Genomic DNA, 57,671 nt, shown 5'->3' on the forward strand with positions numbered 1-57,671 from the left:
GTCGCGGCCGGTGGCGTCCAGGCCCTCCTGCAGCGCGGGGAGCGTGCGCTCGCGCAGGTAGCGGGCGGTGGTGAAGGAGTGCGCGAGCAGGCCGTCGGCCGCCTCCCCGGCCAGCCTGGTCATCAGCGGGCCGACCGCGGCCAGGTGCACCGGCGGCGGGCCCCACTCGTGCACCGCGGGGGTGAACATCGGCGTCATCAGGGTGTGCCGGTAGTGCTCGCCGCGGAAGCGCAGCGGGGCGTCGTCGGTCCAGCTCGCCCAGATGGCGCGCAGGGCGCCCAGGTACTCGCGCATCCGCGCGGCCGGGGCGGACCACGGCATGGAGAACCGGCGCTCGACGTGCGCCTTGATCTGGGTGCCCAGGCCGAGGACGAACCGGCCCCGGCTGTAGCGCTGCAGGTCGTAGGCGGTGTAGGCCAGCGTCATCGGGGACCGGGCGAAGGCGACGGCGATGGCCGACCCGACCGACACCGCCGCGGTGCCCAGCGCCGCGGCGTGCAGCACCAGGAAGGGGTCCTGGGCGACCTCGGAGGCCCAGACGCCGGCGTAGCCGCGGTCCTCCAGCTCGCGCGCGGTCGCCGCCGGGTCGTCGGCGCTGGTCAGCGAGGCGTCGAGCAGCATCAGCGGTACATCTCGGTGAGCCGCCGCTTGACCAGCTTCCCGGCGGCGCTGCGCGGGAGCTCGGCCTGGAACTCGATCCGCCGGGGCACCTTGTAGCCGGCCAGCCGCTCGCGGGCGAACCCGATGAGGTCGGCGGCGAGGTCGGCGGAGGGCTCGACGCCCTCGACCGGCTGCACCACGCCGAGCACCGCCTCGCCGAGGTCCTCGTCGGGCACCCCGATGACGGCGACGTCGGCGACGGCCGGGTGCATGACCAGCACGTCCTCGGCCTCCTGCGGGTAGACGTTCACACCACCGGAGATGATCATGAACGCCTTGCGGTCGGTGAGGTAGAGGTAGCCCTCGTCGTCGACCCGGCCCACGTCGCCGATCGCCGACCAGGTCGGGTGGTCGGGGTGCTGCGCGGCCGCGGTCTTCTCCGGGTCGCCGTGGTAGCTGAAGGGCATCGCGTCGCGCTCGACGTACACCGTGCCCACCTCGCCGGCCGGCAGCTCGCGGCCCTCCTCGTCGCAGATGTGCAGCACGCCGAGCGCGGCCCGCCCGACGCTGCCGGGGTGGGCCAGCCAGTCCTGCGGGCCGATGATCGTGACGCCGTTGCCCTCGGTGGAGGAGTAGTACTCGTGCAGGACCGGCCCCCACCACTCCATCATCTGCTGCTTGACCTCGACCGGGCAGGGCGCGGCGGCGTGGATGACCACCCGCTGGCTCGAGACGTCGTAGCGCTCGCGGACCTCGGCCGGCAGCTTGAGCATCCGCACGAACATCGTCGGCACCCACTGGCTGTGCGTGATGCCGTACCGCTCGATGTGCGCCAGGGCGGTCTCGGCGTCGAACCGAGCGGCCATGACGACGGTGCCGCCGGAGCGGTGCTGCATGCCGCCGAAGCGCAGGGGTGCGGCGTGGTAGAGCGGGGCGGCGGAGTAGTAGACGGTCTCGGTGTCGAAGCCGTACAGCGGGCCGAAGACGGCGGTGAACACGTCCCCGGGCTGGTCGATCAGGTGCGTCGGGAGCTTGGGCAGCACGCCCTTGGGCCGGCCGGTGGTGCCCGAGCTGTAGAGCATGTCGGTGCCGGCCGGCTGCACGTCCGGGCGGAGCGGGCTGGCGGCGGCCAGTGCGGCCTCGTAGTCCGCGTACCCCTCCACCGGGCCGCCCCAGGCCAGCCGCAGCGCGAGGTCCGGGCAGCGCTGCGCGGTCTCCCGGGCCAGCGCCGCCGCGCCCGCGGAGGCCACCAGCACCCGGGCGCCGCAGTCCCGGACGATGTAGGCGGCCTCGTCGGCGGTGAGGTGGTTGTTCACGCCGGTGACGTAGAGCCCCGACCGCAGCGCGGCCCAGTAGACCTCGAAGACCTCCGGGGTGTTGTCCGCGACGAACGCGACGTGGTCGCCGGGGCCCAGGCCCTGCTGCCGGAACACATCGGCCAGCCGGGTCGAGCGCTCGTCCAGCTGGGCGTAGGTGAGCACGCGGCCGGTCTCGGCGACGACGACGGCCGGCTTGTCGGGGGTGCGGTCGGCGAACGTGCCTGGGTACATGCTGGCTCCGTCGGTGCTCGGCGGCGGCTGTCGCCGGGATCCTGCGGTGTGACCGGGGGCACGGTCAACCCTGACTGCCGCGCCGCGGACCCTTGACGCCGGGACCCCCGCCCCGCAGGCTGGGCCCGGTAGCGGTCAGGGCTGACTGCTTGCCGACGAGGAGGTCGCGTGGCACTGCTGGACGGCCTGCTGGCCGACCTGGCGGCCGAGGGCGAGGCCCTGGACGCCGTGGTCGCCGGCCTCGACGACGCCGGCTGGGCCACCCCGACGCCGGCGGCCGGGTGGACGGTCGCGCACCAGGTGGCGCACCTGGCCTGGACCGACGAGGCCTCCCTGGTCGCCGCCACCGACCCCGACCCGGTGCTGCCCGACCTGTCCGTCGACGCCGCCGCGGCCGACGGGGCCGCGGTGTCACCGGCCGAGCTGCTCGCCCGCTGGCGGACGTCCCGCACCGCGCTCGCGCAGGCGCTGGCCGCCGTCCCGGCCGGGGCGAAGCTGCCCTGGTACGGCCCGCCCATGGGCGCGGCGTCGATGGCCACCGCGCGGCTGATGGAGACCTGGGCGCACGGCGTCGACGTCCGCGACGCGCTCGACCTGCCCGTGCCGGCGACCGACCGGCTGCGGCCGGTCGCCCACCTCGGCGTCGTCACCCGGGGGTTCGCCTTCGGCCAGCACGGCCTGCCCGCCCCCGCCGAGGACGTGCGGGTGGAGCTGACCGCGCCGTCGGGCGAGGTGTGGGCCTGGGGCGACCCCGCCGCGGCCGACCGGGTGACCGGCCCGGCGCTGGACTTCTGCCTGCGGGTCACCCAGCGCCGGCCCCGGTCCGCGCTCGCGCTCACCGCCACCGGCCCGGTCGCCGACCGCTGGCTGGACGTCGCGCAGGCCTTCGCCGGCCGCCCGGGCGCCGGGAGCCACGGGTGAGCGACCCGCTGCGCATCGGCAACGCGTCGGGCTTCTACGGCGACCGGCGGGCCGCCGTCCGGGAGATGCTCGAGGGCGGGCCGCTGGACGTGCTGACCGGGGACTACCTGGCGGAGCTGACCATGCTCATCCTGGGCCGGGACCGGGCCGCGGACCCCACCCGCGGGTACGCGCGGACGTTCCTGGCCCAGCTCGAGGAGTGCCTGGGCCTGGCCCGCGACCGCGGCGTGCGGCTGGTGGTCAACGCCGGCGGCACCAACCCGGCGGGCCTCGCGGACGCGGTGCGGGCGCTGGCCGACCGGCTCGGCGTGCCCACCGCGGTCGCGCACGTCGAGGGCGACGACCTGCTGCCCCGCGCCGCCGAGCTCGGCCTCGGCGAGCCGCTGACCGCCAACGCCTACCTGGGTGCCTTCGGCATCGCGGCCTGCCTGGACGCCGGTGCCGACGTCGTGGTCACCGGCCGGGTCACCGACGCCTCGCTGGTGGTCGGTCCGGGCATCAGCGCCTTCGGCTGGGGCCGCGACGACCTGGACGCGCTGGCCGGCGCGATGGTCGCCGGGCACGTGCTGGAGTGCGGCACCCAGGCCACCGGGGGCAACCTGTCCAGCTTCGCCGAGCACCCGGTCGAGCAGCTGCTGCACCCCGGCTTCCCGCTCGCCGAGCTGCACGCCGACGGGTCGGCCGTGGTCACCAAGCACCCGGGCACCGGCGGCGTGGTCGACGTCGACACCGTCACCGCGCAGCTGCTGTACGAGGTCACCGGCGCCCGGTACGCCGGCCCCGACGCCGTCGCCCGCTTCGACACCGTGCAGCTCACCGCCGACGGCCCCGACCGGGTGCGCCTGTCCGGCACCCGCGGCGAACCGCCGCCGCCGGACACCAAGGTCTGCCTGAACGCCCTCGGCGGGCACCGGAACGAGGTCACCTTCGTGCTCACCGGCGAGCGGGTGGCGGCCAAGGCGGCGCTGGTGCGGGCCCAGTTCGAGGCCGCGCTGGCGCCCCGGCCGGCCGAGCTGGTGTGGTCCGCCGTCGGCACCGAGCAGCCGGGCGCGGACACCGAGGCCGGCGCCAGCGTGCTGCTGCGTGCCCAGGCCACCGACCCGCGGGCCGAGGTGGTGGGCCGGGCGTTCTCCGGCGCCGCCGTGGAGCTGGCACTGGCCTCCTACCCGGGCTTCCACCTCACCGCCCCGCCCGGGAACGGCTCGGCCTTCGGCGTCTACACGCCGGCGTTCGTGCCGCAGGCCGTCGTCCCGCACGTCGCGGTGCTGCCCGACGGCAGCCGCGTCGACGTCCCCCCGCCGGCGACCACCGCCCCGCTCGCCCCGGCAGGGGAAGCCCTGCACCCGTCGACGGGGCCCGGTGGTGGGGGTGGGGCTTCCCCTGCCCGGGGTGGGTGGGGGCCGACGCGGCGGGCGCGGCTCGGGAGGGTCGCGCGCGCCCGCAGCGGCGACAAGGGCGGGACGGCGACCATCGGCCTCTGGGCCCGCACCGACACCGCGGCCGCCTGGCTGGCCGCGGCCATCACCCCCGACGTCGTCCGCGAGCTGCTGCCCGAGGCCGCCGACCTGCCGGTGACCGTGCACCCGCTGCCGAACCTGCGCGCCGTCGACGTGGTGGTGGAGGGCCTGCTGGGCCGGGGCGTGGCGGCCAGCACCCGGTTCGACCCGCAGGGCAAGGCCGTGGGCGAGTGGCTGCTCGGCCGCGAGGTCGACGTCCCGGAGGCGCTGCTGTGACCGTCTTCCGCTCCGTCCTGGACACCGCCGCGCCCCAGTTCGCCGTCCACCGCACCGCGGTGCTGGCCGCGCTGGCCCAGGTGGACGCCGACTGCGCCCGGGCGGTCGCCGGCGGCGGGGAGAAGGCGGTCGCCCGGCACCGCGGGCGGGGCAAGCTCACCGCCCGGGAGCGGATCGAGCTGCTCATCGACGCCGACAGCCCCTTCCTGGAGCTCTCGCCGCTGGCCGCCTGGGGCACCGAGTTCGCCGTCGGCGCCAGCGTGGTCACCGGCCTCGGCGTCGTCGAGGACGTCGAGTGCGTGGTCGTCGCGCACGACCCCACCGTCCGCGGCGGCGCCAGCAACCCGTGGACGCTGAGGAAGACGCTGCGCGCGATGCAGATCGCGCGGGAGAACCGGCTCCCGCTGATCAGCCTGGTGGAGAGCGGCGGGGCCGACCTGCCCACGCAGAAGGACATCTTCATCCCCGGTGGGCAGCTGTTCCGCGACCTCACCCGGCTCTCGGCCGCCGGCATCCCCACCGTCGCCCTGGTCTTCGGCAACGCCACCGCCGGCGGGGCCTACGTGCCCGGGATGAGCGACCACGTGGTGATGGTCGACGGCGGCGCGAAGGTCTTCCTGGGCGGGCCGCCGCTGGTGCGGATGGCCACGGGGGAGGTCGCCGACGAGGAGTCCCTGGGCGGGGCGGCGATGCACGGCCGGGTGTCCGGGCTGGCCGACCACGTGGCGGTCGACGAGGTGGACGCTGTGCGGATCGGCCGGCGCATCGTGGCCCGGCTGGGCTGGCGCAAGGCCGGGCCCGCGCCGCAGGCCGCCGTCCCGCCGCGGTACGACGAGGAGGAGCTGCTCGGCGTGGTCGGCACCGACCTGTCGCAGCCCTTCGACCCGCGCGAGGTGCTGGCCCGGGTGGTCGACGACTCCGACCTCGACGAGCACAAGCCCCGCTACGGCCCGTCGCTGGTCACCGCCTGGGCCCGCATCCACGGCCACCGGGTGGGCGTGCTGGCCAACGCGCAGGGCGTGCTGTTCAGCGCCGAGGCGCAGAAGGCCACCCAGTTCATCCAGCTGGCGAACGCGAGCGCGACGCCCCTGGTCTTCCTGCACAACACCACCGGTTACATGGTCGGGGCGGAGTACGAGCAGGGCGGGATCATCAAGCACGGCGCGATGATGATCAACGCGGTCTCCAACAGCCGGGTGCCGCACCTGTCGGTGCTGCTGGGCGCCTCCTACGGCGCCGGCCACTACGGCATGTGCGGCCGCGCCTACGACCCCCGGTTCCTGTTCGCCTGGCCGACGGCGAAGTCCGCGGTGATGGGCCCGGCGCAGCTGGCCGGGGTGCTCTCGATCGTGGCCCGGGCGGCCGCGGAGTCCCGCGGCACCCCGTTCGACGAGGAGGGGGACGCGGCGATGCGGGCGGCCGTGGAGGCCCAGATCGAGGCGGAGTCGGTGCCGCGCTTCCTGTCCGGCCGGGTGTACGACGACGGGATCATCGACCCGCGCGACACCCGCACCGTGCTCGGGATGTGCCTGTCGGCGATCGCGTCCGGCGAGGTCAGCGGGACGCCGGGCTACGGGGTGTTCCGGCCGTGAGCGTCACCCCCGCCCCCGCCCCCAGACCCGCCCCCGCCTCCGCGTCCGCCCCCGGGGTATCGGAAGCTCTACCCGTCGCACCGGGCCCGTCCGGCGGGGTGGAGCTTCCGATACCCACGCGGCCGGTCACCCGCGTGCTGGTGGCCAACCGTGGCGAGATCGCCCGCCGGGTGTTCCGCACCTGCCGCGACCTCGGCATCGGCACGGTGGCCGTCCACAGCGACGCCGACGCCGGCAGCCCCCACCGCGCCGAGGCCGACCGCGCCGTCCGGCTGCCCGGCTCCGCCCCGGCCGACACCTACCTGCGGGCCGACCTGCTGGTCGCGGCCGCGCTGGCCGCCGGCGCCGACGCCGTCCACCCCGGCTACGGCTTCCTGTCCGAGGACGCCGGGTTCGCCCGCGCGGTGCTCGACGCCGGGCTGACCTGGATCGGCCCGCCGCCGGCCGCCATCGCGGCGATGGGCTCCAAGATCGCGGCCAAGGAGCGGATGGCTGCGGCCGGCGTCCCCGTCCTGGAGCTCGCGCAGGTCACCGAGGCCGACCTGCCGGTGCTGGTCAAGGCCTCGGCCGGCGGCGGCGGCCGCGGCATGCGGGTGGTGCGGCGGCTGGCGGACCTGGACGGCGAGCTCGCCGCCGCCCGGGCCGAGGCCGCGTCGGCGTTCGGCGACCCCACCGTCTTCGTCGAGCCCTACGTCGAGGCCGGCCGGCACGTCGAGGTGCAGGTGCTCGCCGACACCCACGGCACGGTCTGGTCGCTGGGGGAGCGGGAGTGCTCCCTGCAGCGCCGGCACCAGAAGGTCGTGGAGGAGACGCCGTCCCCGTTCGTCGATGCCGACCTGCGGGCCGCGCTGTCGGCGGCGGCGGTCACCGCGGCCAGGGCGATCGACTACGTCGGCGCGGGCACCGTGGAGTTCCTCGTGCGCGCCGACGGGGCGTTCTTCTTCCTGGAGACCAACACCCGGCTGCAGGTCGAGCACCCGGTCACCGAGTGCGTCACCGGCCTGGACCTGGTCGCCTGGCAGCTGCGCATCGCCGCCGGCGCCGCGCTGCCGCCGTCCCCGCCGGCGCCGCGCGGGCACGCGATCGAGGTCCGGCTCTACGCCGAGGACCCCGCCGCGGGCTGGCGGCCGGCCAGCGGCACGGTGCACGCCTTCGACGTGCCCGGGACGCCGTTCGCGGTGCCGCCGGGCCCGGGCACCCGGGTGGACGCCGGTGTCGTCGCCGGCAGCGAGGTCGGCACGCACTACGACCCGATGCTGGCCAAGGTGGTGGCCTGGGCGCCCACCCGCGACGAGGCCGCCGCCCGGCTGGCCGGAGCGCTCGCCGGCGCCCGGCTGCACGGGCCGGCCACCAACCGGGACCTGCTCGTGTGCACGCTGCGGCACCCCGCCTTCCTGGCCGGGGAGACCGACACCGCCTTCTTCGACCGGCACGGCCTGGCCGCCCTCGCCGCCCCGCTGGCCGGGCCGGACGACGTCGCGCTCGCCGCGGTCGCCGCCGCGCTGGCCCTGGCCGCGGCCCGGCGGCGGGACGCCACCGTGCTGGGCGGGCTGCCCGGCGGGTGGCGGAACGTCCCGTCCCAGCTGCAGCGCGCCGCCTTCGCGCACGGCGGGGAGACCGTCGAGGTCGGCTACCGGCTCACCCGCGACGGCCTGCTCGGCGTCCCCGGGGTCGAGCTGGTCTCCGCGACGCCCGACGAGGTCGTGCTGGCCGTCGACGGCGTCCAGCGCCGGCTGCGGGTGGCCGCGTACGGCGACGACGTGCGGGTGGACGGCGACGGCTGGGCGGTGGCGCTGCGCGCGCTGCCCCGGTTCCCCGATCCGTCGGCGGCGGTGGCGGCCGGGTCGCTGGTGGCGCCGATGCCCGGGTCGGTGGTCGCCGTGGACGTGGCAGCCGGCGACCGGGTGACCGCCGGCCAGCGGCTGCTGGTGCTCGAGGCGATGAAGATGCAGCACCCGGTGACCGCGCCCGCCGACGGCGCGGTGACCAGCGTGGACGTGTCGGTCGGTGACCAGGTGGGGGCCGGCGCGGTCCTCGCCGTCCTGGAGGGGGACCCCGCATGACCCTGGACTTCGACGAGGGCGACGAGCTGCGCGACCTGCGCGCGGCGGTCGCCGACCTGGCCGGCCGCTACGGCCACCGCTGGTTCCTGGAGCAGGCCCGCACCGGCGGCACGGTGCAGGAGCTGTGGGCCGAGGCCGGCAAGGCCGGGTTCCTGGGCGTGAACCTGCCCGAGGAGCACGGCGGCGGGGGTGGCGGCATGGTCGAGCTCGCGGTGGTGCTCGAGGAGCTGGGCGCGGCCGGCTGCCCGCTGCTGATGATGGTGGTCAGCCCGGCCATCTGCGGCACGGTCATCGCCCGCTACGGCACCCCGGACCAGCGCGACCGGTGGCTCCCCGGCATCGCCGACGGCACGCTGACCATGGCCTTCGCCATCACCGAGCCCGACGCCGGGTCCAACAGCCACGAGATCACCACCACCGCGCGGCGCGAGGGCGACGGGTGGGTGCTGTCGGGCCAGAAGATCTGGATCAGCGGCGTGGACGTCGCCGACGCCGTCCTCGTGGTGGCCAGGCTCGCCGACGCCGGCAAGGGCACGCTGCGGCCGGCGCTGTTCGTCGTCCCCACCGGTGCCCCGGGCCTGTCGCGCACGCAGATCCCGATGGAGCTGGTCAGCCCGGACAACCAGTTCCAGCTGTTCCTCGACGACGTCGTGCTGCCCGCCGACGCCCTGGTCGGCTCCCCCGACGCGGGCATCGCGCAGCTGTTCGCCGGGCTCAACCCCGAGCGGGTCATGGGCGCGGCCTACTCGCTGGGCACCGCCCGGCTGGCGCTGGACCGGGCCGCGGCCTACGCCCGCGACCGCCGGGTGTGGGGCACCCCGATCGGCGCGCACCAGGGCGTCTCCCACCCGTTGGCCGCCGCCCAGGTCGAGGTCGAGCTGGCCCGGCTGATGATGCTCAAGGCGGCCTGGCTCATCGACTCCGGGCAGGACGCCGGCACCGCGGCCAACAGCGCCAAGTACGCGGCCGCCGAGGCCGTCGTGCACGCCGTCGACGCCGCCGTGCAGACCCACGGCGGGTCGGGGTTGTCGCAGGAGAACGGCATCGGGGCGCTGGTGACGGCGTCCCGGTTCTCCCGGATCGCGCCGGTCAGCCGCGAGATGGTGCTGAACTTCGTCGCCCAGCACGACCTGCGGCTGCCGCGCTCGTACTAGGCGCCGGTGACGCGGTTGTCCGGGTCCAGGCCGGTCTGGGCGTCGGCCTCGTCCGCGCCCTCGGCGGGGTCGTCGGGGTGCGGGGTGCGGCCGGCGTCGTCGGTGTCGGTGGTGCCGGGGTCGGCGCCCTCGGCGGGGTCCTCGGGGTGGGTCGGTGCGGTCATGTCCCCGGGCCTGCCCGATCGGTGCGGGCCCCAACCACCCGATGCCGTTCCGCGTCGTCTCCCCGCACGGAACTCCGTCCTCCCGCACCAGATCTGGCGAGAGAGGACGGAGTTGGATCAACCTCCCTGATCAACGCTGCGCGAGGCAGCGTTCCGCGGGGCTAGCGTGCGGGCGTGGACCGGGACGACCTCGCCGCCCGCTACCTGCGGTTCGCCGAGGTGGAGGCCGCGGTCGCCTCGCCGCACTACGCCGCGCTGGCCCGGGCGGTGGCCGCGGACCCGGTGGTGCTGGACCTCCTGCTGGACCTGCCCCGGACCAAGCGGCAGCCCAACCTGCTGTTCGCGGTGCTGCGGCTGCTGGGCGGGGTCCCGGCCGACGGCGCCGAGCTGCACGACCGGGTCGTGGCCGACGAGGAGCGGGTCCGCGCGGAGGTGCTCGCCCGCGCCACCCAGACCAACGAGCCCGCCCGCGCCGCGTCGCTGCTGCCCGCCCTGGCCCGGGTCGAGGGACCGCTGGCCCTGGTCGAGGTCGGCTGCTCGGCCGGCCTGCTGCTGCAGCTCGACCGCTACGGCTACGCCTACCGGACGGCGACCGGCGTCCACCGGGTCCGGCCGGACGCCGGGCTGGTGCTGGAGTGCTCCGTCGACGGCTCGGTGGCCCTGCCCGACGACGTCCCGCAGGTGGTCCACCGGGTGGGGGTCGACCGGAACCCGCTCGACCCCGCCGACCCCGACACCGTCGCCTGGCTGCGCGCGCTGGTCTGGCCCGGCCCGCAGGAGCAGGCGCGGCTGGCCCGGCTGGGTCCCGCGCTGGAGCTGGCGGCGGCGCACCCGCACGAGCGGGTCACCGGCGACCTCGTCGAGCAGCTGCCGGGGGTGCTCGCCGGGCTGCCCGCCGGGGCGACACCGGTGGTGCTGGCGTCGATGACGCTGGTCTATCTGGACGACGACGCCCGCGCCGGGTTCGCCGACGCCACCGCGGGGGTGCGCGTGGTGGCCGCCGAGGCGCCCGGGGTGGTGGTGGACGTCCCGCCGGATCCGCACGGCCGCGTCGTGGTCTCCCTCGACGGCGAGCCGCTGCTGCTGGCCGCACCCCACGGCGGGGCCGTCACCGCCGTCTGAGCGCGTCCCTCTGCGCGGGAGTCCGTCCTCCTGCACCAGACCTCGTCAGGAGGGACGGAGCCCGATCAGCCCCCCTGGTCGACGCTGCGGGCGGCCGGCAGACCGGGCAGGGCGGCGCGGACGGCGGCGTCGTCGGGCAGGCCGCCGCGGGCACCCGGGCCGGTGGTGGACAGCGCCGCGGCCACCGCGGCGTACCGCACCGCGTCGGCCAGCGCCTCGCCCCGGTCCAGGGCGGTGCACAGCGCACCGCAGAAGCAGTCGCCGGCACCGGTGGTGTCCACCGGGGACACCGGCAGCGGCGGCTGGTGCAGCGCCGGCCCGTCGGCGGGCACGACGAGCACGCCGTTGCCGCCCAGCGTGACGACCACCGAGCGGGCGGCCAGACCGCGGGCCAGGTCGGCGAGGCCCGCCAGGTCGTCGGCGCCGGCGCCGGCCAGGTCGGCCAGCTCGTGCTCGTTGGGCACCAGGACGTCGACCTCGGCCAGCAGGTCGGCGGGCAGCGGCTGGGCGGGGGCGGGGTTGAGCACGACGGTGCCGGTGCACGCGCGGGCGGCGGCCACCACGGAGGGCAGCGGGGTCTCCAGCTGCAGCAGCAGGACGCCGGCCCCGCGGACGGCGGGCACCTCGACGTCGGCCGCGGTGACCTCGCCGTTGGCACCGGGCACCACGACGATGAGGTTCTCCCCGCCCTCGGCCTCCACCGGGATGGTGGCGCTGCCGGTGGGCACCCCCGGCGTGGCCTGCACCAGGCCGGTGTCCACCCCGGCGTCGCGAAGCGCGGCCAGCTGGCGGGCACCGGCGTCGTCGTCCCCGACCCGGCCGACCATCGCGACGCCGTCGCCGAGCCGGCCCGCGGCGGCGGCCTGGTTGGCGCCCTTGCCGCCGGGCAGCAGCTCCACCGCCGACCCGATCACCGTCTCGCCGCGGCCGGGCAGCCGCCCGACCGTGACCACGAGGTCCTCGTTGAGGCTGCCGACCACCACCACGCTCACCCGCGGGAGCCTAGGGAACGCAGCGGGAGCAGGTACCAGGTCGTCAGCCCGGCCACCGCGACCACGGCGCCGCCGGCCAGCGCCGGGCCGCGGCCGAGCACGACGTCGAGCACCAGCAGGACGGCGCTGACCAGGGCGAGCAGCAGCAGGGCCAGCCCCGCCACCAGCAGCCGGTTGCCCTGCTCGACCAGGTCGCCGCGCTCCCGGTGCCGGAAGACGATCCGGTGGAAGGACACCGGCGCGATGAGCGACACCGCCGACAGCGTCGCGGCCATCAACGTCACCGTGTACAGCGTCGTCCCGAAGGTCGACAGGTCGCCGAACCGCGAGCTGAAGGGCAGCGTCAGCAGGAACCCGACGAGCACCTGGACGCCGGTGATGGTGACCCGCAGCTCCTGCAGCAGCTCACCGGTGTTGCGGTCGAGCACCTCGTCGGGTGTCTCGTCCCTCGCGCGCGCGGCCCGTTCCGGTCCCGGTTTCCCTCCCACGCCGCGGCGGTACCCCGACCCGGACACCCGACGAACCTGGAGGACCGACGTGGCCGACGACGACAAGCAGATCCGGGACGACTTCCACGAGGCGGTGAACATGACCGCCAAGGAGCTGGAGAAGTTCCTGGAGACCGACGAGTCGAAGGAGGTCGGGCAGAAGTCCGGCGGGTCGGGGGAGTCCACCGGCCACGAGTCCGGCCGCCGGATCGTCGACCTGCTGGGCACCAAGGTCGCCGACCTCACCGACGACGACCACCAGCACATGGAGAAGGTGACCGGCTACGTGAAGCGGCACCTGGCGCAGGGCCCGTCGAAGAACGACGTCGAGGACTCCAAGTGGCGGTACTCCCTGATGAACTGGGGTCACGACCCCCTGAAGGACAAGTAGCGTCGCGGCGTGCCGTTGGCCCGCAACGACCCCGCCCAGTACGACGAGCTCGCCGACCAGTGGTGGCAGCCCGCGGGCGGGTTCGCGATGCTGCACTGGCTGGCGGCCTCCCGCGCCGAGCACATCCCGCCCGCCGCCTCCCCCGACGCCGTCCTGGTCGACCTGGCCTGCGGCGGCGGGCTGATGGCCCCGCACGTGCGGCGGCTGGGCTACCGGCACATCGGTGTCGACCTCGGCGCGTCGGGGCTGGCGCTGGCCCGCGACCACGGGGTCGGCGTGGTCCGCGGGTCGGTGCTCGCCGTCCCGCTGGCCGACGGCTGCGCCGACGTGGTCGTCTGCGGGGAGGTCCTCGAGCACGTCGAGGACGACGTCGCGGTGCTCGCCGAGTGCGCCCGGCTGCTGCGGCCCGGCGGCGCGCTGGTGGTCGACGCGATCGCGGACTCCCGGCTGGCCGGCCCGGTCGCGGTCACCCTGGCCGAGCGGATCCCGGGCGGGCCGCCGCCGGGCATCCACGACCCGGCGCTGTTCGTCGACCGGCGGCGGCTGCTCGCCGCCGCCGACCGGCTCGGCCTGGACCTGCGGCTGGTCGGCCTGCGTCCCTCGGTCCGCGACCTGCTGGCCTGGAAGCGGGGACGGCGGGAGGGCGTCCGCATGCGGCCGATGCGCTGGAGCGGCATCCTGTTCGCCGGCTACGGCCGCAGGCGTCCGGCCCCGGGCGCACGTACCGTCGGCCCGGTGACCCCCACCCAGGACGCGGCCCGGTGACGGCCGCCGTCGTCACCGGCTCCGGCCGGGCCCTGCCGGCGACCTACACGCAGGACGACGTGTGGGAGGGCTTCTTCGCCGAGCACTACGCCGGGCTGCGCTCGGCCCGGCGGGTGTTCTCCGCCTCGGGCGTGACCACCCGGCACGCCGTGGTCAACCCGGTGCACGAGGACATCTCGCAGTGGGGCACCGGTGCCCGGATGGCCCGCTACGTCGACGAGGCCATGCCGCTGGGCAAGCAGGCGGTCGCCGCGGCCCTGGACTCCGCTGGCCTGGCGCCCGGGGACGTCGGGCTGTTCTCCGTCGTCACCTGCACCGGGTACGCGACGCCGGGCCTGGACATCCGGCTGGCCAGCGACCTGGGCATGCCCGCCGGCGTGCAGCGGCTGCTGGTCGGCCACATGGGCTGCTACGCCGCGCTGCCGGGCCTGGGTGCCGTCGGCGACTACGTGGTCGCCCGGTCGCGGCCGGCGGTGATGCTCTGCGTGGAGCTGACCAGCCTGCACGTGCAGCCGGCCCGGCACGACCTGTCGCAGGTGGTCGCGCACGCCCTGTTCAGCGACGCCGCCTCCGCCGTGGTCCTCGAACCCGACGCCCGCCGCGGCCTGCGGGTGGCGGCCACCGTCGCCCGCACCGACTCCTCCACCGCCGACCACATGACCTGGGACGTCACCGACCTGGGCTTCAAGATGGGCCTGTCGCCGCGGGTGCCCGACGTGCTGGCCCGGCACGTCGGCGACGTCGTGCAGGAGCTGCTGGACACCGCCGGCCTGCAGGTCGGGGACGTCGCGGGCTGGGCGGTGCACCCCGGTGGCCCCCGGATCCTGGACGTCGCCCGCGACCAGCTCGGCCTCACCGAGGAGCAGATGGCGCCCTCGCGGCGGGTGCTGGCCCAGCACGGGAACTGCTCGTCGGCGACGGTGCTGCTCGTGCTCGACGAGCTCGGGGACGTCGACGGCCCGGTCGTGGCGATGGCGTTCGGGCCCGGGCTGACGCTCTACGCCACCCTGCTGCTGCCGGCCTGAGCGCCGGGGGACCGGGCGGGGGCAGGGCCCGGTAGCTGTGGACCGGTTGCTCCGGGCAGCTGTCCCGATCCTGGCGGGGCGCCGGGGGCGCGGCCAGCCGCGACCGGCCTGCCGGGAGCCGTGGTGCGGCGGCCGGTCGGGTGCGGCGGCGGGTCGGCACGCTGCGCGACGGCCGGTTCACCAGAGGCTGCCGCGCCGCCAGTCGCAGACGAGTGCCAGCTCGGGGTCGAGGACGGCCGGGGTCTCCGGCGTCGGCAGCACGAAGACCCGGGACGCGTCCCCCTCGGTGCGGCCGTCTGGGGTGAAGGCGCACAGCGGGCCCCGCCACCGGGTCCAGCCGCGGGACTCGTAGAGGCCGACGCCGTCCTCGCTGGCGGCCAGCGCACCGAGCTCGTACCCGCCCCGGACCAGTCGCTCGACCTCGGTCATCAGCGCCGTCGCCAGGCCCTGCCGGCGGGCGTCGGCGGCGACCGCGACCGCCTCGACGTACCCGGTGCGCAGGGTCAGGTCGCCGGCCACGAGCTGCCGGCCGACCACCGCGGCGTGACCGACCAGGACGCCGTCCCGGCTGGCCAGCACGTGCAGCCCGCCCCGGGCGTGGCTCCAGTGGTCGTCGCGGAAGCCGTCGGTGAAGACGCCGTCCAGGAAGGTGCGCAGCTCCCGCAGCCCGTCCGGGCCCAGGTCCGCCGTCGGGACGGTGCGCAGGGTCGGCCGGGGGCTGGTCACCCCGACAGCCTCGCCGCTGCCGGTCAGCGGCGCACGGTCTGCAGACCCGCGGTCAGCCGGGCGATCTCGTCGAGCATCGCGGTGGCGCCGGCCTGCAGCTCGGCGTTGCCGGTGAAGACGCCGTCCTCGTCGATGAACTGGGTGAAGAACGGGATGGTGGCCGCCTCGACCACGGGGACGACGCGCAGCGCGCCGAGCACCGGCTTGAGCGCGGCCGCCGAGCGGGTGCCCGCGGAGACCCCGCCGTAGGAGACCAGGCCCGCGGCCTTGTCGGCCCACTCGTGGAAGAGGAAGTCGATGGCGTTCTTCAGCCCGCCCGGGATCGAGTGGTTGTACTCGGGGAAGACGAACACGAAGGCGTCGGCGCGGGAGATCGTCGCCGACCAGGCCTTGGTGTGCTCCTTCGTGTACTGGCCCAGCCGCGGGTGGTTCGGCTCGTCGAGCACCGGCAGGCCGGCGTCGGCCAGGTCGACCAGCTCGACCTCGAACCCGCCGTGCGCCTCCGCCTGCTCGGCCACCCAGCGGGCGACGGCGATGCCCTTGCGGCCGGGGCGGGTGCTGCCGGCGATGACCTGCAGGACGGGACGGGACACGGCGTGGCTCCTGGGGTCGCTCGGGAAGTCGTTGAGCCTTCAAACTACTCCGCAGCGCCCAGGTCGTCCCGGACGGCTCGTCCCCGGGTGGGTCGAGGTCCCGGTGCGCCATCCCGCCGGACCGAGACGGTGGCGTTCAGCAGCCCCTGCCGCGGCCCGGCCGGTGTGGCATGGTGCGTCGGTGACCGCATCGCCCCGGAAGGCCCGGGTGACCGGGGCCGACGTCGCGAAGCTCGCCGGGGTCTCGGCGGCCACGGTCAGCTACGTCCTGAACGACAAGCCGGGGCAGACCATCCCGGAGAGCACCCGGGCGCGGGTGCGCGAGGCCGCCGCCCAGCTGGGGTACCGCCCGAACGCGGCCGCCCGGTCGCTGCGGGTCGGGCGGTCGGACGTCGTGGTCGGCCTCATCCCGGACGTCGGCTACGGCGCCACCTTCCAGGGGCTCATGGCCGACCTGGCGGAGCAGCTCGCCCGCATGGGCCTGGCGCTGGTGCTGCACCCGGCACCGGCCGACGTCGGTCGGCTCCGGGACCTGCTCGTCACCATCAACCCGGTCGCCGTCGTCGGCCTGACCGCGGTGGCCGACGAGGTCGTGCAGATGCTGCAGGGTGCGGGGGTCCGGGTCGTCGTCGGCACCGCCCAGGCGCGGGGGTCGCGCCCGTGGGAGCTGCGGTTCGGGGGCGGGGAGTTCGGCGCCGCGCAGGCCGGGCACCTGCGTGCCCGCGGCCACGTGCGCATCGGTCTCGTCGCCTGGGCCCGGGAGTCCCCCTCGGCCACGGACCTGGGGCGGGCGGACGCGCTGCTGGCCGTCATGCGCGACGCCGGGCAGGCCGACGTCCCCGTGCTCAAGCTCCCGCAGGACCCGGCGGCGGCCGAGCCGGCCCTGCGGGACTGGCTCCTCGCCGAGCCCGACGTCACCGCCGTCGCGACGATGAGCGACGACGTGGCCGCCCTGGTCGTGTCCACGGCCGACCGCATCGGGGTGGCCGTCCCCGGGCGGCTCGCGGTCATCGGCGCCTACGACTTCCCGGTCTGCACCCTTGTGCGGCCCACCTTGTCCACCGTGCGGACCGACACCGCAGCCCTGATCGCCCGGTTCGCCGAGATCATCCGCGACGCGGTGCACGACCCGACGTCGCCGCTGCCCCCCGGCATCCCGGTGACGACGGCGACGGTCGTCCCGCGCGAGAGCACCTGAGCCCGGCGCCGTCCCGGTCAGGGCCGCAGCAGGGGGAGCAGGACGTCGTCCACGAGCAGCTCGACCTGGGCCGGGTCCTGCACCGAGCGCGTCGACCAGCGCCGGACCCACAGCGCCTCCACCACGGTGAGCAGTGCCTCGACGCGCTCGGCCGGGGGCTCGGGGGTGCTGCCGGACCGGCACGCCGCGGCGACCCGGTCCCGCAGCGGGTTCAGCAGCACGTCCTCGGCCGCCTGCCGCAGTCGCTCGTCCCAGGCGGCGTGGTGGAGCGCGACGACCGCCGTGCACTCGTGCGGGCTCAGGGGGTGCGCCAGCTGCCCGAGGACGGCGAGCAGCTGCGTACGGGTGTCGCCGTCCGGGGCGGGGGCGGCGGCGAAGGGGTCGGTCGCGGTGACGGCGTCGACCATCAGGTCGGGGACGTGCGGCCAGCGCCGGTAGATCGTGGCCTTGCCGACGCCGCCGCGCACGGTGATGGCCTCCACGGTGACCGAGCACCCGTCGGAGGCGAGGACGTCCTGCGTCGCGGCGATGATGCGCCCGGTGGCCTGCGGGTCCCGGGGGCGCCCGGTGCGTCGCCGGCCCGTGGGTGCCGCGTCCCCGGGGGGCACCGGCTCGTCCGACCGGTGCGCCCGGGGAGCGTTGCCCAGGCCGAACATCGTCTGCTGCGTCGTCACCGTGGCGCCTCTCGTCGGGTGGACGCCACTTTAAGCATTAAGTGGACGTTTCGGACCGCAGGAGCGCCGTCCACTGATCGACGGGGACAGGCCGACCGGTCAGGAAGCCCTGCACCCGGTCGCACTCGAGGTCGCGCAGCAGCGCCAGGTCGTCCTCGGACTCGACGCCCTCGGCGACGACGACGAGGCCCAGGTCGTGGGCCAGCCGGGTGCTGTGCCGGACGACGGCGGTGGCCGCCCGGTCCGCCGCCAGGCCCGCCACGATGGACCGGTCGAACTTCACCACGTCGATCGGCAGCCGGTGCAGCCACGCCAGCGAGCTGTAGCCGGTCCCGAAGTCGTCGATGGCCACCGTGCAGCCCTGCTCGCGGAGCGCCTGCAGGGTGGCCGCCGCGCGCACCGGGTCGGCCATCAGGGTGCCCTCGACGACCTCGAGGGTCAGGGCCGCCGCGGGCAACCCGTACCGCTCCAGGGCGCGGGCGACCTCGTCGGGGAACCCCGGGTGGTCCAGGTCCTCGGCCTCCAGGTTCACCGACACCGGCCGGGGGTGCTGCGGCCACCAGGTGGCCGCCGCGGCCAGGGCCAGGTCGAGGATGCGGGCGCCCAGGGCCCGGTGCAGGTGGGCGACGGCGGCGATCCGCAGGATCGTGCCCGGCCCGAGGGTGCCCCGCGCGGGGTGGTGCCAGCGCACCAGCGCCTCGCAGCTGTGGACCGCGGTCCCGGGCGCCGACGGCAGGAGCTCCAGCTGGGGCTGGAAGTGCAGGGCCAGCTCGGTGCCCCCGGGGGCCAGCGCGGTGTGCAGGTCGGCCACCCCCTGCAGCAGCTGCTCGGGCGGCACGGCCCGGCAGTCCGACCAGCTGTGCACGGCCAGCCCGCCGGGGTGGCGCTGCGCCAGGGCCAGGGCGACGTCGGCGCAGCGCAGCAGGTCCTCGACGACGGCGTCGGTCGGGCCGTCGGCCTCGGCCGGCGTGACCGGGTGGTCGAGCACCACCCCCACGTTGGCCCGCAGGTGCAGACGGCGGTCGCCGACGACGACCGGCCGGCTGACCTGGTGCTGGATCTGCTCGGCCAGCTGGTGGGCCGCCGACGGACCGGCCGCCGGCACGAGCACGGCGAAGTCGTCGCCGTGCAGGCGCAGGGCCACCCCCGCCTCGCCGACCAGGTTGCGCAGGGTGCCCGCCACCGAGACCAGCACGTCGTCCCCGGTGCGCTGACCGGCCTCGGCGTTGACCCGCCGGAAGTCGTCGATGTCGACGCACAGCAGGGTCACCGGCGCGGTGGCGCGGCGCAGGTGGGCGACCAGCGCCGAGCGCGCGGGCAGGCCGGTGAGCGGGTCGAGCCCGGCGCGGGGGGCCGGGACCCCGCGCCGTCCGCGCAGCCGGCCGACCGCCGGCACCGGGAGCCTCACCGGCGTGCTCCCCGGGGTGCCTGCAGGAGGGCGAGGGACCCGGTGCTCAGCAGGTCGCCCACGACCGCCCCCTGCAGCGCACCCGAGAGCACGCTCCACGTGCCGGCCAGCACCTCCCGCCGTCCCAGCCCGGCGGAGCGGAACGCCAGGACGCCGAGGAGCTGGGCACCCGCCGAGCTGCGCAGCCGGCCGCTGAGCGACGCAGCCCAGCACGCCTCGTGCAGCGCCGCGGTCCAGGCCGAGGGGTCCTGCGGCACACGGGCGGACCGGGTGCCGGGGTCGGTGACCGAGCCCAGCACCTGCAGCACGGCCGCCCGGTTCGGGCCCAGGGCCGTCGTCCGGGCGTCCGCGCAGCACGAGGCGCGGCCGGCGCCGGCGTCGTCCGTGCCGTCCGTGCCGTGGTCGGGGTCGTCGGCGGCCGCCCACGCGGACATCGCTGCGTCCGACAGCACGTCGGCGGCCAGCTGCGGCAGGTCACCGGGCTCGGCGCGGGTGCGCGCGGCCAGCTGCAGCAGGGTCGTGGTGTCGGCGGCCAGGCCGGCCAGCAGCGACCGCGCGACGGCCGGGCCGTCCGGTCGGAGCGCCAGCTCCAGGCCGAGGACGGCGGTGCTCAGGAGGGTGCGGGTCACGACGTCTCCGTCCGGGCCGGCGCGGTGGCGGTCATTAGGTGAAGCCGGCGACGCTGGTGCGCAGCTGGCCGGCCATCCGCGCGAGCTCGTCGACGGCGGTGCGGGTCTGGCCCAGGGCCTGCGAGGTGGAGTCGGCGGCCGCGGAGACCCCGGTGATGTTGTGCGCGATCTCGGTCGAGCCGGACGCCGCCTCGGTCACCGAGCGGGACATCTCCGCCGTGGTGGCCGTCTGCTCCTCCACGGCCGAGGCGATGGTCAGCTGGTAGCTGTTGATCTCCTCGATGACGGAGCTGATCCGTCCGATCGCCGCGACCGCGCCGTCGCTGTCGGCCTGGATGGTCTGCACCCGGCGGGCGATGTCCTCGGTGGCCCGGGCGGTCTCCTGCGCCAGCTCCTTGACCTCGTTGGCCACGACGGCGAAGCCCTTGCCGGCCTCCCCGGCACGGGCGGCCTCGATGGTGGCGTTGAGGGCCAGCAGGTTGGTCTGCTCCGCGATCGAGGTGATCACCTTGACGACGTCGCCGATCTCCCGCGAGGAGACGCCGAGCTGGGTGATGGTCACGTTGGTGGCCTGCGCCTGGGCGACGGCGTCGGCGGCGACCCGGGCGGCACCGTTGGCGTTCTGGGCGATCTCGCGGATGGAGGCGCTCATCTCCTCGGCGCCCGCGGCGACCGTGGCGACCGAGCGGGAGACCTCGTCGGCGGCGGTGGAGACGACGGTGGACTGCGCGCTGGTCTCCTCGGCCGACGCCGAGATCTGCGAGGCCGACGCGGACAGCTCCTCGCTGGAGGAGGCCACGGCGTCGGCTGCGCCGACCACGGAGGTCATCACGGTGCGCAGCGAGGCCACCGCACCGTCCAGCGCGGCCCCCATCTGCCCGAGCTCGTCCCGGGTGCGCAGCCCCACCGTCGTGGTCAGGTCCCCGGCGGCCAGGGCCTCGGCGGCCGTCCGCACCCGGCGTAGCCCGCGGGTGAGGCCGTTGGCCACCGCCAGACCGACGGCGACCGCGACGACCACCCCGACCCCGAGCACCAGCAGCGAGGTGAGCCGGGCCGAGGAGGCCTGGGCGGCGGCGTCGTCGGCGGCGGCCGCCGCCTCGTCGGCCTCGCCGGCCGACAGGTCGTCGATGATGCCCATCGCCTGGGTCAGCAGGGTCTGGGTCCCGTTCGCGGCCACCCAGCCGGGCACGTCGCCGGCCTCGGCCAGGGGCTGCAGCGTGGTGTCCTGGAACTGCTCCCACTGGTCCACCAGGCCGGAGATCCGGCCGACCTCGTCGGCGGCGGCCCCGTTGCCGTTGGCCTGGTAGGCGGCGATGTCGGTGCGGAAGGTCCGCAGGTCCGCGGTGACCGCGTCCAGCGCGGTCTGGGTGTCGGTGCCGGACGCGGCGAGGATGGCGTTGCGGGCGTCGATGCGGGTCTCGCGGAGGTCCGCGGCCGCCGTCGCCAGGAGCTGCGTCGACCGCAGGTTGGAGGAGTAGATGTCCTGGCTGGTCCGCGCGGTGTCGGCGAGGGCGAGCAGTCCGGTGACGCCGACGGTGCCGGCGACGAGGGCGCCCACGCCGACCGTGGTGAGGACCTTCGTCGCGACGCCGCGGTCGCCCCACCAGCGACCTCGGGTCGTGGTGGTGGTCGCGGCGGCGTGCTGGGGCGCGGGTGCGGACATGGCGGTACTCCCTCTCGCGGTCCACGACGGTCGGCGGGTGCCGGTGGTGGCCGGGGGAGAGGTCGGACGGTCCGCTGAATCGTTTGAGCCGAGCGCCGAGAACGCGCGGCGGAAACGCGCAGAAGCGGAACCGGGGGCCTCCGGACGGCGCCCCGGGCCGCGGGCCGGGCGCGGGCCGAGGTCCCTCGCGGGGCGCTGACCTGCGCCGACGTCGCCGCCAGCGCAGTGCGGTCCCGCCCGGGGGACGGCACGCGGGTCGCCATGTCGATCCGCGTGCGGACGATGACCGCGGGGGCCGGTCAGTCCTGCTGCGGCGCGCGGAGCACGGGCAGGAGCGCCCGCTCGACGACCGTCAGGACCTCCGGGCCGGTCAGCGGGGCCCGCTCCTCGACGAACCGGGACCACCACAGCGCCCGCAGCACCTTGTCCACCCAGGCCTCCCGCCCGGCGGGCACCGCCCGGCCGCGGGCGCGCTCCGCGGCGACGGCGCGGGTCACGGCGGCGGTCAGGGGCCGGCGGACCACCTCGTCGAGGGCGGTCTGCACGGCCAGGCTGGTGCGGGCCTCGCCGACCAGGGCGGCCGCGGCGCGCTCCTCCCGGTCGAGCTCCCTGGTCCACGGGTGCATCAGCGTGGCGAGGTCGCCGACGAGGGAGCCGGTGGTCGGTGCGGTCGGCACCAGCGTGCAGCTGCGCAGGGCGTCGGCGGCGAGGTGGTGCATGTCCGGCCAGCGGCGGTAGACCGCCGCCCGCCCGGCGCCCGCCCGGGAGGCCACCCGTTCCACCGTCAGCAGCGACATGCCGCCCTCGGCGAGGACGTCGACCGCCCCGTCCAGCAGCCGCTCCGTCAGCTCCTCGTCGCGGGGCCGTCCGCTGCGCCCGAGCACGCCACGGGGGGTCCGCCGGGGGCCCCGGCCCCCGGCCACCGGTGCTCCCGCGCTGCACCGCGGGTCCACGGGAGGGGAGGTCATGGTCACGCTCCTCCGCACCGGCGCACGACAGCGGGCGCCGGTGGTCAGGCCGGGCGACGCCCGTTGGTCGACGCCGCACCGGTCCGGTGGACGGCATCGTAGAGCGCGAGGACCCCGGCATCGACCTCCGCCGGGCCGGGGGGCGGCGACGTCAGACCGAGGAGGCCGCGCTCCCGGCTGCTCGGCGGTCCGGCCGGCGCGGGGCCGGGACGGTCGCCGGGGCCAGCAGGACGCGCCCCGCCTCGTCGGCCGGCAGGGGACGGCCGGTCCACCAGCCCTGGGCGTGGTCGCACCGCTCGTCCTGCAGGCGGGCCCACTGCCCGACGTCCTCCACGCCCTCGGCGACGACGGTGAGGCCGAAGGTGTGCGCGGCCTTGATCATGAGGGCGACGAGCTGGTCGTGGCCGGGCTCGGTCGAGCCGACGAAGCTGCGGTCGATCTTCAGGGTGTCCACCGGCAGGTTCCGCAGCTGGCCGATCGAGGTGTACCCGGTGCCGAAGTCGTCGATGGCGACCGAGACGCCCAGGGCCCGCAGGGCCGCCAGGTGCTCGGCGGCGACGGGGTCGTCGACCAGCACGGTCTCGGTCACCTCGAGCACCAGCAGGTGGGCGGGCAGCCCCGCGTCGGCCAGGGCGCGGGCGACGTCGTCGACGACGCGGCGGTCGGTCAGGTGCCGGCCGGACAGGTTGACCGCCATCGTCACCCCGTCCGCGGCACCCGCGGCCCGCCACGCGGCCAGCTGCCGGGTGGCCTCGCCGAGGACCCAGCGGTCCAGGTCGCAGACCAGCCGGCTCGCCTCGGCGACGGGGACGAAGGAGTCCGGCGGCACCATCCCGTGGCCGGGGCGGTCCCAGCGCACCAGCGCCTCGAACCCGGCGACCTCGGCCGACTCGACGTGCACGACCGGCTGGTAGTGCACCCGGAACTCCCCGGCCGCCAGCCCTGCCGCGATCGCGCGCTCGAGCTCGGCGTGGGCGCCCAGCTGGGCCCGCAGCGCGTCGTCGAAGACCTCCGCGCGGCCGCGGCCGTGGGCCTTGGCCCGGTGGACGGCCGTGTCGGCCTCGGCCAGCAGGGCGGCGGCGTCCACGGCGGCGTCCCGGCTGACCGCGACGCCGATGCTGACGCCCACGGCGACGCGGTGGCCCTGGGCGGTGATCGGCCGTGCGACGGTGGCGATGAGGCGCTCGGCGAGCTCGACCAGGTCGGCCTCGGCCTCGACCGGCTCCACCAGGACGACGAACTCATCCCCGCCGAGCCGGCAGACGACGTCCCCGCCGCGCAGCTGACCGCGCAGCCGGCGGGCGACCTCGCGCAGGACGTCGTCCCCGCAGTCGTGGCCGCAGGAGTCGTTGACGGCCTTGAAGCCGTCCAGGTCGCAGAACAGCAGCCCGACCATGGCCCCCGACCTGCGCCCGCGGTTCAGCGCGGCCGCGGTCAGCGCCAGGGCCTGGGCGCGGTTGGGCAGGTCGGTGAGCGGGTCGTGGGCGGCCTGGTGGGCCAGTGCCGACTGCAGCTCCTCGCGGTGGCGGACCGAGGCCACGATCTGCTGCACCGAGGCGTGCACGACCGCGCCCAGCGGTCCGGGCAGCGGCTCGGCCAGCAGCACGTTGGTCAGGTCGCCCTCGGCGACGGCGCGGGCCTGGTCCTGGATGCGCCGCAGGCTGCCGACCGCCGTCCCCAGGGCCGCACCGACGGTGCGCACCTCGCGGGGGCCGCGGGTGCCCACCTCGACGAGCTCGCCGTGGCTGACCTCGGCGGCCCGGGCGGCCAGCTGACCCAGCGACCGGCCGATGGTGCGGGCGAGCAGCGCCGCGCTCAGCGCGGCGAGCGCGACCAGCACCCCGGCCCACACCAGGGTGGCGGTGGAGCGGTCGGTGGCGGCGTCGGCGTCCTGCTCGGCCAGGGCCAGGGCGCGCTGGAACGCCGTGCTGGACAGGGCCGCGGTGTCGGTGTCGCGGGTCTCGCGCTGCACCACCAGCGACACGACCTGGAGCACGGTGGGGACAGCGCCCGGCGGGGTGGCCGCCGGGTCCAGCGCCCGGTCGAGGCCCTGCACGGCCGGGGTGGCGGTGAACTCCCGCCACTGCGCCGTGGTGGTGGGGTCGGAGAGCCCGTCGAGCTGGGCGCGGGCGTCGGTGTAGGCCATCCAGCCGGTCTCCCAGCCCAGCCGCGACCCGATCAGCGAGCCGGCCTGCTGGTCGATCATCGAGCCCAGGTACAGCGGCATCTGCCGGGACGCGGCCTGGGCGTAGCCGGCCACGAGCTGGGCGTCGGCGATCGCGGCACGGGTGCCGGCCGGGGTGCCGCCGGCGCCGGCCTCGGCGGCGGTGCGGCGCTCGGCGGCCATCAGCCGGTCCGACAGCGACACGTAGTCCAGGTAGAGCTGGTGCAGGCCCTGGGTGCTGACCTCCGCGGTGCGCCGCACGTCGGCCAGGTCGGTGCGCACGTCGGCGGCCAGGTCGGGGCGGCGGTCGGCGAGCGCGTCCAGGGCGGCGTCGGTGGCGGCCCGGTAGCTGGTCTGCAGGCCGGCGACGAGGGGGCGCTGCGCGGCGACCTGGGGGAGGGGCAGGCCGATGGCCTCGATGGTGGCCGGGCTGTCCATGGCCCACAGCAGCAGTGCCCAGACGGCCTCGTTCTCCGTGGTCCGCCGGGCCTCGTCGACCAGCGCGGTCACCTGCACGGCGTCCTCGGCCTGCAGCGCGCCGCGCGCCTCGGTGCGGCGGGTGTCGACGATGATCGAGCTGAGCACGACGACGCCCGCGAGGGGCACGCCGACCAGGGCGGTCAGGTAGGCCCACAGCGGGACGCCGCGCCGGGTCCGGCGGGGCCGCCGGCGGCCGGTGCCGGTCACGCCTGCGCGCCGGCCGCGCCGGCGGCGATGCGGGCGGCGGCGACCTGCTGGTCGGCGACGTCCCGCTCCACGGCGGCGGAGAACAACCAGCCCTGGGCCGAGCTGCAGCCCTGGGCCTGCAGCTGCTCGCGCTGGTGGGCGGACTCCACGCCCTCGGCGACCACGTCGAGCCCCATGACCCGGGCGAGCTCGAGCAGCCCCCGGACGACCGTGGACGGCGGGCCGTCGGGATCCATGCCGCTGATGAAGGACCGGTCGATCTTGAGGACGTCGACCGGGAAGTGCCGCAGGTGCGCCATGGAGGAGTAGCCGGTGCCGAAGTCGTCCACCGCCAGCCGCACCCCCAGGTCGCGCAGCGCGTGCAGGGTGCGGGTGGCCTGGTCGGTGTCGAGCACCAGGGCGGTCTCGGTGAGCTCCAGGCACAGCGCGTGCGGCGGCAACCCGCTGTCGGCCAGGGCGCCGGCGACCTGGGTCACCACGTCGTCGGACCGGAGCTGGCGCACCGAGAGGTTGACCGCGATGCCCGGCCCCGGGCCGGTGCCGGCCCACCACGCCGCGGCGGCGGTGCACGCCTCCCGCAGCACCCAGGCGCCGATCGCCTCGATGTGGCCGGTCTCCTCGGCGATCGGGACGAAGGTGGTCGGGGCGACGTCCCCGAGCACGGGGTGCTGCCAGCGCAGCAGGGCCTCGAAGCCCTCCAGCTGACCGGTGCCCAGGTCGACGACCGGCTGGTAGACCACGCGCAGCTGGCCCGCGGCCAGCGCACCGGGCAGGTCGGCGGTCAGCCGGGTGCGCAGCAGCAGGTCGGCCCGCATCCGCGGTTCGAAGACCAGGACCCGCCCCTTGCCGGCCGCCTTGGCCGCGTACAGGGCCGCGTCGGCGTCGCGGAGCAGCGTCGTGGGCGTGCACTCCCCGTCGGGGGTGGCGGTCACCAGGCCGATGCTCACGCCCACCCGCACGGTGCGGCCGGCGACCTCGTAGGGCAGCGACAGCCGGGCGAGCAGGCGTTCGGCGACCGCCAGGTGGTCACCGCCGGTGTCGGGGGCCTGCCCGTCCAGCAGCACGGCGAACTCGTCCCCGCCCAGGCGCGCCACCGTGTCGCCCGGGCGCACGTGGGCGGTCAGGCGCTCGGCGACCAGCTGCAGCAGCGCGTCCCCGGCGGGGTGCCCCAGGGTGTCGTTGACGTTCTTGAACCCGTCGAGGTCCATCGACAACAGCGTCGGGTCGACGCCGGTCCGGGCGCTGCGGGCGAGGGCGTGGGTGATGCGGTCGTCGAACAGGGCACGGTTGGCGGCGCCGGTGAGGACGTCGTGGAAGGCCTGGTGGGCCAGCTCGTCCTGCACCCGCCGGCGCTCGGTGACGTCCTGCATGGTGACGACGAGGCCGGCGAGGTCCGGGTCGGCGGTGCGGTCGACCACCCGGACCTCGACCCAGGTGCCCAGCGCGCCGGGCAGCTCGACGACCTCGGGGTGCCCGGGGTGCAGCAGGGCCCGGTCCAGCACCGCCTGCCGGCCGGCGGGGTCGGTCCGACCGACGCCGGACCAGGTGGGCGAGGCGTCGGGCAGGCCGGGTCCCCGCAGGGGTGCGCCGTCCCGGTCGACGACCACGAGGGCGTCGGCGGCGTCGACGGCCAGGGCGCTCGAGCGGCGCGCCCGCAGCTCCAGGGCCTGGCGCAGCTCGGCCTGCTGGTGGGACAGCCGGTCCGCGCGCAGGAAGGCCAGCACCAGCATGGTGAGGGTGACGGCGACGCCGGGCAGGGGGTCCACGGCGGACCCGTCGAGCCGGCCGACGACGGCCACCACGCCAGGGACGGCGAGGGGTGCCAGGGTCACCGCCAGCTGCGCGCGGGACACCGGCAGCGCCACCCGGGGGGAGGGGTCCGGCCCGGACCGGCCCGCGCCGGCGGCCCACAGCGACCCGGCCAGCGCCAGGGAACCGATGGTCCACCCGGTGTCGAGCACGGTGGAGTCGCCGGCGGCGAACAGGTAGCCCATGTCGGCGAGGAACCAGGCCGAGGCGCCGGTGGCCACCAGGCCGGCCTCGACGCGCAGGGAGGAGCGCGCGAAGAACAGCCGCGCCACCAGGGCGACCAGCCAGGCGTCCAGGACCGGGTAGCCGGCCATGACGACGCGGTCCAGGGACGGCAGCCCCGCTGCGCCGATGCTGTGCTGGAGGACGACCACGTACTCCAGGTGGAGCACGAACAGGAACACCGCCGCGGTGTCGACCAGGCGGTCCACCCGGGAGCCCTCGACCGTGCGGGCCAGGACCCGCCGCAGGCCCATGCCGACGGCGACGTAGGAGAGCAGGTAGGCGATGTCGGCCACCGACACGTCGGTCGGTGCGCCCCGCCAGGTGAGCACCTGCCAGACCCAGTCCCCCAGGGCCGACAGCGTCACCCCGGCCGCCGTCCACGCGCCGGCGCGGGAGCCGCCGAGCACCGCCCCCCAGGCCAGCACCGCTGCGCCGGTCACCACCAGCAGGTAGAGCAGCTCGCTGGTCGTGCCGGCGGGCACCAGCAGCCGCACCACGGCGGCGACCAGGAGCAGCCCGAAGGCCCACCGGGTCGGGCGGGGGACCGCGGTGGTCCAGGCACGGCGCTCGGGCAACTGCGGCTCCTCCACGGAAGCGGGTGGGGACGGTGCGGACGGTGGGGGATCGGCTCCCGACCAACGGTCTTGACCGTTCCGGGATCAGAACCCCCGCAATGGGGTGCTCGGCGGGATCAACGACCAGCCGGGGCCGACCTTGAGCACAGCGCGCAATCTCCGCGGCGGGCCGACGCCGTTCCGGTTCGTCGTGCAGCGGTGCCCTGCGGTCCCGGCGGCCGGCGCCGCCGTCCGGTCCGACCGGGCCCCGGCCCCCTGAGCAGCGGAATCGTCAGACGCATCGCGGCCGGGGGGCGGGACGGCGGACCCCCGGGCGCCCTCGGCGCCCGTGTCGACATGGCTCCTCCGCCGGGTCGACCATCCGGAACGCCCCTGATCTGTTCACGCCCGGTCGGCGGACTGCGCTCAAGCGCGGGCGGCGGGAGCCGATCGGTGGGGGACCAGGCGCACCGGTCGGCGACCGCGCGCCTGCGCCGTCCACCCGAGACCGAGGTGACGCCAGCGGAGGAGGAACCCGTGGGCTACACGCTGCTGAACCCCAGCGCCGTCGGCTTCGACGTCGTCCGACGTCCGGCCGCGGCGCGGGTCGCGTCGGTGCTCCTCGTCGCAGCCACCGCGACACCGGCCCTGCTGGCGGACCTCGCCGCCCGGCACCCCCTGGTGGGGCTCCCCGCCGGCCCGCGCCGCGCAGCGCTGGCCGAGTCGGTGCAGATGCGCGAGATCCGGGCCGCCTCCTTCCCCGTCCTGTCCGCCGGCGACGACGGCGGGCGGCCGGTGGTCCAGGCGGACCCCGGCGGGTGGGACTCGTTCGCGCTCGGGGGTGCCCACGAACTCGGCCCGTACGTCTGCGAGCAGCTGCTCGGCCCCGGGGCGCTCCCGCCCGTCGACCCGGACGACGTCCGCGTGCTGGCCGCCGACCTGCTGGCCGAGGCGGTCGTCGGCGCGTGGACGGCCGGCGCGACCGAGCCCGCCGACGACCTCTACCGGACCGTCCGGCAGGCGGCGTCCACCGCCGGTCGCCCCGCGGGCCTCGGGCCGAACGCGGTCCGGGTCGTCGCGCTGCTCGACGGGCTGCCCACCGGGACCCGGGGCTGCGGGGCGTTCCTCCGCCGGACCCGGGGGACCGCCGACCCGGTCGAGTGGGCGACGGCCATGCAGGAGGCGGCCTGGGCGGCCTGGCTGTCGGGCCGGGAGCGGCCGGCGGTGGCGGCCCAGATGCTCGCCGTCATCGCCCTGGCGGACCGGGGCATCGGCGCGGGGGACCTCGCCGCCCGGGTGTGGAACCTGGTGTCGGGGATGGTGGCCGTCGCGGTCGTGCAGGACCTGCTCCCCGACGCGACCGTGGCGGCCCTGGCAGGTCCGGCACCCGACTGGTGAGCGACGCAGGCGTCGAATCCTCCACGCTCGCGTAGACAGGGGCGGCGGGGTGGACGACAGTGCTGGCATGACGACGTCCCGGGACCTGCTCGAGCTCATCGCCGACTTCGTCGAGGCCAGGTCCGGCGACGGGGCCTCGCCCGACGACCTGCAGGCGATCGCCCAGCGCTTCGACGTGGCGCTGACCGAGGCGGTCATCGACCGCGCCAGCGTGCAGAACGAGGCCTGACCGGGCCGCGATCAGGCGGTCGCCCCGGGGGCGAGGCCCGCCGCGGCGGCGACCTGCACCAGGACCTCGGCGAGGGCCCGGGGTCGCGTGCTCTGCACCGAGTGGGTCGTCCCCGGGAGCCGGTGCACGCGCACGGCCGGGACCAGGCGGCGCAGACGCTCCAGGTCGCCGGGCGGCACGAAGGACCCGTGCGCGGCCAGCACGAGGTGCAGCAGGGGTGCGAGCTGCTCGAGCTCCGGCCACAGGTCCTCGAACGAGCCCACCCGGGCGCCCGGGTCCGCCGTCCAGGCCCGGTCGCCGTCGCCGGCGTCCCGGGTCGCGTGCCAGATGCTGTGCCGCAGGGGTGCGGGGTCGCGCTCGGGGGACAGCCGGTGCACCTGCTCGACGAGGTCGTCGAGCGGGGCCCGGGCCAGCCGCTGGGCGGCCCCGACCGTGCTGCCCGGCGGGACCGTCGACCCCGGGCTGACGTCCACCAGCACGAGTGCCCGCAGGTCGGGCAGCGAGGCGGCGAGGTCGAGGGCCACCATGCCGCCCAGGGACATCCCGACGAGCACGCGGCAGCCGGGGGCGAGCTCGGTCACCGCGCGGCGCACGGCCGGGGCCAGGCGCCGGGGTGAGTGGTCGTGGTCGGCCGTCCACGGGGACCGGCCGTGCCCCGGCAGGTCCACCGCCACGCCGGCCAGGCCGGCTGCCGCCACGGTGATGTCCCAGGTGTGGGCGTTCTGGCCGCCCCCGTGCAGGAGGACCACGCCGGGCCGGCCGGTCCCGTAGCGCAGTGCGGACAGCCCGCTCCCGGCGGTGACGCGGGTGATCGTGAAGCCGTCGACCGGCACGCCGAAGGAGTGGGCGGCGGCGGCGAGGTGCTCGCGCTCGGGGTCGGTGCGCTCGGGGGTGGCGGGCATGCGGTCCTCCCGGTCCGGGCCACGTGGCCGGGCGGTCTCCGCGGTCCGGGAGAGCACCCCCTTGACGTGACGAAGGCAACGTCGAAAAATCTACGTGCATGTCAACGGGCTGGCCAGCGAAGGCCGGACGGGCATCGAGCACAAGGAGCGCACCGTGGCGTACGTGATCGGGGTGGACGTCGGAGGGACGTTCACCGACGCGGTTCTCGACGACGACGCGGGGACGATCCTCGCGGCCAAGACGCCGTCCACCCCGCCGGACTACTCCCGCGGCGTCCTCGACGTCCTCGGCCTGCTCGCCGACCAGCTGGGGCGGCCCCTGGAGGACGTCCTCGCCGACACCCACCACATCGCGCACGGCACGACCTCGTCGCTGAACGCCCTGGTCATGGGCAACGTCCCGCCGGTCGGCTTCCTCACCACCGTCGGGCACCGCGACTCGATCTACATCATGAACGTCGAGGGCCGGTACCTGGGCAGCTCGCCGCACGAGCTGCAGCACGTGCTGGGCCAGACCAAGACCCACGGCCTGCTGCCCAAGCGGCACGCCCTGGAGGTGCGGGAGCGCATCGACCGCGACGGCACCGTCGTCGTCCCCCTGGACGAGGAGCACGCCCGTCAGGCCATCCGCACCCTGCTGGACGACGGCCTGCGGGCGATCGCGGTGTCGCTGCTGTGGTCCTTCCGCAACCCCGTCCACGAGCAGCGGCTGCGCGAGCTGGTGCACGAGATCGACCCCGACGTCTTCGTGTCGCTGTCCAGCGAGGTCAGCCCGCGGATCCGGGAGTTCGCCCGCAACGCCACCACCATCATGAGCACCCAGATCGGGCCGGGCCTGCGCGACTACCTGGGCACCCTGGAGGACGGGCTGCGCAGCCGGGGCCTGACCGGCCCGCTGCTGGTGATGCAGAGCAACGGCGGCGCCGTCGCGGCCCGGCAGGCCCCGGCCACCGCCATCAGCACCGTCGGGTCGGTGCTCACCGGCGGGGTCATCGGCTCGGTGGCCCTGGGCGAGCAGCTGGGCCACCGCAACATCATCTCCACCGACGTCGGCGGCACCACGTTCCTCGTGGGGCTGATCGTCGACGGCGAACCGGTGCGCGAGACCACCACGGTCATCAACCACCACCCGGTCAACGTGCCCACCCTCAAGGTGCACGCCATCGGCTCCGGCGGTGGCGCGATCGCCTGGCTGGACGCCGGCGGCAACCTGCAGATCGGCCCGCACAGCGCGCAGGCCGTCCCCGGCCCGGCCTGCTACGACCAGGGCGGCACCGAGCCCACCAACACCGACGCCAACCTGGTGCTGGGCATCCTCCCCGAGCGCGGCCTGCTGGGCGGCCGCAAGCCGCTGTCGCTGGAGAAGGCCCGCGAGGCCATCCGCAGCCGCATCGCCGACCCGCTGGGCCTCTCCGTCGAGGACGCCGCCGCGGCCATCTACGCGGTGCAGAACGCGCAGACCGGCGACCTGCTGCGCAAGACGGTCGTCGAGGCCGGCCACGACCCCCGCGACTTCGTGCTCTACGCCTTCGGCGGTGCCGGCCCCGCCCACTGCGGTGCCTACGCCGCCGAGGTCGGCGTCGGCGAGGTCGTCGTCCCCCTGGGCCAGGTCGCCTCCGCGTTCTCCGCCTACGGCCTGGCGTCGTCGGACATCGTGGTGGCCGCGGAGCTGTCCGACCCGGCCGCGATGCCGCTGGACCCGGTCCAGGTGGAGAAGAACTTCGCCGAGCTCGAGACCCGGGTGCGCGAGTCGCTGGAGCGCCAGGGCGTGCAGTACACCTCGGTGGACACCGAGCGCGAGATCGACATGCGCTTCTCCATGCAGCTGGCCGAGCTGGCCGTGCCCGTGCCGGCCGGCCCGGTCGACGAGGGCGTCGTCGCCGCCACCGGCGCCGCCTTCGAGCAGCGCTACGCCGACCTGTTCGGGGCCGGCACCGGGTTCGCCGCCGCCGGCATCCAGGCCATCACCTACCGGGTCCGGGGCACCGGCGTCCTGCCCTTCTCCCCGCGGCTGCCCGAGCTCGCCGCGGCCGAGGACGACGGCCCCGAGCCGATCGCCCACCGGCCGGTCAACCTGGCGAACGGGGCGGGCTTCGTCGACACCCCCGTCTACGACTACCGGACGCTGCGGGCCGGCCACGTCCTCCAGGGGCCGGCCGTCGTCGAGGTGCCCACGACGACCGTCGTCGTCCCCGCCTCGACCACCGGCACCGTCGACCGGCTCGGCAACCTGACCATCACCCCCCGCGAGGAGACCTCCCGATGAGCATGCCCATCCCCGGCTCGGAGCGGTTCAGCAGCCGACCGGTCGACCCCGCCGAGCTCGCCGCCTCGCTGCCGGCCACCCTGCCGGTGCACACGGTCACCCAGGAGCAGATCGACGGGCTGGACCCGCTGACCTACGAGGTCATCCGGCACCGCCTGTGGTCGGTCACCGACGAGATGGGCGAGGCCCTCAAGCGGATGTCGGGCTCGCCGATCGTCACCGACGCCAACGACTTCGACTTCGCCATCAGCGACGAGCTGGGCCAGGAGGTCCAGGTCGGGCTGTACAACACGATGCTGGTCGGCGCCGTGGACCTGGCCGTCTACTGGACGCTGCGGCACCGGTCGACCAACCCCGGCATCGCCGAGGGCGACATGTTCCTGTGCAACGACCCCTGGGTCGGTGGCGGCCTGCACCAGAACGACGTCATCGTGTTCCAGCCCGTCTTCGTCGAGGGGGAGCTCTTCGCCTGGACCAGCGCCATCGCGCACGAGCCCGACCTGGGCGGTGTCGGGCTGGGGTCGTTCTCGCCCGGGGCCACCGACGTGTTCTCCGAGGCGCTGCCCACCCCGCCGGTGAAGGTGGTGCGCGGCTTCGAGCTGCAGGACGACGTGGCCGACCTGTGGGTCCGCCGCTCCCGCGTGCCGATGCTCGTCGGGCTGGACCTGCGGGCCAAGATCGGGGCCAACAGCATCGGCCGGCAGCGGCTGCTCAGCGTCATCGAGCAGTACGGCGCCGACACGGTCAAGGCCGTGATGAAGCGGATGATGGCCGACGCCGAGTCGCGGCTGCGGGACAAGCTGCGGGCGCTGCCCGACGGCACCTGGAAGGCCACCGGCTACCAGGACCAGTCCCACTCCGGGGACCGCGCGCTGCACAAGATCACCGTCGCCATGAGCAAGCAGGACGACCACCTGACGTTCGACTTCACCGGCACCGACCCGCAGTCGGGCGTCATCAACTGCACCTACGCCGGCATGCGCGGCGGCGTCATCTCCGCGGTGCTGCCGATCCTGGCGGGCAACATCCCGTGGTCGGCCGGCGGGCTCATGCGGTGCTTCGACCTGGTGGCCGAGGAGGGCACGATCAACAACGCCACCTTCCCGGCCGCGGTCAGCCGGGGGCCCATCGGCCCGGCGTGGTTGACCGGCTCGCTGGTGGCCGAGTGCCTGTCCCAGATGCTGGACCGGTCGGTGGACCAGGAGCGCAGCGTGCAGGCCACCTGCTGCGGCACCTGGGACACCGCGGTGATCGCCGGGCTCGACGAGCGCGGCGCCCAGCCCGTGCCCTTCCTCAACCTGCTCATGGAGCCCATGGCGGGTGGCTACGGCGCCCGGCCGGGGGCCGACGGCATGGACACCGGCGGTCTGTTCTGCATCCCGATGGGCCGCATCCCCGACACCGAGATGACCGAGTACCTCTACCCGCTGCTGACCCTGTGGCGGCGGGAGGAGCCCGACTCGGGTGGCCCCGGCCGCCACCGCGGCGGCGTCAGCGCGTCGCTGGCGGTGACCCCCTACGGCACCAGCGTGCCGATGGGCCTGGTGCTGGCCTCGGCCGGCAAGTCGGTGGCGCAGAACAACGGCCTGGCCGGCGGCTACCCGGGCAACACCGGGCTCGAGGTGCTGGCCCGCGGCGCGGACATGGCCGCCCGCCTGCAGCGCGGTGAGCTGCCGGCCGACCTGGAGCAGGTGGGCGGCGACCAGGAGTTCGGGGCCTGCTACGCCGAGTCCTACCTGGCGCCGGGCGACGTGTTCTACATGCACTGGCAGGGCGGCGGGGGCTACGGCGACCCGCTCCTGCGCGACCCGGCGGCGGTCGCCCGGGACCTGGCCGAGTTCAAGGTGACCGGGCACGGCGCGCAGCAGGTCTACGGCGTCGTCCTCCGCGACGGCCAGGTGGACGACGCGGCCACCGACGAGCTGCGGGACCGCATGCGGCAGGAGCGCCGCGACCGGAGCTCCTCGGTCCAGGAGGCCCCGTCGATCGACCTGGCCACGGCGCGCCGGCTCGACGACAACCTCGTGGAGGGCCAGCACGACGGGGCACCCGTCGTGGGCTGTGGGCACTGCGGGCGGGTGCTCGGCGACGCGCGGGCGGACTCCCGGCTGTCGCTGGCCCACTTCGACGGCCCGTCGTCGGCCGCGGGACCCCAGGTCACCTCCGACCCGGCGCTCTACGTGGACGACGAGGTGGTGTTCCGGCAGTTCAGCTGCCCGGGCTGCGCCACCGCGATCTACTCCGGCGTGGTCCCCGCGGCGCACGAGGACCACGCGCTGGCACTGCACCGGCTGCTGGCGGCGGCCCCGACCGGGGCCTGAGCAGCACGGACACCGCCGCGCAGGGGCCGACCACCCGGTCCCTGCGCGGCGGTGCGCCGTCCGGCCCGGGACTAGAGTCCGTGACCAGCCACCGGCGGAAGGCCCCGATGACCACGAGCTCGACCCCCAGGCCCAGCGCACGCCGGGACCTGGTCGAGGCGCAGATCCTCGAGCACGCGACCCGGCTGTTCGCCGAGCGCGGGTTCGCCGCCACCAGCCTGCAGGACATCGCCGAGGCCGCCGGCCTGACCCGGCCCGCGCTCTACCACTACGTCCGCAGCAAGGACGACCTGCTCTCCCGGCTGGTCGAGGAGCTCACCGAGGGCCCGGCCGACGAGCTGGGCCGCATCAACGCCGACACCTCGGTCCCGCCCGTGCAGCGGCTGCGCGACATGGCCTTCGCCGTGGCGCGCAACCAGACCCGGAACCCCGAACGCTTCCGGCTGCTCATCCGGTCCGAGGCCGAGCTCCCGGCGGAGCTGGCCGACGTCTACCGCCGCGGCCGGCGGCGGGTGCTGCGCGAGTTCACCGCGGTGATCGAGGAGGGGGTGCAGGCCGGGCAGCTGCGCCCCACCGATGCCCGCGTCGCGGCCCTGGGCATCATCGGCATGTGCAACTGGGTCGCCTGGTGGCACCGCCCCGGCCAGGGGGACGACGCCGTCGCCGGCCAGCTGGCCGACATGGCGGCCGCGTCGCTGGCCGAGGCCGACGACCGGCAGGTCACGGGCACGGGGCCGCAGCGGGCCCTGGCGCTGCTCCGGCAGGACCTGGACTACCTGGAGCGCGAGCTGGACCGCTGAGCGCTACTCGGCCCGCAGCCGGGCGGTGATGTCCTCCCGCAGCCGTTTCTTGTCCAGCTTCCCGACCAGGGTCTTCGGCAGCTCGGTCACCCACTCCAGCCGCTCCGGCCACTTGAACTTGGCGACGCCGAGACCGTCCAGGTGCCGGCGCACGTCCTCCAGGTCGACCGGGTCCCCGGTGGCCACCAGGTAGGCGCACGCGCGCTCGCCCAGCCGCGGGTCGGGCATGGCGACGACGGCGGCCGCGGCGACGGCCGGGTGCTGCAGCAGCAGGAGCTCGACCTCCTCGGCGTTGACCTTCTCCCCGCCGCGGTTGATGACGTCCTTGATGCGGCCCTCGATGCTCACCGCCTGGACCCCGTCGACGTCGGTGACCGAGGCCAGGTCGCCGGTCCGGTAGAAGCCGTCGCCGGTGAAGGCCCGGCTGTTGTGCTCGGGCGCGGAGAAGTAGCCGCGGATCGTGTACGGCCCCCGGGTGGCCAGCTCGCCGACCTCGCCGGCCGGGACCTGCTCCTCGCTGGTGGGCTGCAGGATGCGGACCTCGTCCAGTGGCGACAGGGGTGTGCCGACGGTGTGGTTGCGGACCCGGCGGGAGGTCCCCGGGGACGTCGTGAGGAACATGCCCTCGCCCATGCCGAACAGCTGGCCGGTCCACAGCCCGGCGCGCTCGAAGGTCTCGAACAGGGCCGTGGGCACCTTCGTGCCGCTGAGCACGACGGTGCGCAGCGCGGCCGAGGCGTCCGGGAAGGCCGGGTGGTCGACCGCGCCGAAGTGGCCGTGGCCGAACAGGACGTCGGTCGCGCCGGCCGCGGCCATCAGCGGCAGGGCCTGGTCCAGGTCGGCGGTGGTGAGGACCAGGCAGGCGCCCACGCTGTGCGGGGCGTGCAGGCCGCACACGACGCCGGCGTTGTGGATGATCGGGATCAGGTGCGCCACCCGGCTGGAGGTGTCCCAGCCCCACTCGGCCGCGTAGGCCTGCGCGTTGTACCAGTACTCGGCGTGCAGCCGGGGGATCACCTTGGGCACGCCGGTGGTGCCGCCGGAGAGCTGGAAGACAGCGACGTCGTCGGGGTCGATGCCGGCCTGGACCTGCTCGACCCAGGCCCGGGCGGTGGCCGGGTCGACGCCGGCGCCGAGCGTCTCGACCGCCACCGCACCGTCGCCGGGTGACGGGGCGCCGATGGTCAGCAGGAGGCGGAGGGTGGGGTGGCCGGCGGCCTGCTCCCGGCCGAAGGCGACCAGGTCGAACGAGCCGGTGCCCGCCTCGACGAGGTGGGCCACGGCGCCCACCTGCCGGGTGATCTGGGAGATTTCGTGCCCGCGGTGGAAGGCCAGCGAGCACACCGGCACGGCGCCGGCCTTGAGCACGGCGTACCAGGCGAGCACCGTCTCGGCGCGGTTGGTCACCTGGAACACGACCGGGTCGCCGGGCCGCAGCCCCAGCTGACCGAGGCCGTGGGCGATGCGGTCGGTCGCCTCGTCGAGGGCCGCGAAGGTCAGCGTGCCCGTCGCGGTGATGAGCGCCGGCCGGTCGGGGTGCGCGTCGGCCACGGCCCGGAACTCCTGCGCCAGGGTGGCGGTGCCCCACAGCCCGGCCGCGCGGTAGCGGGCGACGTCCTCGTCCGGGAAGGGGACGACGCCGGCGCGGTGGCGGGCCGTCCCGCCGTCGGCGGGGGCGTCGGCGAGGGGCGGGGCGTCGAGCACGGCAGGTCCTCCGCTGGGGGTGGGTGGGGGTGGGTCAGCCCGGCTGGCCGGCGGGGAAGCGCTCGGCCAGCCAGCCACCGATCTCGGCCGCGGCGAGGCTGGCGCCGGTGGGTTCACCCCTGCCGATGGGGCCCCCGAAGTGGGTCCCGCGCACCCGCCGGGTGGTCAGGTCGGCCGCCACCAGCCGCTCGGTCATGGCCGCGACGTCGGAGGGGAAGCAGGCCTGGTCGCCGGACAGCTCGACCAGCAGCGTGGGGACGGTGACCGACGGCGCGCAGCGCAGGAAGTCCGCGCGCGACGTGGTCACCGACCAGGTCGACATCCAGGCGTCGGCGGTGCTGAGGCGGCCGAAGCCCGCCAGGCCGTAGTCGGTGAGGTCGGGGCGGCGGCCGAACAGGGAGCCGTAGGGCCGCTCGTTGGGGTCCAGCGACAGGTCCACCGTGCGCAGGTCGGCGTCGGTGCGGTAGACGGTCAGCACGCGGGGGACCAGCGACGCGCGGCGGTCGCGGGGGTCGCCGCCGTCGGCAGCCCGGGCGCGGGCGGCGGCCGACTCCTGCACGAGGGCCGCGGCGCGCTCGTCGATCCTGGCCACCCGGGCCAGCTGGGCTGCCCGGTACCGCCGGACGAAGTCGGGGTCGTAGGAGGCGCTGGTGCCGGGTTCGGCGAACCCGTTGGCCGGGGACCACGGGTCCAGGTCGGGGTCCACCGAGAGCGGGTCGGACTCGTCGGTGACCGAGGGGTCGATGAGCCGGGACAGCAGCACGCCCTGGCCGGGGTGCGGGGCCATGAACACGGCCGCGTCGGGCAGCGGCATGGCCCCGGTCAGGTCGACCGGGCGCCCGGCGGGGGTCGTGGACACCCGCTCGCCCGGGTCGAGGCCGGCCTGCTCGTGGTAGTAGGCGAACAGGGTGCCGCCGCCGGAGTGGCCGAGGGTGACCACGTGCTCGAAGCCCTGCTCGCGCAGGTGCACCTGGCCGGCGGCGACGTCGAGCAGGGTCTGCTCGTGCACGAGGGCCAGGTCGTTGTTGACCGAGCGGGACCCCTGGGTCCACACCGCGTACCCGCGCTCGAGCAGCTCGGGGACCAGGACGTGGTGGGACACGTCCTGGCGCGGGTGCATGATGCAGACGACGGTCCGCGCGCCGGGGACGGTGCGCAGCAGCCCGGTGACGCGGGCGCCGTCGGCGGTGGTCAGCTCGTGCGCCGTCGTGGTGGTGGCGGCCGGTTCGGCCGCCACCTCGATCCACCGGCCCGCCCCGAGGCGGGCGGGGGCGGTCATGCCGGTTCCACCCGCAGGGCGTCCTTGTCGTGCTGGGTGATCCGGGACCGGCCGAGGCCGGCGACGCTGGAGTACCAGACGGCGTGCCGGCACCCGGTCGCCCGGCGGTCGATGACGATCGGGCCCTCCGCCGTGATCTCGAAGTAGGGCCCGATGCGGGTCACCGTGACGGCGGGGTCGCGGCCGGCCACCTCGGCGACCCCGGCGTTCTCGGGGACGTCGAGGACGTACAGCGCGGTCACGCCCCGCCGCTCCCGGCCGGGGCGGGGACCGCCTGCTGGCCGGCCTGCTGCTCGGCCTCCCAGTCGGCCGCCCGCTCGACGATCAGCTCGGCCTTGCGGGCCAGCAGGGCGCCCAGGCTGGGGTCCGGGCCGTCCACGACGTCCAGCAGCGCGTCGATGGTCAGGGCGGCGTCCAGGTCCTCCTGCGGGGTGACCGGCCGCAGCGCGCGGGTGATCTCGATCATGTAGCCGTTGGGGTCGTGGGTGTAGATCGACTCGATGGTCTCGTGCTGGATCTGCATCTCCACGGGCCACTCGCTGAGGTCCAGCCGCCGGCGGTACTCCAGCAGGTCCTCCTCGCTGTCCACGTGGATGGCGAGGTGCCGGGAGCGGATGAAGTAGACCGGCACGTCCGCGGCGAAGCGCGAGTAGCTGTCGCCCTGCGGCCCGCCCTCGAACGGCTCGAGCCCGAAGTAGTAGAAGAAGGCCAGCCGGTCGTCGTTGCCGATGTCGAAGAAGAAGTGGATGAAGTCCGGGTGCTTCTCCGGGCCCCAGCCGGCCGCGCAGATGGAGTGCACGACGGGGAAGCCGAGGACGTCGCGGTAGAACCGGACGGTGCCCTTGGGGTCGAAGGTGGGGTAGGCGACGTGGTCCACGCCGCGGACCTGGTGCTGCAGCTCGGTCACGGGTTCCTCCTGGGGGTGGGCGGCGCGGTCAGGCCGCGGGGACGGTGGCGTCGGCGCGCAGCAGGCTGCCGGCGCCGGGGAGGTCCACCGGCAGGTCCAGGGCGCGCAGCAGGCTGTAGGCGCCGGCGGTCGCCGCGGACAGCACGGGCAGGCCGAACTCGGCCTCGGCCGCGTCGATGAGGGACAGCGAGGGCATCTGCACGCAGCAGGACAGCACCAGGGCGTCGACGCCGTCCAGCGACATCGACCGGGCCGCCTCCATGACCCGGTCGCCGGGGATGCAGCCCACCTCGGCGTTGTCGGCCACCTCGAGCGCCCGGAAGTCGGCGACCTGGAAGCCCTCGGCCTCGAGGTACTCCACGACCTGCTCGGCCAGCGGCCGCATGTAGGGGGTCACCAGGGCCACCCGCTGGGCGCCGAGGGCGCGCAGCCCCTCGACCAGGGCGCCGGCGCTGGACCGGATGAGGCTCTCGGAGCCCCCGGTCGCCAGCTGCTCGGCGACGGCACCCTCGACGCGCTGGTGCTCCCCGGGCCCGCCGGCCATCAGCGCCACCAGGCAGGCGTAGAGGATGACGTCGGGTGCGGCGTCGCCGAGCTCGAGCACGCAGCGCTCGCGCTGGGCGTTCATCGCGCGCAGCTGAGCCGGGGACACCGCCGTCATGCGCATCCGGCTGGAGTGGAAGGAGAACTCCTCCGCCGGGTGCCGCCGGAGGAGGGCGGGCATCTCCGTCTCCACGGTCACGTTCGAGCTGGGCACGATGAGCCCGATGCGGTGGGCAGCCACGACCTGCGTCCTCCTCGGTTGACGACAACGACGAATATTCGACGCATGCGCTGATCTGTCAAGGGGCGACCGGCCCGTTGACACCTCTGTCACTTGCGTCGAAGATTCGACTCAGGTGTCGAACAGTGTCACGAGGAGGGGGCGGTCCATGCAGCTGCGCAGGGTCTCGGTCGTCGGCGGCGGCCCCGGCGGGCTGTACGCGGCGCGGCTGCTCAAGATGGCCCAGCCCGGCTGCGAGGTCGTCGTCCACGAGCAGGGCACCCCGGACACCACGTTCGGCTTCGGCGTCGGTCTCGCCGCCGGGACCCAGCGCAACCTGCTGGCCGCCGACCCCGACAGCCTGCGCGACATCGTGGCGGCCGGCTACCGGCACGACATGCAGATGCGCGTGCGCGGGCAGGTCAGCTCCGTGCGCAACGACGCGCTCATCGGGGTGGCCCGCACCCAGCTGCTGCTCGTCCTGCAGGACCACGCCCGGCGGGCCGGGGTGCAGCTGCGCTTCGGGGAGCGGGTGTCCGGCGACGAGCTCGACGCCGACCTCGTCGTCGCCGCCGACGGCGTCAGCAGCCCCACCCGCGACCGGCACGCCGAGGCCTTCGGCGCCCGGGTGACCACCGGGGAGGGCCTCTACCTCTGGGCCGGCACGGACTTCGCCCTGCCGCACGCGCTGTTCGAGCCCGTCGAGACCGCGGCCGGCACCTTCGTCACGCACGCCTACCCCTACCGGCACGACCGCAGCACGTTCCTCGTCGAGACCGACGCGGCCACCCTCGACCGGGCCGGCCTCACCCCGCCCGAGGACCTGCCGTGGGACGCCGACGACGAGGCCAGCCTGCGTCACCTGGAGGGCGTGTTCGCCGACGCCCTCCAGGGGCACCGGCTGATCGGCAACCGCACCCGGTGGATGCGCTTCCGCACCGTGCACGCCGACCCGTGGCACGCCGGGCGCACCGTGCTGCTCGGGGACGCCGCGCACACCGCGCACTACTCCATCGGCTCGGGGACCAAGCTGGCGATGGAGGACGCCATCGAGCTGGTTGCCGCCCTCGGGCGCGCCGCCGCGCTGCCCGAGGCGCTGGAGGCCTACGAGCGGGTGCGTCGTCCCGCCGTCGCCCGCCTGCAGCAGGTCGCCCGGCGCAGCCAGCTGTGGTGGGAGAGCTTCCCGGACCGGCTCGACGTCCCGGTGGACCGGCTGATGGTGGCCTACATGTCGCGGGCCGGGAACGTCCCGCTGGCCCGCTTCGCCGCCACCAGCCCCGACGTCGTGCACGAGGCCCTGGCGGGCTACGCCGGGGCCGCTGCTACTGACGTCCCGGCGGACCCCGGCCAGGTCGTCGACTGGGTGCTGGACCGCCCGCTGGACACGGCGGGCCTCCGGCTCCCCACCCGGCGCCTGGACCCCGACCGGTCGCCGCCGGTGGTCGACGCGGACGTCGCCGGGTCCGGTGACATCGCCGGTCTCGACTGCCCGCCCGGTGACGCCTGGTCCGCCGCCGGCGACGAGGTCGTGCGCCGGGCCCGGACCGCCGCGGCGGCCTCGCCGGCGGGGCTGCTGCTGCGGGGCCCGGGCGACCGCGCCGCGGTGCTGGACCGGCTGGACGTCGCCGAGCGGGTGCGCTGCGCGACGGGCCTGCCGACGCTGGCGTCGCTGCCCGCGGACCTGGCGGACGACGCCGCGGCCGCCCTGGTCAGCGCGCGGCTGGACGCCGTCGTGCTCGCCGACGGGCCGGCCGCGACCACCTGAGGCCGCGGCCGGCGGGACGGGCGCACGGGTGGGTCAGGTGCCCGCGCCGTACTGGGCCATGACCTCGGCGGCGGTCAGCGGGTGGTCGAAGACGGCGGCGTGGGCCATCGACCCGATGAAGGAGGGGTCGGCGGGGGCGGCGGGCGTGCCGTTGAGGTTGTCGCACCCGGGGGTTCTGCCCGCCGCGGAATGACCTGGCACTGGCAGCTTGGGAAGGACCAGTGCGGCGCGCAAAAGCGCATCTCAAGGGGCCTGTTTTCACTTGTCACCCCGGTCGTGACCTAGAAATGACCTAACGCCTTGGTCCAGGTCGGTGCGTGGGGCGGGGTCGACGCGACATCGGGGGCGGCGGCTGCGGAGGCCGGATGCGCACCTCGAGCGCCCGGGCGATCTCCGCGTCGCGTTCGTCGTTGGCGTGCTGGTAGATCAGTGCGGCGTCCGGGCTGGCGTGGCCGAGCCGGCGCATCAGCTCCTTGGTGCTCGCCCCGGCCGCCGCGGCGAGCGTGGCGCCGGTGTGCCGCAGCTCGTGCAGCCGGACCGGCCCGAGCCCGACGGCATCGGCCGCCCGGCGAAAGGTCTTGCCGAAGTTGGCGACGCTGAGGAACCCGCCGCTGCGGGTGCCGAAGACCAGGGCGTCGGGTGTGTTGGGCACGTACTTGTCCATGTGCCGGAGCAGTGCGATGCGGACGCTGGTGGGCAGGGCGACTGTGCGGTGGCCGGCCTCGGTCTTGGGTTCGCCGACCACCCAGCGCCCGTCGTAGTACCGGACGGCCCGCTCGATCCGCAGCCGCTCCCCGCCGTCCAGGACGTCGGACCGGCGCAGCGCGGCTGCCTCGCCGAACCGGAGCCCGGCGAAGGTGAGGACCTGGACCAGCGCGCTGTACCGCTCGGTGCGGGTCGACTGGGCGAGGTGGTCGGCGACGGCGGTGGCCTCGGCGGCGGTCAGGGCCCGGGAGGGGCGGGCCGCCTTCGGGGTGGACGCCCCGCGCAGCTTGCACGGGTTGGCCGGGATGGCGTCGTCGACGACGGCGACACCCAGGACGGCGCGCAGTAGGCGGTAGCTCTGCGCGAGCACGGCCGGCCCGGTCGTCGCGGCCGCGGAGGCGTGCCAGCTCCGAACCATCGCCGGGGTGACGTCGCCGACCTCGACGCCGGTCCAGCGATCGGCGAGGTGCAGCCGCCACAGGTTGGCGTAGAGCACCCGTGTCGAGTCGCGGAGGTCCTGACGCTTCAGGTAGTCCGCGGCGAACTCGTCGACCGTGCGGCGGGCGCCCTCGGGTGCCCGCCACATCCGGCGGACGGCGTCGGTCTGCTGCGTGGCGAGCCACACGCGGGCGTCGGCCTTGGTGGGGAAGGTGGCCGACCGGCGCTTGCCGTCAGGCCCAGTGCAGCGGGCCCGCCACTTGCCCGACGCCATCTTGTCGATGGCGCCGAAGGAGGCGCGGGACGCCATCGCGGCCGGCCGTCAGACCGCGGTGGAGGACGGGCCCACCGAGCGCACGGTCCCGGCGTCGAGGTAAGCGTCGAGGTCGGACTGCCAGAAACGCAGGGAACGTCCGGCCTTCGTGTGGGTGAGCCGGCGCTCGGCGACCAGCCGGTACACCAGGCGCCGGCCGCACCGCAGGTAGGCGGCGGCACTGTCGATGTCGTGGAGGCGGTCAGTGGTCCGGTTGTTCGAGGTGGGCATCGTGTCTCCCCGGCAGGCGGACCCGTGCAGAGCGGTCACGGGGGACGGTGGCCCGTCCGGTGGCAACAGGTGGGATCAGAAGCGATGACCTGTCACCAGTTGGACTGCCGGGATGCGCGGGAGATGTGGGGTGACACGGAGCTGCCGCCGTCACCCCAGGCGCCTCGTCGGCGCAGTGCCTGGCGGAGCTTGCTGACCTCGACACCGATGCCGACCACATGCCGGTCGTAGACCAGACCGCTGTCCAGCTGCCGCGTGAGCTCGCGGAGGATCGCGCGCCACTCCTGGTTCCGCGGCGTGGGCGGGGCCGACGACGGCGGGGCCGGGACTTCGACGACGCGTTCGACGACCTCGATGGCGCTGAGCCCCGATGCGGCTGCTCGTCGTTGCTCCCAGGCCCGTTGCCGACAGGATGCCGAGCACCACTTGGGCACCGGGCCACGCGGCTTGGGCTGGAGCGGGCCGAGGCACCACCCGCACTCCGTGGCGGCCGCGCGGCGGTGCTCTGCCGAGGGGTGCTCCGCGCCGGTCGAGCTCGCGGTAGTCGCTGCGCCCGTGGGCGGGTGCCCAGTCTTCTCGACCCGACGCTGTCGCTCCTTCTGGCGGCGACGTTCTTGCTGACGGCGGGCATAGGGACTCGACACGTCACCAGCAGGCGCGCGCCGGGACTTGAAGGTGTCACGACGAGTGGCTGGCACCCCGAATGCATGAGGTGTGTCCGCTCTTCCGCTTGGCTGCTTGAGAAGATGTGCAGCGCGATGCCTGAGTTGACTCGTTCGTTGGCCGGTGGCGGCGCCGAGGACCGTGTGGCCGGGGGGCGGACCTCGATGCGGCGGCACCTGGGGCCTGCGGCCTTCAGCAATCCAGCGCGGCCGGAGGCTGCCCGGAAGTCGGGCGGCGTACGTTCGCTTCAACTCACGCCCACGGGCTGCAGCAAGAGGGCTGCGGCTCACCTAGATCAATCGTGAGCCCAAGGGACCTGAGCTGTGTTCAATTGATTCTCGATCAGCGACGGACTTCCCGTCCAGAGCTGACCGGCCTCCTCAACCTGTGGAGTCGTAGACCCGTGGTGCTACGCGGGCGTCGCTGAACCGCCCAATGGCGCGCAAGGCGGGTTTGCACCGAGCTACTGACGAGCCCGCGGACATCGACTCTGCTCGTCCGCGGCAACCGAGCTACTTCCTCGCCCTGCGTGGCACCACGGGTGGGGGCGCAACAGGTCCACTAAGGTATCCAAGGTGGCTCCGTCCTCCGTGCGTGACCGAGTTCCGCCGGCGCAGGAGAAGGTTGTCATCTCACGTAGCGGCAACAAGTGCGCATACCCGGACTGTGGCGTTGTCCTGACGATCAGCCCGAAAAATTCGGGGGATCGGCCGAAGGCGACGGGCAAGGTTGCTCATATTGCCGCCGCGAGCCCCGGTGGGCCGCGCTACGACGAATCTATGACGGCGCAGGAGCGTGGGTCCGCCGACAATCTGATCTATCTCTGCGGCCCACACCATGACGCGATCGATTCGCAGCTCGAGCACCACACGCGCGAGTTACTTCTTACTGCGAAGCGCAGACATGAGCAAGCCGTCGACCGGGCGGTCCGCAGCGCACTAGGAACCGTCAGCTACGTGGAATTAGAAGTGGTCTGCACGGTGATTTCAAACGCCCCTCCGCCGCCTCAAAAGATGGGTATCGAGCGGGCGCTGCCTTTGCAGGACAAAATCCAGCTGAACGGACTCGGATTGACATCGGTGCAGCGCATAACCGACGGCCTGTCCCAAGCGGCCCGAGTTGCGCAGTTCATCGAATTCCAGCATTCCACGATTCAGCCGGGGTTCGGGCGCCGCCTCGTTGCACGGTTCAAGAGTGACTATTTCGCAGCACTGGCCGAAGGCCTAGAACCCGACGGCGTCTTCGACTACCTGGTCCAAACGGCGATCGATAACGCCGGTCCTCGCGACACCCCAGAAATTCATGCTGCTGCACTATCGGTGGTCGCCTACCTGTTCGAGATTTGCGAGATATTCGAACGTGAGTGAGATTTTCCCGGACAAGTTCACCCCTCCCGAACGCACCATCGTCGGGGAGGCTGCGGCCTTGCTGTCGCTACTTGACCATCGCAGCCTCAGCGTCGGTCAACTTTATGTGGAGCACCGACAGATTGCGTCCTTATCGACCTACGATTCGTTCGCTGCGGCGCTTACGCTGCTATATGGCGCTGGAGTACTGGACTATGAAGAAAAGATCGTGGGGCGCAGCTAGTGTTTATCCGACTAAGCGCCAACCGAGACGAATTCCAGCCGGTCGACTTCAAGCCGGGCTTCAACGCAATTATTGCGGACCGCGCCCAGGGCTCGACTGACCAGGACAGCCGCAACGCGCGCGGGAAGTCCACCATGCTCATGCTAATCAACTATGTCCTCGCCGGAAATCTTCACCCCAGCCTGCGGCCGCTGGCTGACGACGGCTGGGAAGTCACCCTCACTCTCGAGATGTTCGGCGGAACGGTGGCTGCCACACGTGGGCTGGCCGCCGGGCGAAAGTTGACCCTGCTGGCGGACGGGACAGCTCGTGATGTCATCTCCCCCTATCTGACTGAGGGGAAAATCGCTCTACACGACTGGAAGGACCTGCTCGGACTCGCACTGTTTCGGCTAGAACCCGACGCTCAAGAGGTAGCCGGCGGCATCTCGGTGCGAACCCTGCTGTCCTACGTCATCCGATCCGAGACGCCTAAGGACCCACTAAAAGTCATCGCGCAGCAGGGTGCAACGAGCAGCCGCCAGCACGTCGCATTCCTGCTCGGACTGGACTGGCAGGTCGTCCGCGAGCTTGCGGCGGTCAAGAAGGGGCTAGACCAGATCAAGGCCATCGCTGCCGCGACGCAGGAGGGCCTGGTGGCTACCCTGCGGCCAGAAGAAGAGCTAGTCATGGAACGCGCCGCTGTCAGCAATGAGGTGGAGCACTGGCAGCAGCGCGTCGCCGGGTTCCGGGTGCTGGAGGATCCCAACTCGCTAGTGGCGCGAGCCGATGAAATAACTGCGCAGATCTCGCGCCTACGAGATCAAGCCTTGGTGGACCGCAGAATGCGCGAGCTTTACGTTGGATCCCTCGTCGACACGGAAAGTTCCGCAGCCAGCGCGCTGCCAATCGAGGCAATCTTTGACGCGGCTGGAGCAGTACTGGCCGATGGTTTCAAGCGACAAATCGGCGACGTCCGGGCCTTCCATGCGACTCTCATTGCAAACCGGCGGTTATTCATTCGCACCGAGATTGACACTCTCGATCGACGCATTGCTGAGCGGTCCGTCGAACTCACGCGCCTGGACTCTCAGCGCGATAGCACCCTGCGGACCCTGGATGCTGGCGGAGCGCTCGATGAGCTGAACGCGATGCGGGAAGAGCTTAGTGAAGCTCAGGGGCGACTCGCTGCCCTTGATTTGCAGATCGAACAGGCCCGTGAACTGCTTGCACGTCGCGAGGAACTCAAGCTTGAGCAGTCGACGCGCCGCAACGATGCGACGCGCGAACTCGCCGGATCGCGGACCAAGTTGGACCGAATTAGCGCTCGTTTTAGTAACAAAATGAGCCGCCTCTACGGAAAGGACGCTGCCCTCACTGTGTCCGTAGACGACGGCGGCTATAGATTTTCCATCCGGGCCACCGGTGCGGGAAGCACTGGAGTGGACCGAATGGTCCTATTCTGCTTTGACCTCACAATGCTTGAAGAGGGAACGGTGACCGAACACCACCCAGATTTTCTTGTCCACGACTCTTCCGTTTTTGACGGCGTAGACCCAAGGCAGCGGGCAGGGGCCTTGCGATTCGCGCAGGAGATGGTGGAGGTGTCGGGGGGGCAGTATATTTGCACCATCAACAGCAATGATATTCCTGATGAAGTCTTGCAGGAGGACTGGTTCAAGGACGGAATTATTCGCACGATCTTGGACACTGAGACTGGCGGCCTTGTCGGCCGGGACTTCTAGGACTTCAAATCCACGACTCGTTCTTCCAAACAGAGGACCGGGGGCTGGTCAACTCGGCGATGTCCAGACGCGCCACTCGGGTCGGACTATTCAAGCCTGTGATAACAACATCGAATCTTGCTGCAAGATCAGTTACTGCATCCAATGCTGAGTACGTAGCATCAGGTGTTGCTGGATGTGTTGCGAGATGCCTGAACCAGTTTCCGAGAACTTCGAGAGTCGTGTCCACAACACCCATAGCGGCCACTGACAGCATGGCTTCATCGCCCTCAAGAGACTGAACGCCCGCATGCAATGCGAGATTCCTCGATGCGTACATCCAGTCCAGCGTGTACCAATAGCGCTCCTTCAGGGTCGAGAGTCGATCGGCAAGAACTCTCGGATTCTGGGCATAGGCCTTGCAAGTGCTTACGTCGTAGGACTCGAGTCCTTGCATCAGATTGCATAGATCTTCCACACCCGAGCGAGCCATGATTAGCCCCCCCGAGTCGCCGGGCTCGGCTGCAGATAGGATCTGGATCCATGAGCTAACGCCCTCAAGCGTTGCGTTCGTGGGATCAATTCTTGCATAGTCGTCGAGTGATCTGCGGCCATAACTGAGAGTGAAACCTTCCTCGCGCTGCACGGCATTAGCGTCGATCGCTTCAGACGTGAGCCTGGACAAGACTTGACGCAAGCGGCGGGCCCCTTCTGCCTCGCGTGGAGGACGCCCATCGCTCGATTGCTGAAAAGTCTCGAGCTTGCGGGCTGCTCGCGTGGAGGCCGTCGCATTGATCGCAAGATGCGTCTTAACGGATTGTCTAAGCGCCTGATGCGCGTCGATGAATTGCTGTCGAACGGCTTGAAGTGCGAGTAGTCGGGCCAGGGGTTCAGCATGAGTCTCGCTGCTTAGTCCAAGGGTTTCCAACGCGACCCAGCCCAGCGCACCCCGCGTCATCGGGGCATCAGTAGACCTCGCGAGGTGAGCCATCCGTAGCGCGGGACGCAACTGGGTCGGCCACGAGGGCGTGAGGGGGGAGGCTCTTGTAATACTGCGGCCCCGGTCACCTACTTCCTGCGTACTGCGACCATCAAGAGTGCTCGCCAGCGACGTAGGTAGAAGGCGAAAGTCTCCCAAGCGATGCCCGGCCATGTACTGATCAAGTAGCTCCGAGACTTCGCGGCGCATCTTCCGCGCTGCTGTTACGCGGTCGTGTGCTGTGACCTTGGTCGTTAGCAGTACTGCCTGTCGACGTTCTGGCCTGAAAGTTGCCACGAAACTGCGAAGGCGCTCGCTTGCTAGTCCCCACCCTGACGGCGACTCGCGTATCAGGTCAAACTGTTCGTAGCCCGGAGCAATCGCGGATAGGTCACCCAGGTAACGCAAGCCTTCAACGAGGCAAGCTGTTCGGAACTCCTGCGGCTTGGAAAATAAAGACTGCCAGATTTGGGTGCTTGTTGGTGTTCCGCTTACTGTCATCCTCGCGAGCGTCCCGGAGGCCTCCCTGTAGTCGCGGCCGGAGATTGCAATCAGCGACGCTGTCTCGGCGGCGGCGCGATCGATGAGCTCGGGACGATCGCTGCGGGGGGTGGCGATCCATGCGCTATGGAATAGATCCTCGATGGAAGCTGGCAGCTTACTATTCTCGGCGGCGAGTTGTTGCAACAGCGACGCCGCGGCTTGCTCGTTGGCTGAGCTGGTGATGGAAATTGGGATCGCATGGCAAATGATTGCGATCTGGTGTACAGCGGTGTCACTCGGTCGCAATTGAAGAAATTGCGCAGTGGCCCTGAGGGCGCCCGCTGCTAGCTGTCTCACAAGCCTGCCGCGTGGTTGGCCGGAACCAGCATGGGAAGCCAGGGCACTCTGCAGTCGAGATGCTGCCGACATGACTGATCCTGACAAGGAAGCATGCTGCATCGTGTATGCGTCCGCCGCTATGCCTCGCAGGACCAGTTGCACCAACTGTCGTTGATGCCCTTGGAGGCCTGAGGCGCGAAGCCACGTCATCGTTGCCTGGTCGAAGGCCGCGTAGGTCACGCTGCTATTAGAAGGTGGTGCAGGCCGAAAGTACGGGAGCGCAGTGTGCTGACTGGGCTTCGGAAATGTCGAGGCCTGGTTGGGGCCGCCTATAGGCGGTCGCCGAGGCTGAGTTGACGTTGCGCCGCGGGCGCACGCATGACGGCTGTCGACGCGCCGTACTGGGAGGACACATCTCCCGGTCGCCGGCCCGCCAGAGTGAAGAGGTCTGGCGTCGGTCCTTCTCGAGCAGGGGCGTAGCTCTGGCTTCGGACGGACCGTCGGTATCGGCCACTGCCACTTGAGGGCAGCTTGCGATGTTCTGGGCGAGGACCAGCGTCATGAGCATCGAAACCAGGACTGTCACCGTCGTGAAGGCGTGCAGTCCGGTTGGCCAAAGTTGTGAGCCAGGGCCGGTGCGGTGCCGTTTAGACCGGTGACGTCCTTCGCCCGAGGCGCAGGGCTGCGCGAACGGCATGCAATGCGATGGTCGGTGCTGCCTCGAGGCACTGCAGCTCGGCGGCCATCCATCGGGGCCCGTTGGTGTCGGCGCCGGCCAGCCGTGGGGCGTCGGCGAAGGTGAGCTTGCGGTGACAGTGCGCCTGTAACGCGGTTGGGGGCGAGTCGGGGCCGGCGCGGCGCGCAACTGGCTCCTACTGCAGGTTCCACAAGCTCGGCCGGCCGCAGGGTCCAGCGGTGCGCGGGGCGGTGCAACCGGGCAACTATCGACGGTGTCCGCGACCGACGCTTGGTTGTTCGGCCCGGTCGGACCTGTGGCCCCCAGCCGGCCTCGCGGGCATGACGGCGGCCGTCGTCGGCGGTTGCCTAGATCAGGACCCGGCCATCGATAAGGGCCACCCGGTCCGTGTGCCCCTCGGCGCCCCACCAGACGTAGCGGGACCAGTCTCGAGCAGGACCAGGACCGCGTGGCCGTCGTGGGGCACATGCCCGTCCCAGGTAGGGGTGGTCTCGGTCATGGCGGACATCCTCCGCGCCAGAAGCGTCACCCCTCTGCCGCACCAAGAGTGGGCCGGTCCGAGGACGGGTCATTTCTTGATCGACGCCCGCCTATCCAGTGTCGCGATCACCCGCGTCGGGGTGACGTAGACGGTGTGGCTGGGGGCCGCAGACGGCGTCCTGGAGCCTGTCGGCGTGACCTAGTCATGACCTAAGTGGGGGTGAAGTTAGCCTGGTACGCCTCGTCCTTGAGCACCTCGGTGGCACCGCGGATCTCGCGGTCACAGAGGGGGGTTTTAGGTCATGACTAACCATGATCAGCAACCCGGAATGATCTTCGAATCGTGCCGCTGAGCTGCGGTTTTGTGTGGAGCGGGTGACGAGAATCGAACTCGCACTGTCAGCTTGGGAAGCTGATGTTCTACCATTGAACTACACCCGCGAGGTGTGCCCGAACACTACCGCAGCGCTCACCACGCCTGGCGGGGCCCCCTGCACCACCGCAGGATCAGCGGGTGACGAGCGACCTCTACGACGGTTTCCCGCCCGGCTTCTTCGCCCGCGACGACGACCGTCCCGACGACGTCTTCTACGCCCCGGAGCGGCTGGTCACCCACATCGACGACCGCGCCATCGCCGCCGTCGGCGCCCTGTACACCGAGCTCGGCATCACCGGCCGGGCGCTGGACCTGATGTCGTCGTGGGTCTCGCACTTCGAGCACCCGCCCGCCGAGCTCGGCGTCCTCGGCATGAACGCCGCCGAGCTGCGCGCCAACCCGGCCGCCACCGAGCGCATCGTGCACGACCTCAATGCCGACCCGCGCATCCCGCTCCCCGACGCCGACGTCGACGCCGTGGTCTGCTGCGTCTCCGTCGACTACCTGACCCGGCCGATCGAGGTGCTGGCCGAGGCCGCGCGGGTGCTGCGCCCCGGCGGCGTCCTTGCGATCACCTTCTCCAACCGCTGCTTCCCGACCAAGGCCGTCCACGGCTGGCTGGCCACCTCCGACGAGCAGCACGGCCCGCTGGTCGCCGAGCTGGTCCGCCGGGCCGGCGGGTTCGACGAGCCGCGCGTCGAGCTGCGCACCCCGCCCGGCCCCGGCGACCCGCTGCGGGCGGTCACCGCCCGCCGCGTCTAGACCTGGGTGCCCGTGCAGGACGACGAGCAGTCCATCGACCACAGCGACGCCGGCAGGCCGCTGAAGAACGCGGTCTGCACCAGTCGCTGACCGCCCGGCCCCCGCACCACGACCGGGCCGGACGACGTCGGGGCAGCGGTGGGCACCGGCCTCGTCGTCGGGCTCGCGGTCGAGCTCGGCGCCGAGGTCGGGCCGGTGGACCCGCTCGACGAGGTGTAGGTCAGCGCGGCCGGCAGCGCCGAGCGCAGCCCGCCCGCCGTGGACAGCAGCAGGTCGTAGGTGCCGGGCACCCGGGCCGGGGCGGTGAAGACCACCTGGGTGGCCGACCAGGAGACGACCGTCGCCGTCCCCGACGTGCCGACCAGGACACGGGGCTGCTCGGCGAAGGTGCCGACGACGGTCACCGCGGCGCCACCGGCGGCGTCCACCCGGTTCGGCCGCACCGAGGTCACCCGGAAGTCACCGACCCCGGGATACACCGTCGACCCGCCCGGCGGAACCGTCGGGACCGGCGACGCGCCGGTGGGGGAGGCGGTGGTGCGCGGCGCCGTGGTCGTCGGCGTCGTGCCGGTGGGCACCGGCCGGCTGGTGGGCGCGGCGGTCGTCGGCCCGGCACCGGTGGTCGGGGCGGCGCCCGTGGGCCCGGCACCGGTCGGGCCGGCCGTGGGTGCGGTGGACGGCCCCGAGCTGGTGGGCGTCGCGGTCGTCGGGCCGGCAGTGGTGGGGGCCGACGACGTGGGGGCGGACGACGTCGGCGCCGCACGGGTCGGGCCGGACCCGGTCGGCCGGGACGACGTCGGCGCCGTCCTGGTCGGCCCGGTAGCCGTCGGGGCCGCGGAGGTGGGCGCCGCCGAGGTGGGCGCGCCGCCCGAGGTCGGGGCTGCGCCGGTCGACGGGGCGGACGTCGGGCCCGCGCCGGTCGTGGGCGCGGTGGTCGGGGCCGGTGCGGTGGCCACGGTCAGCGGCGCGGCGGACACCCGGCCCAGTGGGGCGCCGTCCTGCAGCAGCTGGACGGTGAGCACGTAGCGGCCCTCGGTGAGGGCCGTCGTCGGCGCGAGCACCAGCGTCCCCGAGCCCGGCCCGCGGGCGCCGAGGGGGACGGCGACGGTGCCGGTGTCGTCGGTGGTCCGCGTGCTGCCCCCGACCACGAGGTCCTGGCCCGACAGCGCGTACACCTGCCCGCCGACGCGCATGCCCAGCCCGAGGACGGCGGTGTAGTCGCCCGCGGGCAGGTTCGTGCTGCTGGTCAGCGAGGGGCTCAGCGCGCCCGGGGCGCCGGTCATGCCGGTGAAGGTCCAGCCGACCTGCTGGCTGCCCAGCGCGGCGAGGCCGTCGAGGCTCAGCCGGCCGCCGGACACCGACCGGCCGGCGAAGGCGGGCACCGGGTCGGTGTCGGCCAGCAGGGCCTGCTTGACCTCCGCGGCGGTGGCCGTGGGCATGAGGCTGCGGTACATCGCGACCGCAGCGGCGGTCTCCGGGGCGGAGAACGAGGTGCCGCTCACCAGCCGGTACCCGCCGTCGGGCCAGGGGGCGAAGACCAGCGTGCCCGGCGCCATCAGGTCGACCGAGGTCGCGCCCCAGGCGGAGAAGGAGGACAGGGTGTCCGCGGCCGTCGAGCTGCCCACCGAGATGATCGCGGGGTCGGGCAGCGAGGCCGGGTAGGTCGGTGCGGCGTCGCGGTCGACGGCGTCGTTGCCGGCCGAGGCGACGACCAGCACGCCCTTCGACCCGGCGTAGGCGACCGCCGCCTGCAGGGCCGGCACCAGCGTGGGGCCGCCCCAGGAGGCGTTGATGACCGTGGCGCCGTGGTCGGCGGCGTACCGGATGGCCTGGGCGCCGAGGTTGACGTCGACGGTCTTCCCGCTGCCGATCACCAACGGCATGATCGAGACGCCGGGGGCCACGCCGGCCGAGCCCGCGCCGTTGCCCGCCCGCGCGGCGATCACGCCGCTGACGGACGTGCCGTGCGAGCCGCTGTCGGTCGCGTCCACGATGGGTGCGTTGCGGGTGAAGTCCCACCCGTTGCAGTCCCCGGCCAGGCCGTTGCCGTCGGTGTCCACCGATCCGCACGGCTCCGCGGGGTTGCTCCACAGCGCGCCGGCCATGTCGGGGTGGTCGAGGTCGTAGCCGGAGTCGAGCACCGCGACGACCTCGCCGGTGCCGGTGCTGGACGCCCAGCCGGCGGTGGCGTCGAGGTCGGCGTCCCGGATGCCGCTCTGGCCGGAGAAGTTGCTCCCGGTGTTCTCCAGGTTCCACCCGTAGGAGGACCAGTACGGGTCGGTGGGGTCGGCGGACAGCTCGGCCGACACCGAGGGGTCCACCGACACCACACCCGGGATCGAGGACAGCGCCGACGGGTCGGCGGACCGGGTGGCCACCAGGACGGTGCCGTCGAACAGCGGCTGCGCGTTGACCACGCCGGGTGCGGCCGACGCGGCGACCACCAGCGCGGCGGGGTCGGCGGTGCCCAGCACCCAGCGGCTCAGCCCGTCGCCGGGCCCCCAGTCGTCGGCGACCGCGACGTCGGGCAGGCGGAGGGTGTCGGCCACCGCGGCGGCGGCGAACCCGACCACCACGGTCGCGGCCATGCCCACCGCGACGAGCCGGCGGTCGGCGGTCCAGCTGGTGCCCACGCAGTCCTCCCACGGCGTGCCCGGTGCACGCCTCGGGCACGTCATCGACCACCCGGGCGCCGTCCCGGAGCGGATCCACCCGTCCGGATGAGAGACCTCTCATCGGCGTCTCACCGGGCGGCCACCGCGCGCCACGACGCTTGAGTCCGTGCGCCCCCGGTCCGCCCTGCTCGCGGTGCTCGCCGTGGTCGTGGCGGTCACCGTCGTGGTGCTGGGCTGGACGGCGCTGCGGCCGGCCGCCACCGGCGTCGGCGAGGTGCCCGCGCCGATCACGGTGCCGGTGCCCACCGCGGTGCCCTCGCCGTCCGCGCCGTCCGTCGTCCCGCCGACCGCGCCGCTGCCGGGCCCCACCGACGTCGTCCCCCCGGCCCCGCCCGAGGACGACGACGAGGACGACGACGACAGCGGGGACGACGGCCCGGACGACGACGGGGACACCGACGACCCCGACGACGTTGACGACGACGGTGAGGACTGACGCCCGCAGCCGGGGCCGGCGACGGTGGGCGCCCCGTGCTGCCCGCACCCGGATCATCGGCTGGGTCCTGCTGCTGGTGCTGCTCGCCCTCGCCGCGGTCGTGGTGGTGACCTGGCGGCTGCTCGTCGCCGCGACCGACGAGCGGATGGCCACCTCGCTGCAGGCCGAGGTGGCCGAGTTCCGCCGCCTGGTCGACACCGGCATCGACCCCCGCACCGGCGCCGCGTTCGGCTCGGTCGACGACGTGCTCTCGGCGGTGCTCACCTACAACCAGGCCCGGCCCAACGAGAAGTTCCTCGCCTACGTCGACGGCGCCTACCGCTACCAGAGCCGGGTGGAGGCGCCGGTGCGGCTGTCCGACGACGCCCGGTTCACCGCGCTGGTGGGGTCGGTGTCGGAGTCCCGATCGGGCAGCTACGCCTCGGGTGCCGGCGAGGTGCTCTACGTCGCCGTCCCCGTGTCGCTGGACGGCGCCCCGGGCAGCGGTGTCGTCGTCGCCGCGTTCTTCGCCGACCTCGAGCGCGAGGCCGCCGACTCCACCGCCCGGCTCATGCTCGTCGTCGGGGGGCTGACGTCGCTGGCCGCCGCCGGCGGCGCATGGGTGGTCGCCGGGCGGATCCTGCGCCCGGTCCGCGACGTGGCCGAGACCGCGCAGGGCATCACCGAGACCGACCTGTCGGGCCGCATCGAGGTCCCCGACGGCCCCGGCGACGAGCTCGCCGACCTGGCCCGCTCGGTCAACGCCATGCTCGACCGGGTCGAGACCGGGGTCGCCGCCCAGCGGCGGTTCCTCGACGACGCCGGCCACGAGCTGCGCACCCCGATCACCATCGTCCGCGGCCACCTCGAGGTGCTCGACCCCACCGACCCCGCCGACGTGCGGGACACCGTCGCGCTGGTCGACGACGAGCTGGACCGGATGAATCGCATCGTCGGCGAGCTGCTGCTGCTCGCCCGCGCCGAGCAGCCGGCGTTCGTCCGGCCGCACGCCGTCGACGTCGCGGCGCTCACCGCGGAGGTGGGCCGCAAGGTCGCCCGCCTCGGCGACCGCGACTGGGTGGTCGAGGAGACCGCCGAGCTGGACGCCGTGCTCGACCCGCAGCGGGTCACCCAGGCCGTGGTGGCGCTGGCCGACAACGCCGTGCACGTCACCGCCCCGGGCGACCGGGTCGTGCTGGGCAGCCGCCTCGTCGGGGACGAGCTGCGGTTCCGGGTGACCGACAGCGGCCCGGGGATCGACCCCGACGACCGGACCCGGCTGTTCGAGCGGTTCGCCCGCGGCCCCGCCGGGCGCGGCCGCAGCGAGGGCGCCGGACTGGGCCTGGCGATCGTGGCCGCCATCGCCGCGGCGCACGGCGGGCGGGTGGAACTGGACTCCGCGCCCGGCCGCGGCGCCACCTTCACCCTCGTGCTGCCCGCCCACCCCGCGCCGTCCGCCGACGGCACGGTCGACGACGCCTCGGCCACCGCCGAGGACCCGCACCCCGCTGGAGGCACCCCCTGAGCCGGATCCTGGTCGCCGAGGACGAGCCGCGCATCGCGTCGTTCGTGGAGAAGGGCCTGAAGGCCAACGGGTTCACCGTGACCGTCGTCGGCGACGGCCTGGCCGCCCGGGACGCCGCCCGCAGCGGCGAGCACGACCTCGTGGTGCTCGACACCGGGCTGCCGGTCCTGGACGGGTTCGCCGTGCTCAAGGCCCTGCGCGCCGAGCGGTGCACCATCCCGGTCGTCGTCCTCACCGCGCGGGACTCGGTCACCGACACCGTCGCCGGGCTCGAGGGCGGCGCCGACGACTACATGGCCAAGCCGTTCCGGTTCGAGGAGCTGCTGGCCCGGGTGCGGCTGCGGCTGGCACCCGACCGGTCCGGCGGCGAGCTGACCGTGCTCACCGCCGGCGACCTGTCGCTGGACCTGCGCACCCGCCGCGCCCACGTCGACGGCCGCACCGTGGACCTCTCGGCCCGGGAGTTCGCCCTCGCCGAGACCTTCCTGCGCCACCCCGGCCAGGTGCTGGCCCGCGAGCAGCTGCTCTCCCACGTCTGGGGCTACGACTTCGACCCCGGCTCCAACGTGGTGGACGTCTACGTGCGGTACCTGCGCCGCAAGCTGGGCGCCGCGCGGATCGAGACGGTGCGGGGGATGGGCTACCGCCTGGTCTGAGCCCGCCCCGCTCGTGATCTTGCGCGACGGCAACGGGGACACGCCGTGGGCCGGCGTGTCCCCGTTGCGGATCTGCACGGTCAACGCCCGGGGATGGTCCCGGGCGGGCGCGATCAGTCGTCGGGCGTGGTGTCGTCCGGGGTGTTGTCGTCCGGGGTCTGGGTGTCCGGCGTGGCGTCGTCCGGGGTCGCGTCGTCCGGGGTGGCGTCGTCGGGGGTCGCGTCGTCCGGGGTGGCGTCGTCGGGGGTGGCGTCGTCGGGGGTCTGGGTGTCCGGCGTGGCGTCGGGCGTGTCGTCCCCGGCGACGGCCTGGCTGCTGGACTGCTGGGTGGTCGGCGCGTCGTCGTCGGCCGCGGCGACGCCGACGCCGGCGATCCCCAGGCCGGTCAGGGCGACGCCGAAGGTGACGGTCTTCCAGGTGGCGGGGCGGTTCATCTCGGGTCCTCCTCG

Annotated in this window: 49 protein-coding genes and 1 tRNA gene (1 of these 50 only partly in view); 23 read left to right on the forward strand and 27 right to left on the reverse strand. The window is 74.2% G+C overall.

Going from position 1 to position 57,671, the window contains the following annotated elements; all coding sequences use genetic code 11:
* Positions 1-621, reverse strand: the 5' portion of a protein-coding gene (locus tag BLT39_RS05975; RefSeq protein ID WP_091060429.1) for a TIGR03617 family F420-dependent LLM class oxidoreductase. The gene continues 390 nt to the left of window position 1, outside the view; only the first 621 of its 1,011 coding nucleotides appear in the window; it begins with the start codon at positions 619-621; its stop codon lies off the left edge, out of view.
* Entirely contained in the window at positions 621-2,150 is a 1,530-nt protein-coding gene (locus tag BLT39_RS05980) for an acyl-CoA synthetase (RefSeq protein WP_091060433.1), read from the reverse strand. The genes BLT39_RS05975 and BLT39_RS05980 overlap by 1 nt, the downstream gene beginning before the upstream one ends.
* Before the next feature lie 168 nt (positions 2,151-2,318).
* On the opposite strand from BLT39_RS05980, the gene BLT39_RS05985 reads away from it, so the two are divergent.
* From BLT39_RS05985 to BLT39_RS06005, 5 genes are all read left to right on the forward strand, one after another.
* Positions 2,319-3,071, forward strand: coding sequence for a TIGR03084 family metal-binding protein (locus BLT39_RS05985; RefSeq protein ID WP_242658193.1), 753 nt, complete (start codon positions 2,319-2,321; stop codon positions 3,069-3,071).
* On the forward strand, positions 3,068-4,804 hold the full coding sequence (locus BLT39_RS05990; protein ID WP_091060436.1) for an acyclic terpene utilization AtuA family protein: 1,737 nt from the start codon (positions 3,068-3,070) through the stop codon (positions 4,802-4,804). Before BLT39_RS05985 ends, BLT39_RS05990 begins: the two co-directional genes overlap by 4 nt.
* The gene (locus BLT39_RS05995) at positions 4,801-6,396 is read left to right on the forward strand and encodes an acyl-CoA carboxylase subunit beta (RefSeq protein WP_091060441.1); all 1,596 of its coding nucleotides are present in this window, start codon (positions 4,801-4,803) and stop codon (positions 6,394-6,396) included. The genes BLT39_RS05990 and BLT39_RS05995 overlap by 4 nt, the downstream gene beginning before the upstream one ends.
* Positions 6,397-6,494: 98 nt before the next feature.
* A complete protein-coding gene (locus BLT39_RS06000) occupies positions 6,495-8,459 on the forward strand; it encodes an ATP-binding protein (RefSeq protein WP_278246945.1) in 1,965 nt (654 codons plus the stop codon).
* Positions 8,456-9,613, forward strand: coding sequence for an acyl-CoA dehydrogenase family protein (locus BLT39_RS06005; RefSeq protein WP_207507659.1), 1,158 nt, complete (start codon positions 8,456-8,458; stop codon positions 9,611-9,613). Before BLT39_RS06000 ends, BLT39_RS06005 begins: the two co-directional genes overlap by 4 nt.
* Here the strand turns inward: BLT39_RS06005 and BLT39_RS22285 are convergent.
* Complete coding sequence (locus tag BLT39_RS22285; protein ID WP_165640167.1) at positions 9,610-9,777, reverse strand: hypothetical protein; 168 nt, start codon at positions 9,775-9,777, stop codon at positions 9,610-9,612. The genes BLT39_RS06005 and BLT39_RS22285 overlap by 4 nt on opposite strands.
* Positions 9,778-9,951: 174 nt before the next feature.
* Here BLT39_RS22285 and BLT39_RS06010 point away from each other — a divergent pair, with 174 nt between their 5' ends.
* Positions 9,952-10,899 carry a DUF2332 domain-containing protein gene (locus tag BLT39_RS06010; protein WP_091060443.1) on the forward strand — a complete coding sequence of 316 codons (948 nt, stop codon included), beginning with the start codon at positions 9,952-9,954 and terminating at the stop codon, positions 10,897-10,899.
* Between the two features lie 65 nt (positions 10,900-10,964).
* On the opposite strand, the gene BLT39_RS06015 is transcribed toward BLT39_RS06010, so the two are convergent.
* Both BLT39_RS06015 and BLT39_RS06020 read right to left on the reverse strand, forming a co-directional pair.
* Complete coding sequence (locus BLT39_RS06015; RefSeq protein WP_091060446.1) at positions 10,965-11,891, reverse strand: ribokinase; 927 nt, start codon at positions 11,889-11,891, stop codon at positions 10,965-10,967.
* Positions 11,888-12,406: a DUF6328 family protein gene (locus BLT39_RS06020; RefSeq protein WP_341349859.1), complete on the reverse strand. Its 519-nt coding sequence runs from the start codon at positions 12,404-12,406 to the stop codon at positions 11,888-11,890. Before BLT39_RS06020 ends, BLT39_RS06015 begins: the two co-directional genes overlap by 4 nt.
* Before the next feature lie 22 nt (positions 12,407-12,428).
* Between BLT39_RS06020 and BLT39_RS06025 the strand changes: the two genes are divergently transcribed.
* From BLT39_RS06025 to BLT39_RS06035, 3 genes are read left to right on the forward strand one after another with little or no spacing between them, the layout of a single operon-like run.
* Entirely contained in the window at positions 12,429-12,770 is a 342-nt protein-coding gene (locus BLT39_RS06025; RefSeq protein ID WP_242658196.1) for a DUF3140 domain-containing protein, read from the forward strand.
* 9 nt (positions 12,771-12,779) lie between these two features.
* Positions 12,780-13,535 (forward strand): methyltransferase domain-containing protein, encoded by a 756-nt coding sequence (locus BLT39_RS06030; RefSeq protein ID WP_242658197.1) that lies wholly within the window; start codon positions 12,780-12,782, stop codon positions 13,533-13,535.
* Positions 13,532-14,560 carry a type III polyketide synthase gene (locus BLT39_RS06035; protein ID WP_091060459.1) on the forward strand — a complete coding sequence of 343 codons (1,029 nt, stop codon included), beginning with the start codon at positions 13,532-13,534 and terminating at the stop codon, positions 14,558-14,560. The genes BLT39_RS06030 and BLT39_RS06035 overlap by 4 nt, the downstream gene beginning before the upstream one ends.
* Positions 14,561-14,737: 177 nt before the next feature.
* Here the strand turns inward: BLT39_RS06035 and BLT39_RS06040 are convergent, their stop codons facing one another.
* Together BLT39_RS06040 and BLT39_RS06045 are read right to left on the reverse strand one after the other, a co-directional pair.
* The gene (locus BLT39_RS06040) at positions 14,738-15,286 is read right to left on the reverse strand and encodes a GNAT family N-acetyltransferase (RefSeq protein WP_207507661.1); all 549 of its coding nucleotides are present in this window, start codon (positions 15,284-15,286) and stop codon (positions 14,738-14,740) included.
* 23 nt (positions 15,287-15,309) lie between these two features.
* Complete coding sequence (locus BLT39_RS06045; RefSeq protein WP_091060461.1) at positions 15,310-15,879, reverse strand: NADPH-dependent FMN reductase; 570 nt, start codon at positions 15,877-15,879, stop codon at positions 15,310-15,312.
* Between the two features lie 181 nt (positions 15,880-16,060).
* On the opposite strand from BLT39_RS06045, the gene BLT39_RS06050 reads away from it, so the two are divergent.
* Positions 16,061-17,077 (forward strand): LacI family DNA-binding transcriptional regulator, encoded by a 1,017-nt coding sequence (locus BLT39_RS06050; RefSeq protein WP_165640168.1) that lies wholly within the window; start codon positions 16,061-16,063, stop codon positions 17,075-17,077.
* Between the two features lie 17 nt (positions 17,078-17,094).
* Here BLT39_RS06050 and BLT39_RS06055 read toward each other — a convergent pair whose 3' ends face one another.
* The 7 genes from BLT39_RS06055 to BLT39_RS06085 form a co-directional block, all read right to left on the reverse strand.
* Positions 17,095-17,751 carry a TetR/AcrR family transcriptional regulator gene (locus tag BLT39_RS06055; RefSeq protein WP_091060468.1) on the reverse strand — a complete coding sequence of 219 codons (657 nt, stop codon included), beginning with the start codon at positions 17,749-17,751 and terminating at the stop codon, positions 17,095-17,097.
* Positions 17,752-17,788: 37 nt separating this feature from the next.
* Entirely contained in the window at positions 17,789-19,159 is a 1,371-nt protein-coding gene (locus BLT39_RS06060; protein WP_165640169.1) for a putative bifunctional diguanylate cyclase/phosphodiesterase, read from the reverse strand.
* Entirely contained in the window at positions 19,156-19,788 is a 633-nt protein-coding gene (locus BLT39_RS22290; RefSeq protein ID WP_165640170.1) for a hypothetical protein, read from the reverse strand. Before BLT39_RS22290 ends, BLT39_RS06060 begins: the two co-directional genes overlap by 4 nt.
* 34 nt (positions 19,789-19,822) lie before the next feature.
* Positions 19,823-21,451, reverse strand: a complete 1,629-nt coding sequence (locus BLT39_RS06070; RefSeq protein ID WP_091060479.1) for a methyl-accepting chemotaxis protein — start codon at positions 21,449-21,451, stop codon at positions 19,823-19,825.
* 299 nt (positions 21,452-21,750) lie between these two features.
* Positions 21,751-22,335 carry a TetR family transcriptional regulator gene (locus tag BLT39_RS06075; RefSeq protein WP_165640171.1) on the reverse strand — a complete coding sequence of 195 codons (585 nt, stop codon included), beginning with the start codon at positions 22,333-22,335 and terminating at the stop codon, positions 21,751-21,753.
* A 235-nt stretch (positions 22,336-22,570) separates the two neighbouring features.
* The gene (locus tag BLT39_RS06080; protein ID WP_091060485.1) at positions 22,571-25,270 is read right to left on the reverse strand and encodes a putative bifunctional diguanylate cyclase/phosphodiesterase; all 2,700 of its coding nucleotides are present in this window, start codon (positions 25,268-25,270) and stop codon (positions 22,571-22,573) included.
* Positions 25,267-27,879, reverse strand: coding sequence for a putative bifunctional diguanylate cyclase/phosphodiesterase (locus BLT39_RS06085; RefSeq protein WP_091060488.1), 2,613 nt, complete (start codon positions 27,877-27,879; stop codon positions 25,267-25,269). The genes BLT39_RS06080 and BLT39_RS06085 overlap by 4 nt, the downstream gene beginning before the upstream one ends.
* A 516-nt stretch (positions 27,880-28,395) precedes the next feature.
* Here BLT39_RS06085 and BLT39_RS06090 point away from each other — a divergent pair.
* Positions 28,396-29,256 carry a hypothetical protein gene (locus BLT39_RS06090; RefSeq protein WP_091060491.1) on the forward strand — a complete coding sequence of 287 codons (861 nt, stop codon included), beginning with the start codon at positions 28,396-28,398 and terminating at the stop codon, positions 29,254-29,256.
* A 67-nt stretch (positions 29,257-29,323) separates the two neighbouring features.
* Positions 29,324-29,485, forward strand: coding sequence for a hypothetical protein (locus tag BLT39_RS22295; protein WP_165640172.1), 162 nt, complete (start codon positions 29,324-29,326; stop codon positions 29,483-29,485).
* An 11-nt stretch (positions 29,486-29,496) separates the two neighbouring features.
* Here BLT39_RS22295 and BLT39_RS06095 read toward each other — a convergent pair whose 3' ends face one another.
* Positions 29,497-30,387 carry an alpha/beta fold hydrolase gene (locus tag BLT39_RS06095; protein ID WP_131801415.1) on the reverse strand — a complete coding sequence of 297 codons (891 nt, stop codon included), beginning with the start codon at positions 30,385-30,387 and terminating at the stop codon, positions 29,497-29,499.
* 154 nt (positions 30,388-30,541) lie between these two features.
* On the opposite strand from BLT39_RS06095, the gene BLT39_RS06100 reads away from it, so the two are divergent.
* The 3 genes from BLT39_RS06100 (at position 30,542) to BLT39_RS06110 (ending at position 35,774) form a co-directional block, all read left to right on the forward strand.
* Positions 30,542-32,653, forward strand: a complete 2,112-nt coding sequence (locus BLT39_RS06100) for a hydantoinase/oxoprolinase family protein (protein ID WP_091061749.1) — start codon at positions 30,542-30,544, stop codon at positions 32,651-32,653.
* Positions 32,650-34,974 carry a hydantoinase B/oxoprolinase family protein gene (locus BLT39_RS06105; protein WP_091060498.1) on the forward strand — a complete coding sequence of 775 codons (2,325 nt, stop codon included), beginning with the start codon at positions 32,650-32,652 and terminating at the stop codon, positions 34,972-34,974. The genes BLT39_RS06100 and BLT39_RS06105 overlap by 4 nt, the downstream gene beginning before the upstream one ends.
* A gap of 107 nt (positions 34,975-35,081) precedes the next feature.
* Entirely contained in the window at positions 35,082-35,774 is a 693-nt protein-coding gene (locus BLT39_RS06110) for a TetR/AcrR family transcriptional regulator (protein WP_091061751.1), read from the forward strand.
* Positions 35,775-35,777: 3 nt separating this feature from the next.
* On the opposite strand, the gene BLT39_RS06115 is transcribed toward BLT39_RS06110, so the two are convergent.
* Genes BLT39_RS06115 through BLT39_RS06135 form a run of 5 tightly spaced genes read right to left on the reverse strand, consistent with a single transcriptional unit; the run spans position 35,778 to position 40,448 of the window.
* A complete protein-coding gene (locus tag BLT39_RS06115) occupies positions 35,778-37,478 on the reverse strand; it encodes a (2,3-dihydroxybenzoyl)adenylate synthase (RefSeq protein ID WP_091060501.1) in 1,701 nt (566 codons plus the stop codon).
* Positions 37,479-37,512: 34 nt separating this feature from the next.
* Positions 37,513-38,757, reverse strand: coding sequence for an alpha/beta hydrolase (locus BLT39_RS06120; RefSeq protein ID WP_091060504.1), 1,245 nt, complete (start codon positions 38,755-38,757; stop codon positions 37,513-37,515).
* Positions 38,754-38,999, reverse strand: a complete 246-nt coding sequence (locus BLT39_RS06125; protein ID WP_091060508.1) for a hypothetical protein — start codon at positions 38,997-38,999, stop codon at positions 38,754-38,756. The genes BLT39_RS06120 and BLT39_RS06125 overlap by 4 nt, the downstream gene beginning before the upstream one ends.
* Positions 38,996-39,664, reverse strand: a complete 669-nt coding sequence (locus tag BLT39_RS06130) for a VOC family protein (protein ID WP_091060512.1) — start codon at positions 39,662-39,664, stop codon at positions 38,996-38,998. Before BLT39_RS06130 ends, BLT39_RS06125 begins: the two co-directional genes overlap by 4 nt.
* A gap of 28 nt (positions 39,665-39,692) precedes the next feature.
* On the reverse strand, positions 39,693-40,448 hold the full coding sequence (locus BLT39_RS06135; protein ID WP_091060514.1) for a maleate cis-trans isomerase family protein: 756 nt from the start codon (positions 40,446-40,448) through the stop codon (positions 39,693-39,695).
* A 148-nt stretch (positions 40,449-40,596) separates the two neighbouring features.
* Between BLT39_RS06135 and BLT39_RS06140 the strand changes: the two genes are divergently transcribed.
* Positions 40,597-42,192, forward strand: coding sequence for an FAD-dependent monooxygenase (locus tag BLT39_RS06140; protein WP_091060517.1), 1,596 nt, complete (start codon positions 40,597-40,599; stop codon positions 42,190-42,192).
* Positions 42,193-42,225: 33 nt separating this feature from the next.
* Here the strand turns inward: BLT39_RS06140 and BLT39_RS22300 are convergent, their stop codons facing one another.
* The 3 genes from BLT39_RS22300 to BLT39_RS06150 all read right to left on the reverse strand — a co-directional run bounded on the left by BLT39_RS22300 (position 42,226) and on the right by BLT39_RS06150 (position 43,879).
* On the reverse strand, positions 42,226-42,393 hold the full coding sequence (locus tag BLT39_RS22300; protein ID WP_165640173.1) for a hypothetical protein: 168 nt from the start codon (positions 42,391-42,393) through the stop codon (positions 42,226-42,228).
* A 91-nt stretch (positions 42,394-42,484) separates the two neighbouring features.
* On the reverse strand, positions 42,485-43,645 hold the full coding sequence (locus BLT39_RS06145) for a site-specific integrase (RefSeq protein ID WP_091060520.1): 1,161 nt from the start codon (positions 43,643-43,645) through the stop codon (positions 42,485-42,487).
* Positions 43,646-43,657: 12 nt separating this feature from the next.
* Positions 43,658-43,879 carry an excisionase family DNA-binding protein gene (locus BLT39_RS06150; RefSeq protein WP_091060523.1) on the reverse strand — a complete coding sequence of 74 codons (222 nt, stop codon included), beginning with the start codon at positions 43,877-43,879 and terminating at the stop codon, positions 43,658-43,660.
* 1,238 nt (positions 43,880-45,117) lie between these two features.
* Between BLT39_RS06150 and BLT39_RS06155 the strand changes: the two genes are divergently transcribed.
* From BLT39_RS06155 to BLT39_RS06165, 3 genes are read left to right on the forward strand one after another with little or no spacing between them, the layout of a single operon-like run.
* Positions 45,118-45,909, forward strand: coding sequence for an ABC-three component system protein (locus BLT39_RS06155; RefSeq protein WP_131801416.1), 792 nt, complete (start codon positions 45,118-45,120; stop codon positions 45,907-45,909).
* Positions 45,902-46,132 (forward strand): ABC-three component system middle component 6, encoded by a 231-nt coding sequence (locus BLT39_RS06160; protein WP_091060529.1) that lies wholly within the window; start codon positions 45,902-45,904, stop codon positions 46,130-46,132. The genes BLT39_RS06155 and BLT39_RS06160 overlap by 8 nt, the downstream gene beginning before the upstream one ends.
* Entirely contained in the window at positions 46,132-47,856 is a 1,725-nt protein-coding gene (locus BLT39_RS06165; protein WP_091060534.1) for a DUF2326 domain-containing protein, read from the forward strand. The genes BLT39_RS06160 and BLT39_RS06165 overlap by 1 nt, the downstream gene beginning before the upstream one ends.
* Positions 47,857-47,860: 4 nt before the next feature.
* On the opposite strand, the gene BLT39_RS22025 is transcribed toward BLT39_RS06165, so the two are convergent.
* Together BLT39_RS22025 and BLT39_RS06170 are read right to left on the reverse strand one after the other, a co-directional pair.
* Positions 47,861-49,876, reverse strand: coding sequence for a hypothetical protein (locus tag BLT39_RS22025; RefSeq protein ID WP_131801417.1), 2,016 nt, complete (start codon positions 49,874-49,876; stop codon positions 47,861-47,863).
* 1,304 nt (positions 49,877-51,180) lie between these two features.
* Positions 51,181-51,254: transfer RNA gene (locus BLT39_RS06170), tRNA-Gly, on the reverse strand.
* A gap of 73 nt (positions 51,255-51,327) precedes the next feature.
* On the opposite strand from BLT39_RS06170, the gene BLT39_RS06175 reads away from it, so the two are divergent.
* Positions 51,328-51,951, forward strand: a complete 624-nt coding sequence (locus BLT39_RS06175; protein ID WP_091060537.1) for a methyltransferase domain-containing protein — start codon at positions 51,328-51,330, stop codon at positions 51,949-51,951.
* Here BLT39_RS06175 and BLT39_RS06180 read toward each other — a convergent pair.
* Positions 51,948-54,584, reverse strand: coding sequence for a S8 family serine peptidase (locus tag BLT39_RS06180; protein ID WP_165640174.1), 2,637 nt, complete (start codon positions 54,582-54,584; stop codon positions 51,948-51,950). The two genes, BLT39_RS06175 and BLT39_RS06180, sit on opposite strands and share 4 nt — an antisense overlap.
* 148 nt (positions 54,585-54,732) lie before the next feature.
* Here BLT39_RS06180 and BLT39_RS06185 point away from each other — a divergent pair, with 148 nt between their 5' ends.
* Genes BLT39_RS06185 through BLT39_RS06195 form a run of 3 tightly spaced genes read left to right on the forward strand, consistent with a single transcriptional unit; the run spans position 54,733 to position 57,222 of the window.
* Complete coding sequence (locus BLT39_RS06185; protein WP_091060542.1) at positions 54,733-55,062, forward strand: hypothetical protein; 330 nt, start codon at positions 54,733-54,735, stop codon at positions 55,060-55,062.
* The gene (locus tag BLT39_RS06190) at positions 55,052-56,566 is read left to right on the forward strand and encodes a sensor histidine kinase (RefSeq protein ID WP_091060546.1); all 1,515 of its coding nucleotides are present in this window, start codon (positions 55,052-55,054) and stop codon (positions 56,564-56,566) included. The genes BLT39_RS06185 and BLT39_RS06190 overlap by 11 nt, the downstream gene beginning before the upstream one ends.
* Positions 56,567-56,574: 8 nt before the next feature.
* A complete protein-coding gene (locus BLT39_RS06195) occupies positions 56,575-57,222 on the forward strand; it encodes a response regulator transcription factor (protein WP_278246953.1) in 648 nt (215 codons plus the stop codon).
* Between the two features lie 113 nt (positions 57,223-57,335).
* On the opposite strand, the gene BLT39_RS06200 is transcribed toward BLT39_RS06195, so the two are convergent.
* Positions 57,336-57,656 (reverse strand): hypothetical protein, encoded by a 321-nt coding sequence (locus BLT39_RS06200; protein ID WP_091060549.1) that lies wholly within the window; start codon positions 57,654-57,656, stop codon positions 57,336-57,338.
* Positions 57,657-57,671 lie beyond the last annotated feature (15 nt).

Source organism: Klenkia brasiliensis (assembly GCF_900100695.1).
In the GTDB taxonomy this organism is placed as follows: domain Bacteria; phylum Actinomycetota; class Actinomycetes; order Mycobacteriales; family Geodermatophilaceae; genus Klenkia; species Klenkia brasiliensis.

Coding starts and splice junctions, on each gene's coding strand:
- BLT39_RS05980 (WP_091060433.1), bottom strand. CDS start 2,150: ATGTACCCAGGCACGTTCGCCGACCGCACCCCCGACAAGCCGGCCGTC.
- BLT39_RS06005 (WP_207507659.1), top strand. CDS start 8,456: ATGACCCTGGACTTCGACGAGGGCGACGAGCTGCGCGACCTGCGCGCG.
- BLT39_RS22285 (WP_165640167.1), bottom strand. CDS start 9,777: ATGACCGCACCGACCCACCCCGAGGACCCCGCCGAGGGCGCCGACCCC.
- BLT39_RS06070 (WP_091060479.1), bottom strand. CDS start 21,451: ATGTCCGCACCCGCGCCCCAGCACGCCGCCGCGACCACCACCACGACC.
- BLT39_RS22295 (WP_165640172.1), top strand. CDS start 29,324: ATGACGACGTCCCGGGACCTGCTCGAGCTCATCGCCGACTTCGTCGAG.
- BLT39_RS06095 (WP_131801415.1), bottom strand. CDS start 30,387: ATGCCCGCCACCCCCGAGCGCACCGACCCCGAGCGCGAGCACCTCGCC.
- BLT39_RS06105 (WP_091060498.1), top strand. CDS start 32,650: ATGAGCATGCCCATCCCCGGCTCGGAGCGGTTCAGCAGCCGACCGGTC.
- BLT39_RS06110 (WP_091061751.1), top strand. CDS start 35,082: ATGACCACGAGCTCGACCCCCAGGCCCAGCGCACGCCGGGACCTGGTC.
- BLT39_RS06120 (WP_091060504.1), bottom strand. CDS start 38,757: ATGACCGCCCCCGCCCGCCTCGGGGCGGGCCGGTGGATCGAGGTGGCG.
- BLT39_RS06140 (WP_091060517.1), top strand. CDS start 40,597: ATGCAGCTGCGCAGGGTCTCGGTCGTCGGCGGCGGCCCCGGCGGGCTG.
- BLT39_RS06145 (WP_091060520.1), bottom strand. CDS start 43,645: ATGGCGTCCCGCGCCTCCTTCGGCGCCATCGACAAGATGGCGTCGGGC.
- BLT39_RS06150 (WP_091060523.1), bottom strand. CDS start 43,879: ATGCCCACCTCGAACAACCGGACCACTGACCGCCTCCACGACATCGAC.
- BLT39_RS06200 (WP_091060549.1), bottom strand. CDS start 57,656: ATGAACCGCCCCGCCACCTGGAAGACCGTCACCTTCGGCGTCGCCCTG.